This window comes from Gemmatimonadota bacterium (assembly GCA_040882465.1).
In the GTDB taxonomy this organism is placed as follows: Bacteria; Gemmatimonadota; Gemmatimonadetes; order Longimicrobiales; family Gaopeijiaceae; genus JBBEBG01.
Genome location: JBBEBG010000008.1, coordinates 48,848 through 106,518, shown reverse-complemented (window position 1 = coordinate 106,518; position 57,671 = coordinate 48,848). Strand labels below are relative to the sequence as shown.

The following is a 57,671-nucleotide window of genomic DNA, read 5'->3' as shown; positions in this document are numbered from 1 at the left end:
CGAGGCGGCCTCCAGCCTTCCGCCGGAGCTGCGGCGGAGCTCCCCCTTTCTCGAGCATCCCGTGTTCCACCGGCATCGGACGGAGACGGAGATGCTCCGTTACATCCACCGGCTCGAAAGCCGCGATTTAACGCTCCGAACGAGCATGATCCCCCTCGGCTCGTGTACGATGAAGCTGAATGCCGCGACGGCGATGCGCGCCCTGAGCTGGCCCGAGTTCTCGCGGATCCATCCGTTCGCTCCTCCGGACCAGGCGCGAGGATACCGCCGGATCGTGGACAATCTGGAGCGGTGGCTCGCCGCGATCTCCGGGCTCCCCGCGGTCTCCCTGCAGCCCAATTCCGGGGCGCAGGGGGAATACGCCGGCCTCCTTGTGATTTGCGCCTACCATGCCTCCCGGGGAGAGGCGTACCGACGGGTCTGCCTGATCCCCTCCTCCGCGCACGGGACCAATCCGGCCTCGGCCGTGATGGCGGGGATGAAAGTCGTCGTGGTCGCCTGCGACGAAAACGGGAACGTGGAGCTGGACGATCTCCGCGCGAAGTCGGAGGCGCACGCGGGCGAGCTCGGCGCGCTGATGACGACCTACCCGTCCACTCATGGCGTCTTCGAGGAGGGAATCCGCGAGGTGTGCCGGATCGTCCATGAGCGGGGGGGACAGGTCTATCTCGACGGCGCGAACATGAACGCTCAGGTCGGGATCGCGCGACCGGGGGACTACGGGGCCGACGTCTGCCACATCAACTTGCACAAGACGTTTTCGATTCCGCACGGCGGGGGCGGACCGGGGATGGGCCCCATCTGTGCCGCCGAGCACCTCCGGCCGTACCTCCCTGGGCACCCGATCGTCCCCGTGGGGGGGGAACGCGCGATTCCGCCCGTCTCCGCCGCGCCGTGGGGGAGCGCGTCCATACTTCTCATCTCGTGGGCCTACATCGCGATGCTCGGGAAGGAAGGGCTCCGGCGCGCGAGCGAGATCGCGATTCTGAATGCGAACTACATGGCCCACCGGCTCGAGGAACACTTTCCGGTCCTCTACCGGGGACGGGAGGGGCGTGTGGCGCACGAGTTCATCCTCGACCTGCGCCCCCTCCGGAAGGTGTCCGGAATCACCGAGGTGGATGTGGCGAAGCGGCTCATGGACTACGGCTACCACGCGCCGACGATGGCCTTTCCTGTGCCGGGAACGATGATGGTGGAGCCCACCGAGTCCGAGTCCAAGGATGAGCTGGACCGCTTCTGCGACGCCCTCATCTCGATCCGGGCGGAGATCCAGCAGGTCGAGCTCGGCCTCATGGATCCGACGGACAACCCGCTGAAAAACGCGCCCCACACGGCCGCCGCGATCGCGTCGGGCGCATGGGACCACCCGTACTCTCGGAATCGGGCGGTTTTTCCGGCGCCATGGACCCGGGAGTGGAAGTTTTGGCCCCCCGTTCGCCGGGTGGACAACGCATACGGCGACCGGAATCTCATTTGCTCCTGTCCACCGGTGAGCGCCTTCGCACCGGGCACAGGCGAATTGGAATCCCTTGGATCGGACTGAAGAGGGGGGGGCGCCTGCGGGAGTCACTCCCGCAGAACAGACCGGGGAGCGCGGGTTCGGAACGGGTGCAACCGGGGAGACCTGGTTGCGTGCGGCCGGGAAAGGCGTACCGCCCGAGACGCTCCGCTGGAGGATCCTCCGCGATCCTCCGGCCGACGGCGGGGCAAACATGGCGATGGACGTCGCGCTGGCGCGGACGGTGGAAACGGGCGAGGCCATTCTCCGTATCTACCGGTGGATCCGCCCCACCCTCTCGCTGGGGCGAAACCAGCCGGCCCGCGGACGCTTCGACCCCCTCGCCGCGCAGGGATTGGGCGCGGGCGTCGTCCGCCGGCCGACGGGCGGGCGGGAAGTCCTCCATGACCGGGAGCTGACCTACGCGACGGTTTTTCCGGTCGGGACCTTCGGCGGGCTCCGCGACAGTTACCGACTCGTCAATGCTGCCCTGGTCAACGCCCTCCGATCGCTGGGTGTGAACGCCGCGCTCGCCGATCCTCCGGGGCGCACGCCCGCCATCGGCTCCGGCCCCTGCTTCGAACGCCCCGCCGCCGGGGAAGTGGCGGTGGGCGGCAGAAAGATCGCGGGAAGCGCCCAACGCCGCTTCGGTGGAATCCTCCTCCAGCACGGCTCGCTCCTGCTCGCTCCTTCGACGGTCACCATCGCCGCACTTCGGGCACCACCTTCGGCCGAGGTGGGATCCGGAGAGGGTGGTCCTCGGTCGAGCCGCGGAGAGGCTGGGATGGACGGGCACGGGCCGGGAGGGGCCGGGAGGGATCCGACCACCCTCTCGGAACTCGTCGCGGGCCCTGTGGCCTTCCCTCGAGTCGCGGCTGCCGTCGAGGCGGCGATGGCGGGAACGCTCGGCGGGAAATGGAGCCGCGGGGAAACGAGCCCGGTCGCGCGGGTGGTGGCGGAGGAGCTCCTTTCCCAATATGAATCGGCTGGGTGGACCTGGCGGCGATAGCCTCCCACGTACTCCCGGCCGGAAACCTGTCGAGCACCTCCGCCGCGGAGCGCCCATGAAGCCCCGATCTCTCGCGACCTCCTGGGCCTTCCTCGTCTTCTCCCTGGCCGCCGGGTGCGGAGACCAGGCGGCGCGCTCCCTCGCCGGGCTCCCGGAGTTTTGCCGAGATGTCCTTCCCCGGGTGGCCGAGCACCTCGCCGGTTTCGAGCATCCGACGGGAGAGCGTTACGGGGGAACCGCGGTCGTCGGAACGATCGGAGAGCTCGCGGACGGAATGAACGCGCTGGTCTCCTCCGCGTACGAGTCCACGCAGCACCAGACCTTTCTCAACCTGATGACGCTGATCCGGTTCGACGGGGGCTTCGAGCCGGAGCCCTACCTGGCCCGGACCTGGGAGCTGAACGAGGAGAGCACGGAGCTCACCTTCCACCTTCGCGACGACGTCTTCTGGCACGACGGGACGCCGACCACGGCGCGCGACGTGGAGTTCACTTACCTGCGCGCCACCGATCCGGCGACCGCCTTCCCGAACCAGGCCTTCTGGACCCACTACGTTCCCGGTCCGGACGGGGTCGAAGTTCTCGACGACCACACCATCCTTTTTCGCCTTCGCCCCCATGCGGAGCTCCTCGATCCCTGGCGCGCCACGGCGATCATGCCGGAGCACCTCCTTCGCGACGTTGCCCCCGCGGAGCTCCGCCAGCATCCGTACGGAAATCGGTGCCCGGTGGGGAACGGCCCCTTCGTGTTCGAGGACCATCGGGCGGACGCGAGTTGGAGCTTCGTGCGGAATCCGGCCTTCCCGGAAGGGCTCGGCGGGCCACCATACCTCGCGCGTTACGTCCTCCGGATCATCCCGGAGCAGACGACGCTCCTGACCGAGCTGCTCACGGAGAACATCGACTTCATGATCAATCCGCCGGCGAGCCAGGAACCGCAGATCACGGGGGCTTCCCACCTCCAATTCCGCACTTTTCCCTGGCGTTCGTACGATTTCGTGGGTTGGAACACACGGCGGCCGCAGCTCGCGGACGCGCGCGTGCGCCGAGCGATCACGATGGCGACGAACCGGGCCGAGATCGTGGAGGCCCTCCTCCTTGGTTACGGGGAGGTGGCGAACGCGGGAGTTCCTCCGATCCATTGGGCCTTTCACGAGGGAAACAGGGACGCCCTCCCTTACGATCCCGCGGGTGCGCGCGCCCTCCTCGACGAGGCGGGGTGGGTGGACCGAGACGGGGACGGAATCCGAGAGAACTCGGAGGGAGTCCGTCTCGATCTCTCGATCAAATACAACGATGGGAATCAGGACCGGCAGGACATCGCCGAGATCATGCAAGCCCAGCTCCGAGAAGTCGGGATCGCGGTGCGGCCCCAGGTGGTCGAGTGGGCCACCCTGCTCAGCCAGATCAACACCCCCGAGGTGCGCGACTTCGACGGAGTCGTGATCGGATGGGTCGCGGAGTTCAGGCTCGACGATACCGACCTGCACCACTCGCGGAATTTGAATCAACCCTACGGCTGGTCGGGGACGAACGACCCGCGCCTCGACCTCCTCCTCGACACCCTCCCCCTCATCGTGGACCGGGCGGAGGCGATTCCGCTCTGGCACGACTACCAGGAGCTCCTCGTTGAGGTTCAGCCTTACACCTACCTCTATTTTCCTCTCCGGCGGGCCGGGCTGAACCGGAGGCTCCAGAACGTCGTTCTGGACGCGCGCGGGGAGTGGGCGGGAATCCAGGAGTGGTGGATTCCCGCCGACCGTCGCAGGGCGAGCGCACCCTGAGGCCGGCCGCTTCGGTGAGGCGCCGGGGCCCCCGGGCCCCCGCGAAGCTCTGAGCGGGGCTTCCCTGGCGCCGCCATGATCTCTTTCCTCCTCCGGCGCCTCCTCGGGGCGATCCCGCTCGTCCTCGGGATCGCGACGATCGTCTTTTTCGTCCTCAACCTCGCCCCGGGGGATCCGGTCTCGATTTACACCGCCCCGAACGTCTCCCCCGAGGTCCTCCAGCAGATGCGGGTGAACATGGGGCTCGACCAGCCCATTCCCGTGCGTTACGTCCGCTGGATGAAAGCCATGCTGCAGGGGGACTTCGGCGTTTCTTTCGCGCGGAACCAGCCGGTGCGGGACGTGATCGCACAGATCCTACCGAACACCCTGATCCTTTCTGCGAGCGCGATCGTCCTCGCTTTTCTCGGTGGGATCCTCATCGGGGTCATCCAGGCGATCCGCCAGAACTCGTGGGTGGACAACCTCCTGAGCCTCATCTCCCTCTTCTTTTATTCGATGCCTTCGTTCTGGCTCGCCCTGATGCTGATCCTGGTCTTCAGCCTCGGGGCGCGGAACGTCTGGGAGTGGCCCTTCTGGCTTCCCGCCTCGGGGATGACTTCGGTGGACTATCCCTTCATGACCGCCGCGGGGCAGATCCGCGATCGGATCGCGCATCTCATCCTTCCGGCGGCCTCCCTCGCACTCGTTCTTGCCGCCGGAATCGCGCGCTACACGCGGGGAAGCATGCTCGAGGTGATCCGACAGGATTACGTTCGCACCGCGCGGGCGAAGGGACTCCCGGAGGGTCGTGTCATCTTCCGGCACGCCCTTCGGAACGCGCTCATCCCGATCGTGACTCTCCTCGGCCTTTACCTCCCCGTCCTCTTCAGCGGAACCGTCTTCATCGAGACGGTTTTCGCCTGGCCCGGAATGGGAAAGCTCGTCGTGGACGCGATCGCGCAAAGGGATTACCCGGTCGTGATGGCGAGCGCCTTCATCTTCGCGCTGATGGTGGTGGTCGGGAATTTGATGGCCGACCTCCTCTACTCTCTGGTGGACCCGCGCATTCGTTATGACTGACGGCGCGCGCGGACGTCTCGCCTTCGCCCTCCCCGGGCTTCACCAGCTCCTCGCGGGGCGCGCTCTCGCGGGGCTCCCGCCCCTCCTCCTCTGGTTGGCCGTCGTCACGGTCGTCGTCACGCGTTGGAACCGGATCGCAGCGGCGCCCGGTGGGCCGTGGGACCACCGGATCGCGCTAGCGGCCCTCCTCGCGGCCGGGGCGGGGTCCTGGCTCTGGTCGGCACGGGACGCGCGGCGGAGCGAGGCAGAGCGGACAGGCGCGATGGGCGGTCCGGAAAGGGCCGCGACAACGCAGTGGACGCTGGCACTCCGCGCCTTCCGGAAGAATCGGGTCGCCGTGGCGGGGCTCCTGGCGGTCGCGGCGTTCTACCTCGTCGCTCTCCTCACTCCCTTCCTCGCCCCCTTCGATCCCGCGGCCCAGGGAAATCTCCTCACCGAGCGGTTTCTTTCCCCCTCGGCGGCGCATCCTCTCGGGACGGATCAGTTCGCCCGTGACGTCCTCTCCCGGATGCTCTATGGGGCCCGCGTCTCCCTCTCCATCGGATTCATCGCGGTGGGGATCTCGATCTCCATCGGAACGATCGTCGGCGCGGTGGCCGGATTCATCGGCGGACGGGTGGACTCCGTCATCATGCGGTGCGTGGACATGGTGATCTCCTTTCCCCGTCTCATTCTCCTCATCACGATCATTGCCGTGTTCGAGCCCTCGATCTTCTTGATCGTGGCCGTCCTGGGGCTCACGCAGTGGCCGCAGACCTCCCGGATCGTCCGGGGGGAGGTGCTGAGCCTCCGCGAGAGGGAGTTCATCCAGGCGGGGCGTGCGCTCGGATTCTCCCGACTCCGGCTGATCTTTCGGCACCTCATTCCCAACACCCTGGCGCCGGTGATCGTGGCGGCCACCCTCGGAATCGGCGACACGATCGTCCTCGAGGCGGGGCTCTCCTTCCTTGGGATGGGCGTCCAGCCACCGACCCCCTCCTGGGGAACGATGGTGGCCGACGGGCGGAACAATCTCCTGGGGGCATGGTGGATCACCACCTTCCCGGGACTCGCGATCGTCCTTACCGTCCTTTCGTTCAATCTGGCCGGGGACGGGCTGCGCGATGCCCTCGACCCACGCCTCAGGAGCTGATGTGACACTTCTCGCCGTCGACAACCTGCGGACCTACTTCACCGTGGACGGGGGCACCGCCCGCGCGGTGGACGGCGTGTCCTTCGCGGTGGAGAGGGGCGAGGCGGTGGGAATCGTCGGGGAGTCCGGGTGCGGGAAAACCGTGACCTCTCTCTCGATCATGGGGCTCGTTCCAAATCCCCCCGGAGCGATCCTGCCGGGGAGCTCGATCCGGCTCGAGGGGGAGGAGCTCGTGGGGCTCCCCGAACCCCGGCTCCGCACGATCCGGGGGAACGACATCGCGATGATCTTCCAGGAGCCCATGACCTCCCTCAATCCCGTCTTCACGGTGGGAAGCCAGATCCAGGAAGCGCTCGAGCTCCACCGCCGCCTCGGGAGGAAGGAAGCGCGCCGGGTGGGGATCGGGCTCCTGAAGGAGGTGGGAATTTCCGAGCCGGAGCGCCGCTTCGACGAATATCCGCACCAGCTCTCCGGCGGAATGCGCCAGCGCGTCATGATCGCGATGGCCCTCTCCTGCGAGCCCGAGATCCTCATCGCGGACGAGCCGACTACCGCGCTCGACGTGACCATCCAGGCCCAGATCCTCGACCTCCTCGAGCGCCTTCGAAGACAGCGGGGAATGGCGGTCCTCCTCATCACGCACGACCTGGGTGTCGTCGCGGAAGTTTGCGACCGCGTCATCGTGATGTACGCCGGGCAGATTGTGGAATCGGGCTCCGTTCACGACATCTTCCTCCGGCCGCGTCACCCCTACACTCAGGGGCTCCTCGATTCCCTTCCCAAGCTCGCGGAAGGGGAAACCCGGCTCCACCCGATTCAGGGCGTTGTCCCGAGCCCGACCGCCTGGCCCGAAGCGTGCCGCTTCCGCCCCCGCTGCCCCCACGCATGGGAGCGCTGCGCCCAGGAGATGCCGCCCCTCCTCGCGCCGCCGGGGGAGGACGGGGGCCGGGCGTCTCGATGCTGGCTCGAGGAAGAGCCGGAGCGCCGGAGGGACCCAGCGGTCCGGGGAGAGGCTCAGCGATGAGCTCCGCTTCGCACGATGACCCGCGGAGCGGGAGCTCTCCGGTGGTCTCCCGAAGTGCCTCGCCCCCGGCCGAGCCGCTCCTCTCCGTCCGGGACCTGAAGAAGTACTTCCCCATCGGAAAGGGGGTGCTCCCTCGAAGCAAGGGTTGGGTGAAGGCGGTGGACGGGATCTCCTTCGACCTCTTCCGGGGGGAGACCCTTGGGCTCGTCGGCGAATCGGGGTGTGGGAAGTCCACCGCAGGGCGCGCGATCCTCCGGCTGATCGAGCCCACCTCGGGAGAGATTCGATTCGGGGGTGAAGACGTGCTCGCCATGGAGCGCGACGCGCTCCGCCGGCTGAGGAGGCGGGCTCAGATCGTCTTCCAGGACCCTTACTCCTCCCTGAATCCCCGAATGACCGTCGGGCAGATGCTCGACGAGGTCCTACGAGTTCATCGGCTGGGCGGGGACCGGGAGGGACGGCGGCGCCGGGTCCGGCAGCTCCTCGACATCGTCGGTCTCCTCGCTGAACATGCCGACCGCTATCCGCACGAGTTCAGCGGGGGCCAGCGCCAACGGATCGGGATCGCGCGGGCCCTCTCCGTGGAGCCCGACTTCATCGTTTGCGACGAGCCCGTCTCGGCGCTGGACGTCTCGGTCCAGGCGCAGGTCGTGAACCTCCTGAAGGAGCTTCAGAAGGAGCTCGGCCTCACCTACCTCTTCATCGCGCACGACCTGGCCGTAGTGGAGCATGTGAGCGACCGGGTGGCCGTCATGTACCTCGGGAGAATCGTCGAGACGGCCCCGGTCGCTTCACTTTACCGGAATCCCCAGCACCCTTACACGCGGGCCCTCCTCTCGGCGGTGCCCCGGCCCGACCCCTCGCTCCGCGACGCCCGGAGGCGGATCGTGCTCGAGGGAGAGGTCCCTTCCCCGGTCGCGCCCCCTTCGGGCTGCGCCTTCCATCCCCGGTGCTGGTATCCCCTCAGGGATCAGGCATGCGCCCGGATCGAGCCCCCCCTGGACCCGGTCGGATTCGAGCACGCCGCCCGGTGCATCAAGCTTGAAAAGGGAGGTCTCGCGGGTGGGAGGGAAGTGACTTGACATGGTCCGCGGCCGGTTCCATTATCCCACCCTCCGAAATCATTGGCTCAACACGTTCCGGTCCCTTTGTCGGAATGTGAAGTCGTTTGCACCCACATCGCCGGGAGGTCCACTTGGTCGGGTCACTTCAGCTCTACAGCTCCCTACTCCAGCTCGCCGGGCTCGAGTCCCCAGAGATGTCGCCGATGGAGTGGCTCCAGTTTTCCTGGGACGAGATGGGGTTCATGCGCTGGCCACTGGGGCTGTGCCTCGTCTTGGGGATCCTCCTGATCATCTGGAAGTTCGCGGACCTCATGGTGAAGAGCGCACGGACCAAGAGGATTCTCTCGACGGTGAACGGGCTGCTCGCCGAGCAACGCGTCGAGGAGGCGATGGAGGTCTGCCGGGGATCGAACTCCCCGGCGGCGAACATCCTCTTCGCGGGCCTCGAGCGCCGCCAGGAAGGGCCTGAGCGGGTCATGAAGGCTGTCGAGAACCAGGGGCTCCTGGAGCTCACGAAGCTCGAAAGCGGGTTGGTCTGGTTGGCGACCCTCACGAACGTCGCTCCGCTCCTCGGCTTCCTCGGGACCGTGGTCGGGATGATCATCGCCTTCGAGGCCATCGAGCTCGCGGGCGAGGTCGATCCGACGACGGTGGCCGGAGGGATCAAGGTTGCGCTTCTCACGACGGCCGCGGGACTCGCGATCGCCATTCCGGTGAGCATCGCCCACAATTATTTCGTGTCCCGGATCGATTCGCTCGTGATCGACATGGAGGAGTCGGCCCAGAAGATGATCGACACGATCCACGCGATGGGAGGCCGGCAGGTCTGATCCCGCCTCTCGTCCCCGCGCCGGCGAACGAAGTCTCCGGGGCGGCCGGGCGGTAGCCGAAAGGGGGCCATCCCGGGTGCGGGGTGGCCCCCTTTCGCTTCCCCCTTCCACCGAGCGAGCCCCATGGTCGAGGTCCCCACCAAGAAGGCCCCGCGGCTTTTTCTGATCGACGCCTACGCGCTCATTTACCGGGCCTTCTTCGCCTTCGTCAACCGACCCCTGACCAACTCACGCGGGGAAAACACCTCCGCTCCGTGGGGCTTCATCAACTTCCTCCTGGGAATTCGGGAGAAATACGCCCCGGACTACCTCGCGGTCGTTTTCGATTCGGGGATGAGCCACCGGGAAAAAGAATACCCAGCGTACAAGGCGACGCGGGAGAAGATGCCCGACGAGCTGCGCGCCTCCCTCCCCCGGGTGCGCGCGCTAGTGGAGGCATTTCACGACGAAATCGTCGAGCTCGATGGATACGAGGCCGACGACGTGATCGGAACCCTCGCCCGGAAGGCTCAGGAGCGGGGGATCGAAGCCGTGGTCGTCTCCGGCGACAAGGATTTCCACCAGCTCGTGGGACCGGGGGTGCACCTTCTCAACCCAGGACGGGGCGGCCCGACCGGGGTCGCAGCCGAGTGGGTGGACGAATCCAACGCCTCCGAACGCCTCGGCGTTCCCCCCGACCTGGTGGTGGACTATCTGGCCCTCGTCGGCGACGCCTCGGACAACGTTCCGGGGGCGCCGGGAATCGGGGAGGGATGGGCACGGCGGCTCCTGAAGGAGATCGGCCCCCTCGAGACCCTCCTCCAAAACCCCGGCTCGATCCCCTGGAAGGGGAAGCGCGACTCGCTCATCGAAAACGTGGAGCAAATTCGCCTCTCCCGGCGCCTTGTGACCATCCAGCGCGACCTCCCCGTGGAGCTCGACCTGGAGCGGCTGAAGGTCCGGGAGCCGGACGTGGACCGCCTTCGCGAAATCTGCGTGGAGCTAGAGTTTCGCACGCTCATTGAGAAGTTTTCCGCGGGGGGAACGCCGGCTCGGTCGTCGCCGGAGAACGCTCCGTCTTACAGGGCAGTCACCGAGGCGAACGAGATCGCGGCGATCGCGCGCGTGGCGAAGCGGGCGGGACGCCTCGCCGTGGATACGGAGACGACATCCACCGAACCGATGCGGGCGAAGCTCGTGGGGATCTCCCTCTCATGGAAGGAAGGGGAGGGCGTCTACTTCCCCCTCGCGCACGAGCTCCCTCCGGGAGACCTTCTCGACGATCCCTCGGCCGCGGAGCCTCCGCCCAATCTTCCCCCGCTCTCCGATCCGCGCATGGAGCCTCTCCGGGCGCTCCTCGAGGACGCGGAGCTCCCGAAGGTAGGGCAGAACCTCAAGTACGACCTCCTCGTCTTGCGCCGCGCCGGCCTCGAGCTGGCGGGGCTCGACGCGGACACGATGATCGCCTCGTACGTCCTCGATCCGGGACGCCGACAGCACTCCCTCGACGTCCTCGCGACCGACTTCCTCGGGCACAGCATGATCTCGTACCAGGACGTGACCGGGAAGGGGAAGAGCCAGGTCCCTTTCTCGCAGGTTCCCCTGGACCGTGCCGTGGAGTACGCCTGCGAGGATGCCGATATCACCCTTCGCCTCTGGACCCGCTTCGGTCCCGAGCTCCAGGAGCAGAAGCTGGACCGGCTGTTCCGGGAGCTGGAGATGCCGCTCATCCCCGTCCTCGCGGCCATGGAAGAGGCCGGCATCCGGATCCATCCTCCCCTCTTCGAGGGGATGAGCCTGAAGCTCGAGTCCGAGCTCGAAGCGATCCGTAGCGAGATCTTCAAGGAAGCGGGCGGCGAGTTCAACGTGAACTCGACGCCACAGCTCCGTGAGATCCTCTTCGAGAAGCTCCAGCTTCCTGTGATCCGCAAGACGAAGACCGGCCCTTCGACCGACGCGAGTGTCCTCGAAGAGCTGGCGGCAAGGGGTCACACCCTTCCCATCCACCTCCTCGAATACCGGCAACTCGAAAAGCTTCGCTCGACTTACGTGGATGCTCTCCCTCGGATGGTAAATCCGGAGACGGGGCGGATCCACGCATCTTTCAACCAGACGGTCGCTGCGACCGGCCGGATCTCCTCCTCGGATCCCAACCTTCAGAACATCCCGATCCGCTCCGAGGTCGGACGCCAGATCCGGAAGGGCTTCATCCCCGACCCGGGCAATCTCTTCCTCGCGGCGGACTACTCCCAGATCGAACTTCGTATCCTGGCACATTTCTCCGGCGACGAAGCCTTCGTCACGGCATTCGAGGAGGACATCGACGTCCACCGCCAGACGGCGTCCGTGATCTTCGACGTCCCGATCGAAGAGGTCTCCGACGAACAGCGAGCGCGCGCCAAGACGATCAACTTCGCCACGCTTTACGGGCAGGGGGAGTTCTCTCTGGGGAACCAGCTAGGAATCACGAGGGAGGAAGCGGGGACCTTCATCCGACAGTACTTCGAACGCTTTTCGGGGGTGCGCGCCTTTCTCGACGCGCAGGTTCAAATGGCCCGGGAGAAGGGATATGTGGAGACGCTGAGCGGGCGGCGGCGTTACATCCCCGAGCTCAAGTCGGACAATTGGAACGTCCGCCAGTTCGGGGAGCGGATCGCGCAGAACACCCCGATCCAGGGAACGGCGGCCGACCTCATCAAGGAGGCCATGATCCGGATCCACCGGAGACTCGCGGAGGGGGAGGCCCGCGGCCGCCTCCTCCTGCAGGTCCACGACGAGCTCGTCTTCGAGACTCCGGAAAAGGAGATCCCGGCCCTCCAGGAAATGGTGGTTCGGGAAATGGAGGGGGCGATGCCTCTCAGGGTCCCCCTTCGGGTACATGTGGGGACCGGAGCTTCGTGGTTGGATTGCGAGGGGTGAGGCGTGGGGGGAGGCCGAACGAGGCTCGACCCGGGAGGAGCGGGACCGCGCCCCCCGCTTCCCTAAGCCATTTCTCCCTCTCTCTCCGGCTCTTCCCCTCTCCGGTGTCTCGCGATGAACTCCTCCACGCCGGATGGGAGGAGGAGGTTATCGGCGATCGCCGCGATTTCTTCCGCCTCCTTCCACGCCTCTTCCAGGAGCCAGAGCTCCCCGGCGAGGGCACGGCGCTCCTGCTCTTCGTGGAGCGCCATCTCGAGGGCGAGCTTCGTCGGCGCGGGCATCTTGTTCAGGTAGCCGGGGACACCTTTTCTGTCCCTGTAACCATTTCCGCTTCCGGTCACGACGTCGGCGAGGAAGGCGTCGGGGTGCCCCGCCTCCTCGATCTGCGCGACGGCCGCCTGGACCGCCTCCTTCTTCCCGCCCATGTGGTTGATCTTGGGGACGATCCGGGACAGGTGACGCTCCGCCTCCTCGCCCTCGAAGGGAAACCTCTTCCTTCCCTTCCGCACTTCGAGTGAGTAGCCGGCCCCATCCGCCCCCGGTAGAATGCGAGCCCCTTTCAGATCCTGCCGGTTCAGCTTGATGAGCCGTCCGTCGTCGGTGCGTAGCTTGACCGCAGTTCGCCCCGTGGCCCACGCGTTCCATACAAACCAGGTGTTGGCGCCGATCCCACCCACGAACGTCAGGCTGATCTGGAGGCCCCCGATGAGCGCGGCCCCACCCACGCCATAGAGGATCGCGCGCTTTCGGCGCCGACCGAACTGATCGCCATAGCGCCAGGCCGCGAACTCGGGGCGGAGTGGCCGCCCGATCCGGACCAGCTCGAGCCCCTCTCGGTGCCTCGCCAGCCCCACGTTGTCCGTGGAGACTCGAACCCGTGTGTCCCGGAAGATGCGCTCACAGCTTTCGACAGCCTCCCACCGCTCTTCCATGGGGGTGAGGTTCCAACGCTCGCACTTCCGGCAGACGACCCAGAGGCGCCCCCGCTCGGCGTCGAAGGCCAGGCGGCGTCCGATGGGAAAGTGCTCGATGACTTCGTTGTTTCCGAGCGGGCGGCTGCAGAACATGCAGTTCGTGTACATCGCGTTCCCTCAGGATCGTTGGGCGACCCGACCGAGCGCACTGGGGCCTTCGAGCTCAATACGAGTCGGGTGGTGCAGATGTTCTAACGGCCGGCCACGGTGTGGGGCGACCGGCCCTGGCGCCGCACCCCGCTCCAACGCGTTCGCGGACCCGTGACTACGGCCCGCCGGGCCATGGAGACGCCCCCTTCCTCTCTTCAACTTGGGGCTTCCTTGGTCCGTCCCGACACCCCCGAGACCGGACCCGAGACCCACGAAGAAGACGCGAGGAGGCGAGATGAGCCGGTCGATCAACAAAATCACCCTCATTGGACATGTCGGGAGGGACCCGGAGGTGCGCGAGACCCAGAGCGGCACGAAGGTGGCTCACTTTTCTCTCGCGACGAACCACCGGATCGTCGCCGGCGGGGAGGAGGAGCGCGAGCGTACGGATTGGCACCGGGTTACCCTCTGGAACCGACTGGCGGCGTTCGCGGAGGAGTACGTGAAGAAAGGGGACCGCGTCTACGTCGAGGGGCGGCTCGAGTACGACTCGTACGAGAGGGATGGAGTGACGATTCCGACCGCGGAGGTGAATGTCCGCGAGCTGGTCCTTCTCACGCCGCCGAACAACGGGTCGGGCGAGGGGGAGGAAGAGGACTGAGAAGAAGGTCCCGTGGGGACCCGGAGATCAGTTGGCGGTCCAGAATCCGGAGAGCGACTCACCGTGGGGGCTTTCGCGGAGCTTCTCGAACGCCCGGTTGCGAATCTGGCGGATCCGTTCGCGCGTGACGCCGAGGAGTGAGCCGATCTCCTCGAGGGTGCGCTCCTCGCCGTCGTCGAGGCCGTAGTACAGATAGAGGATCTTTCGTTCCCGCTCGGTCAGATAACTCTCGAACATGGACTCGAGGAAGTCGCGCCGGGCGATCGCTTCGACGTCCTGCTCGATGTCGCTCGAGTCCACTCCGGCGAAGCGCTCCCCGAAGGAGGCGCTGTCGCGGTCGCTTCGGTCGATCGGGGCGTCGAGGGAGAGCTCGCTTGCCGCCACCCGGCGCAGCGCCCGGACCGTGTCAACCGGCTCGACCATGTCGTCGGCGATCTCCTGGTCCGTCGGGGGACGGCCGAGCGCTTGGGTCAGGGCGGTGTTGGTACGGGCGAGGCGGGCGAGGTTCGAATTCTGGTTGAGGGGGATCCGGACGGAACGCGTCTGTTCGGCGAGGGCCTGGAGGACGGTCTGGCGAATCCACCAGACCGCGTAGGAGATGAATTTGACCCCCTTATCGGGATCGAACTTCTTTACCGCCTTCAGGAGCCCCTCATTCCCGATACAGACGAGTTCGGCGAGGCCGAGCCCACGTCCCTGGTACTTCTTCACATAGGAGATGACGAACCGGAGGTTCGCGGTCACCAGGCGCTCGGCCGCTTCCTTGTCCCCGGCCCGGGCGCGGCGGGCCAGGGCGCGCTCCTCCTCGGGATCCTGGATGAGCGGGTACTTCTCCACGTCCTGCAGGTACTGGTCGAAGGAATCCAGACCACGAGACGAGGAAAACATCCGTTCCACGCTACCTCTCTCAAAGGGGTTCGGCAGGAAACCCGACTAGGGATGAGACGTAAAAGATTATGGGGCCCTACGCCTTGCGCGGTATGGCGATGGCCAGGGGCCTCAGGGAGTGCGGTCTCTATCCGGTGGCCAAAAGCTATAAACAGGCGATTCCGGAGTCAAAGGTTTTCGAATCGCTCGAAGACTCCCGCAAGTTCCTCCGGCCCGGGGCCGCCGACCGGAACCATCAAAATCATATCTCCTCCCGGGTCGCGGAGTTCCACTTCTGTGAGAAGGGGACTTCGGATTGGGACTCCAATCACGCGGTGCGCGAGCGGGAAACCCTCGCGCACGCGACCGGACCTCGGTAGGAACCATGGTCCCTCGGCGCTGGCGACGAGCCACCCGTCCTGGAAGGAGCGGCCCCCGTCCCTGCGAAGGAGCGCCGCAGGCGCCGCCCGGATCCCGGCCTTGCCATCCAGGTGCCCGGAACGAACGCGGCGCGCGACCCGGCTCGGAAGTGCGCGGCGATGGCGCCATCCCGACCGTCCCGCGGCAACCCGGAAGAGTCCGACCAGCGCCACGAGGGAAAGCCTTCCAGCGCGGTACGCAGGGCCCCCTCCCGCCGCGAGCGCCACGAGCACGACGCCGGCAAGGAGCGCGGCCGGCCCGGGCGAGAGAAGGGTGAGCCAGAGGAGCCCGAGCGCGCCCGTGTCCGCGCCGAGCTTCTGGATCCACCTCCGCGCGGGGACAATCCCGCCCTGATGGTCGAGTGTGATCCAACCCAGGCGAAGGAGCTGAAGCAATCCGGCCGCAACTCCGGTGCCGAGGGCCGCCGCGGCTTTCCCGGCCACTCCCCCCTCAGGAATCACGAGAAGGGCCAGAAGCCCGGCGGCGATCGCGCGCACCCCGACGTTTCCGCCCTCCCAGACGAGCTCGGGGATCCGCCGCCGCCGGACCATCCATCCCAGCAGGTAGAGAAGGGCGGCGGGGACCATGACGGAGGGCGTCGCGAGGAACTCGAGGTCGCCGGGGAGGGGGGGCGCCGCCGGGACATGCGGGACGACCGCCAGTCCGAGGAGGGTGAGATACATGACGACCCCGAGAGCCAGAGCCAGCGGCACGAGGGCCGCCCACTCCGGAACCGGGAGCTCCTGAAGGAATGTCATCAGGGAGGGGACGCAGCCTCCGGAGCCGAGAGAACGAGGCTCGCGTTGATGCCTCCAAACCCGAAGGAGTTGCTGATCACGTGACGAAGGGGCTGCGAGCGCCCTTCCCCGGAGACATAGTCGAGATCGCAGTCCTCTCCGGCCTGCTCGAGGTTCAGCGTCCCCGGGATCCAGCCGTCACGGATCGCGAGCGCGCAGACCGCGGCCTCGATCGCGCCGGAAGCTCCGAGCGCATGCCCGTAGTAGGCTTTCGTACCGCTCACCGGGATCCGCCCCGCGCGTTCGCCGAGCGCGATCCGGATCGCCCGAGATTCAGTGGAGTCGTTCAGGGGGGTCGAGGACCCATGTGCGTTCACGTAGTCCACTTCGTCCGGTCCGACTCCGGCGCTCGCGAGGGCGTCGGTGATGGCGCGTGCGGCCTGTAGTCCGTCGGGGCGCGGCGCCGTCATGTGGTGGGCGTCGTTTGTCGTCCCATACCCGGAGATCCGAGCGTACAGGGGCGCCCCTCGGGCGCGGGCCCGCTCCTCCTCCTCCAGGACGAGCACCGCTCCACCCTCTCCCATCACAAAGCCGTCACGGTCCCGGTCGAACGGGCGGCAAGCGTGCGCCGGATCGTCGTTTCGCGTGCTCATCGCCCGAATCAGCGCGAATGCGCCAAACGTGAGGGGGGCGAGGGGGGCTTCGATCCCGCCCGCAAGCGCAACGTCAGCGCTTCCATCGCGAATCAGGCGAAACGCGTCCCCGACTGCGATGGTGCCGGACGCGCAACTCATCGCGTTGGTCGAATTGGGCCCATGGAAGCCGAACTCGATGGCCACGTTGCAGCTCGATGCTCCGCAATAGACGGTGAGGGCGAGGCGGGGGTCCACCCCCCGCACGCCGGCGCTGATGAAGCCATGCATCTGCGCTTCCGCGTGGGCGATTCCGCCGAGGGCCGAGCCCATCTGGACCGCGACGCGGTCCCCAGGGAGCGTGGAGGTGTCCAGCCCCGCGTCGTCCAGCGCCTGGTGGGCAGTCGCGAGAGAGAGCTGACCAAAACGATCGAGCCGCCGAACCTGGTTTCTCTCGAGGAAGTCCTCGGGGTTGAACTCATTCGCCTCGGCCGCGATCTGCGTCCGAAAGAGTGAGGCATCGAAGCGGGTGATCTTGGCGACGGGGGATCGGAGGACGCGCAGATTCTCCCAAAAGGACTTCACGCCGACTCCCGCCGCAGTCACGATACCGATCCCGGTCACGACTACGCGGCGCGGGAGTGGCGCCCCATTCGCTCTCCAACTCGCAGCCGCGCCGGCTTGATCCTTCTCGGTTCCGTTCGTCGCACCCTCGTCCCCCGTCCGGCCGGTCACGTCCCGTCCCCGTGTGCGGCTTCGGCGGCCCGTACGATTCCGGCGAGTGTGCGTCCGGCGATGTGCGAGATGAAGTGGGGTCCAATCACCAGGCTGGCCGCTAGATTGCCGATCAGGGGCCAACGAGGCCCCGACCACTCGTGGACGATTTTCATGCGCGTCTTCTCCTCGCTCTCACCGCGCACCTCCCAGAGGACCTCCATTCCACGGGTGATCCCCCCGATATGACGGTAGCGCACGCGACCCGCGTCCAGATCCGGCTCCATCTCCGAAACCCACCAAATCGGCCAACGAAATCCCGGAAAGTGGCGCCAGGCGGCCATCTCCACGACCCCGTCCGCGAAGCCCCGCCTGTCGCGAAAGGTGACCCAACGGTAGTGCGGGAGGTGGTCCGGCCACCGCTCCACGTCGGCGGCGAGACGCAGGCATATCTCCCGAGGTGCCCGTGCGACCGCCTCATCCACCGTCCGCATCGAGCCTCCGCGTGTCTTCGTTCATCCCGACCCCGGCTCCCGCCGCCGGCACGTCTCCCGTGACTCCGGCGAGAAGCCGCCCCCCCGCCGGCCAGCGGCCCAGAATCGCCAGAGCCGGTTCTCGGAGCGCGGGGCGCGAAACCACCCCCTCCACTGCCCTTTGGACCCGGCGCCCGGGCGAGAAGGCCCGGGCCAACGATCGTGCGTACCCGTCGAGGGGCGTGCGGTCGACGAGCCGCGTCACCCGCCGTGGCTCCGAAGGGGACGACTCCCGCGGCCGCTTCAACGCGCGATCGATCGCCTCCGCTGCGAGCTCCGCTCCACGGAGGGCGCGAAAGATTCCCTGACCGGTGAGTGGATCGTAATACCCGGCGGCGTCTCCCACGAGGAGGGTCCTCCCAACCACCACCGCGCTCGTGGGGCAATCGAAGGGTCCGCTCCCCCAGGGCCCCGCCTCCGGTCGGGGTTCATCCACCCAGTCATGGGTAAGGCGCCCCAGTCGGTCCCGGAGGAGGGCCCACCCGCGTCCACGCAGCCCCTCGCTTCCCTTCCCCTCGACCACGAGGGTCGCGTTCCACCGGTCGTCCTGGCCGGGGCCGCCAGGCACCGGAGCGAGTCCCACGGTGATTCCGCTCGCCAACAAGAGGCGGCCCCGGTCGCGGGTCGGACCGAACCCGCGAATGCGCCAGGTCAGAGAGCTCTTTCGGAGACGAGGCCTCCGACGGAGCGCTCCCACCTCCCGCGCCACGACGGAACGCAGGCCGTCCGCGCCCACGAGTATATCGCCCTCGAGAACATACTTTTCTCCCGAGTGCCTGTCGCCCGAAGCGCGGGCCGCGGCATCGGAGCTGCCCGCTACGACGTGGCGGACCCTGACCCCCTCGATGACCCGAACACCACGCCTCCTCGCTTCCGCGAGGAGGGCCGCGTCGAAGGTGCGCCGGTCGACACCAAGCGCCCGCGCTCCTCCGGGAAACGCCGCCCAGGCCGACCGCCCACCCGGCGTCACCAACTCCCACCCGCGGAGAGTGACCGGACTCGTGGCGTAGACACCCGAAAGGAGCCCGAGCCTCCCGAGCGCGGCCACCGCTCCGGGATTCACGCACTCGCCACACGCCTTGGGACGCGGAAAGGTGGCGCGGTCCGCGAGGAGCACGGACCGCCCGCGGCCGGCGAGCTCGGCCGACAGGGCAGCGCCGGCCGGCCCGCCTCCCACGACGATCACCTCGGCCGAAAGGGTGGTCATGGATGCCCTTCCAGCACGAGTCGGAAGGGAAAGTGCCTCCGGACCCGCGGGGAGCCGAGCGGAACTCTTCGGGCCAATGCCCCGAGTTCCGATGGGGTGAACGACCGGAGCACCGACACGGGCGCGTCGTGACGCGTCACAGGGTCGCCCCGCCACCAGGTCTCCGCAAGGAATCGAGCGCCGAGGTAGTGAAGGGGATGGCGTTCCAGATCGCTCACGATCACTCCAGACCGGCTCACTCGGGCCATCTCGGAGAGGACGGTCACGCAGTCCGCATCGTCGAAGTGGTGGAGCGTGAGGGTGGCGGTGCTCACATCGAAGCTCCCGTTCGCGAAGGGGAGCGCCCGTGCGTCCGCCTGCACCAGTCCGAAGGTGCTGTCTTCGGCGAGGGCCTCGAGGCGGGCTACTTGGAGGGCGCGAGGATGGAGGTCCACCCCCACCCATCGGAGCCTGGTCCCTGTCGAAGCGAGCCAGGGTGCGATACGCCGGGGCACGGCACCGTTCCCCACCCCGACGTCGAGGAGGGAGAGGGTCCCACGCCCCACGGTGAAGGGCGCGATGTGCCTCTTGAGGGATCGAATTCCTCCGATGTACCGATTTGCGCGCTCCACATTCCCGAGGGCGAGGCGAAGGGCCGTCGTCGAGATTTCCGGCTCGTCTAGGAGCTCGTGCCCACGAATCCTCGGACCGGAACCGGGGAAGGCGCCGAACCTGCTCACTCCCATGCCCTGGCAGCGCCGATTCGCCGTGGAATCGCGGTCACCGCGCGCCCTCGTCTCGCGCGGCGCCCACGTAGTCGCTCTGGATTCCGCTTCGCCGGCTTCGAGCGAGCTGGGGGTTGCGTGTGTCCCCGATCACCCCAATCCACTCCTTCGCAGAGATTCTGAGGATCGGCGATCCCGTCTCGGCACCCCGTCCGACCGGATATGCGAGATCGAATCGTATGACCGACGAGCTCCCGGCCGGAAACCCGACGCGGAGCCCCGCGCCGAGAGTCCCCTTCCACGCGGAGTCGGCGCCGAAAGGGGCATCCCCGCCCCAAACCGTTCCGGCATCGCCGAAGACCGTCAAGCCCAGGTCGAGGAATTCGGGGAAAGGATTGGGGCTCCCCAGCCGCGCTTCAATGGAGATCACGACCCGCCTCCCTCCAGGAAACTCCGCATCGCCGAATCCGCGAACCCCCTCGGGCCCTCCGAGGGTGATCTGAAAGGGAGAGGTCGCTCTCCAACCGCCATGGAAGGCGCCTCGGAACACGAACGATTGCACACCGGTCCATTCCGGTGTCAGAAAAAGAGTGCCCTGGGTCTCCACGAGGACGTCCCGCCAACCCGCGGGGCCCGCTTCGGTCGCGTCCAGACGCCTCCCTTCCACACCGACCCGGAGCTGTCCCACGCTGTGCGGTCTTGCCCATCCCGCGAGGAGCGAGCCACCCGTGAAGAGGTCGGAAGGGCGGTCGCCTCCCCCCGCACCGCCGACGCTCCGCCCCGCAGTAATTGTGGCCTCCCACCCGCTCGGCACATCCCGCTCCCCGTACACGGCGTCCAAGCCGCGGAGCGTCTGAAACTCCAGCCGGCGTGCGCCAAAGAGCAGATTCATGCGAACCGCACGGCGGCTCGTCATCTGCGGGAAGATGGCATCCGTGAGCTCCGAGCCGGCCTGAATCCGATTGGAAAAGTCTCCGTCGCGAATGGCTTCGATTTCCCCATCCCCCACGTCCACACGCTCCACCGAGACGCCGCCGCCGAGAAGATAGAGACGGCCGGGAGCACCGAAGCGGCGCGCGAGGGAAAGCTCGATTTGCTGCGCCCGATCGGGCACGGTCACATGAGAGATCTCGTTTCCAGCGGGAAGGACGTACGCGAACAATTCCTGACGACGGAAGACTCGCTGTCGATGAGCGGTACCAATCAGCTCACCCACGAAAGGGCGAATCAAAGTCACCGAACCGCTGGACCCGCCCCGGTTGTGGCTGACGCCGACGAGGGCGTCGAGATCGCTGCCACGGACTCCCGGGACCTCGAGCGTTCCTCCCAGTTCGTGGAGCCCGCCCCGGTCCGCCCAGGAGAGGCCGAGGGTGATCCCCCTCCCGAGGAGGTTCTCCTCGGTGATCGCCGCACTGCTAAACTGGATCCCGCCGCCCAGGGCGACTCCGAGCCGAACCTTCGTCGTCCACTCGTCCCGCGTGCTCACGACGACGCGGCGGTTTCCCTCTTCCGCCGGAAAGCTGGCCACTTCCGCGCTGGCGATGAATCGGAACTCCCGAAGAATTCGCGCGCTCTCCACGACCTGGCGCGCGTCGTAGCAGCCGCCCGTGCTGAAAAGGATCTCGCTGGCGATGAAGTCTTCGCGCGTACGGATGTGGACCCGGTTGGCGAGCTCGTACGCCCACACCAGCCGCCCTTCGTCCGGCAGGTCTTCCGGATCGAAGATCGAGTGGTTCTCGATCAGCACCTCGGTCACCCTTCCCTCCGGACAGGCCTCCTGAGCCTCGATGCGGAAAGCCGGCACGAGGAGGAGCACGAAGGCGAATAGGGCGAGTGAGGTATTATGCATGGCTGGATTCATGGAACTGGGAAGGCGCATTCATCCTACACCGCTGCGAGCGATCCCGGTCCTAACGGCACGCCCTTCCCGTGTCCCGGGTAGGGGAAAACGAGCGACCTGCCACGAATGCGCCGAGTGGAGTCCCAACAATGATCGAGTCGAAGGAGCCAACGTCCCGCGAGACTCGGGGTCCGAAGAGTCGGCACGGTCTCGACTCACACGGGCTCACCCCCTCCGCACAGGTCCACTGGAACCTCTCTCCGCCCGAGCTCTACGAACGGACACTGTCCCGCGGCGAGGGGCGGCTCGCGCACATGGGTGGACTCGCCGTCGAGACGGCCCCGCACACCGGCCGCTCGCCGCTGGATAAGTTTCTGGTGCGGGATAGAGCGACCGAGGCCAGCGTGGACTGGGGAAGCGTCAACGTCCCGATCTCGTCGGAGAGTTACGAGGAGCTCCGAAAGGAGGTCGTGGCCCACCTGAACGGCCGGGAACTATTCGTCCGAGACGCCCGAGCGGGCCAGGATCCCGCCGCAGGGATCAACGTGCGAGTGGTTACGACTTCGGCATGGCACGCACTCTTCGCCTGGAACATGTTCCTCCGCCCGGGAACTGCCGAGCTGGAGGAGATCCGCCCCGACTTCGTCGTCCTGCACGCGCCCGAGCTCGAGGCGGACCCCGCTCTCCACGGAACCCGGACGGGGACCTTCATCGTGGTGAGCTTCTCAGATCGAACCGTCCTGATCGGGGGGACCCATTACGGAGGCGAGATCAAGAAGTCGGTCTTCTCGGTCCTGAATCACCTCCTCCCGGAGGAGGGCATTCTCCCGATGCACTGTTCCGCGAACGTCGGAAAGGGCGGGGACGTGGCGCTCTTCTTCGGCCTGTCCGGGACGGGAAAGACGACTCTTTCCGCAGACCCCGAGCGGGGCCTCATCGGGGACGACGAACACGGATGGGGAGCCCGTGGCGTCTTCAACTTCGAGGGCGGGTGTTACGCGAAGGTCATCCGCCTCGCCCCCGGAAGCGAGCCGGAGATTTACGGTGCCACGAGGATGTTCGGAACCGTCCTCGAAAACGTAGTGCTCGACCCGATCTCCCGAGAAGTCATGTACGACGACGAAACGATCACGGAAAATACGCGGGCCTCTTACCCGATCGAATACATTCCGAACGCGGTCCCGTCCGGACGGGGCGGGCACCCGCAAAACGTCGTCTTCCTCACATGCGATGCCTTTGGCGTGCTCCCTCCGATCTCACGGCTGACCCCCGACGAGGCGATGTACCACTTCCTCTCGGGATACACGGCGAAGGTTGCGGGGACGGAGCGGGGCGTGACCGAGCCGAAGGCCGTTTTTTCCGCCTGTTTCGGGGCTCCTTTCCTCTCCCGGCATCCGGCGGTCTACGCCCGATTGCTGGGCGAAAAGCTCGAGCGCCATGGGAGCCGAGCCTGGCTCGTGAACACGGGGTGGACCGGGGGTGGAACCGGCGTCGGAAGCCGTATCCGCCTCGCACACACCCGCGCGATGGTCCGCGCCGGGCTCGAAGGAGAGCTCGACGACCTGGAAACGGAACGCGACCCCGTCTTCGGACTTCACGTCCCAGCGCGGGTCCCGGATGTTCCCACCGAACTACTCATGCCTCGGACGGTGTGGAAGGATCCGGACGCATACGACGTAGCGGCGCGACGCCTCGCCGCGATGTTCGAGGAGAACTTCGATCAGTACCGGAAAGGTGTGGACCGCACGGTGGCGGAAGCCGGGCCGGGATGACGGCGAGCGGAAACTCCTGGCTCCTGAAAAGCGAGGCGGCGGACTATTCGATCGACGACCTCGCTCGCGACGGCACTACGCTCTGGACTGGAATTCGAAACTACCAGGCTCGCAATTTCATCCGGGATGGAATGGAGAAAGGCGACCTGGCCCTCTATTATCACACGGGCGGCACGGCGCCCAGCATCGTGGGAGTTGCTCGCGTTGCGGGCGTGCCGGTGCCGGATCCGACGCAGTTCGATCGCAAGAACCCCTATTACGACCCAAAGTCGCCGCCTGACGCGCCGCGCTGGTGGTCCGCGCCCCTCGAATTCGTGGAGAAGCTACCGCGCGCCGTGACGCTTCAAGAGTTGAAATCCGATCCACGGTTGGCGGACATGTCGCTCCTGACGAGGCCACGTCTATCCGTGCATCCCGTGACGGGGAAGGAGCTCGCAACCGTGCTCTCGCTCGGAGGGGCCCGGTAGAGAAACGCGGGCGCTCCTACGTGTAGTGGAGCGGAAGTCCTGTGGCATGCGAGCGCCACTACACTAGCGCGCGCGGGTCGGGACCTCGTCTTCCGCTCGCTCCGCCGCCGCCCGCGCCCTCCGAGTGGCCGGTTCCATCGCGATCTGGATCACTTCGTCCAGGTCGTGAACGAGGTGAACGGTGAGCGTCTCCCGCACCGGATCGGGAATGTCCTCCAGGTCGGCCTCGTTCTCGGCGGGGACGATGATCTCGTTGATCCCCGCGCGCACGGCGCCGAGGACTTTTTCCTTCACTCCGCCGATCGGAAGAACGCGCCCGGTCAGGGTCAGCTCGCCCGTCATCGCCACATCTCTGCGCACCTTCCGCTCGGAAAGCGCCGAAACGAGCGCGGTGGCCATCGTGATCCCCGCGGAAGGGCCATCCTTTGGGATCGCCCCCGCCGGCACGTGGATGTGAACCTCTGTCCCCTTCAGATGGCGCCCCGCGATCCCGAACTCGCGGTGGTGCGCCTTCGCATAACTCCACGCCGCGCGCCCCGATTCCTTCATGACGTCGCCGAGCTGCCCGGTCAGCACGAGCCCGCCTTCCCCGGGCATCACGCTCGCCTCAACGAACATGATGTCGCCGCCCATGGGAGTGTAGAACATGCCGGTCGCCACCCCCGCCTGGTCTTCGAGGCGCATCTTCTCGGGGTGGACCCGTGGCCGTCCGAGAAGCTCGCGGACCTTTTCGGGGGTCACGGCCACCTTGTCCACCTGAGCCGCCGCGATCAGGCGCGCGACCTTGCGGGCGATCTTGCCCAGGGTGAGCTCTAGCTGGCGGACTCCGGCCTCCCGCGTGTAGCTGGAGGTCATCCGCCGGATCGCCTCGTCGGTGATCTCGAGCTCGCCTTCCTTGAGCCCCGCTTCGGCCTGCTGGCGGGGGAGGAGGTATCGTTTCGCGATCTCCAGCTTCTCCTGCTCCGTGTAGCCGGAGAAATCCACACGCTCCATCCGGTCGAGGAGCGGAGCCGGGATACGATCCGCGTAGTTCGCGGTGGCAATAAAAAGCACCTCCGAAAGGTCGAAGGGAATACCGAGGTAGTGGTCCGTGAAGGCGTAGTTCTGCGCCGGATCCAGGACCTCGAGGAGTGCCGCCGAGGGATCCCCTTGAAAAGAAATCCCGAGCTTGTCCACCTCGTCGAGGAGGAAGACGGGATTCTTCGACTTCACCTGGCGCATCCCCTGGATGATCCGGCCGGGCATCGCTCCCACGTACGTGCGCCGGTGGCCGCGGATGTCGGCCTCGTCGCGCGCCCCGCCGAGAGAGATCCGCACGTACTTCCGGCCGAGGGCGCGCGCGATGGACTGCGCGATCGAGGTTTTCCCGACGCCGGGAGGACCGGTGAAGAGGAGAATCGGACCCTTCCCCACACCCGCACCCCTCTTGCGGGGCGTCCCGGCCGTGGAGTCGCCGGTCTCCGGCGTCTCCTGGGTCTCCCCATCGGCACCCCCGTCCTCCTCCACCTCCCCGATCCCATCATCTTCTTCGCCGCCGGCGACCGGGAGCGCGCCACCCAGGACGGACGTGGTCGCGCCCCCGTTCCGACCTCCCGCTCCCACGTCGCCGTCATGAGCCGGCCCGTCTTCGGACGAAGACTCCTCCTCGACCGCGATTCGCTCCAGCTGGAGCTTCCTCACGGCGAGGAACTCGACGATGCGGTCCTTCACATCCTCCAAGCCGTAGTGGTCTTCCTGGAGGATCTGTTGCGCCACGGCGAGATCGATCTTGTCCTCGGTCCGGAGGCTCCAGGGGAGCTCGGTGATCCACTCCAGGAACGTGCGGATCACCTGGTATTCCGCCGATTGCGGAGAAGTGCGCTCGAGCCGCTTGAGCTCCCGCTCCACCTCGACCCGGGCGTCCTCCTCCAGATCGAGTGCCTCGATCCGCTTCCTGAGCTCCTCGATCTCCTGCTTTTCGTCCTCGTCGCCGAGCTCGCGCTGGATCTGGCGCATCTGCTCGCGGAGGAGCATCTCCCGCTGACGCTCGCCGAGCTCTTCCTGGACGCGCGCCTGAATGTCCTCCTGGGCCTCGATGCGCGCGAGCTCGCGTTCGACCGCCACGAGTGCGCGTCGCATCCGCTCCTCGTCGTCGAGCACCGCGAGTAGCTTCTGTTTTTCGGGCGTAGGAAGGTCCAGATAAAAGGCGACGAGGTCCGCGAAGGAGCCGGGGTCGTCCACCCCCTGGATGAGCTGATTCAGAGCTTCGGCGGGGACGCCCCGGCGGGTGCCGAGCTCGGCCGCGCGATCGCGGAGCTCCTTGTCGAGCGCCTGGAAGGCGGGGTCTTCGAGGTTTCGTGGGGGGAACCGGTTCAGGCGAACCAGGTTCGCCCGGAGCATGTTTCCTTCCCCCGTTTCGTAGTGAACGGCCTCGGCCCTCGTATCTCCCTGGACGAGAAGCTGAAGCCCGCCACGAACGCGATGCGCCTGGATGACGCGTACGATCGTCCCCACCGAATAGAGGATCTCCGGCGAAGCGTCCTCGGCGTTTTCCTTTTGAGCGACCGCGAAGAGTTGGCGATCGCCGTCGAGTGCGGCCTGGACGGCTTCGACGGTGCCCGGGCGTCCTGCGGAAATGGGAACCGCCACCCCCGGATAAACGACGGTGTCTCTAAGCGGAAGGACCGGAAGGGTGAAACGATCTCCCATGTTCGCTGGCCTTTCTTACGGGTCACGGCGGCGGACGATCGAACGCCCCTGAATTGCCATGTAGTACGGGTAACCCATGCCCGTCTTGCACGAATCCTGCCACCCAAAATCCCCCTGGAACGTGCTGGAACGTGCCGGTTCGGCGGGGGTTCTGTCAAAATGGCCCGCTTGCGCCTCCTTTTCGGCGGTCGGGGTGAGCGCATCTTCGCCGACCCACGCTACGACCCTCCAGAGTTGAATTCGCGAGATGCCCGAAAAGGTCACTTCCTCCGGGTCCGGGTCCCCGATCCGGCGCAAGCCACGGGGCCGCCATTCGGGCATTCGCCTCGGCTCGATCGGGGGATTCGAAATCTCCCTCGATTATTCGTGGTTCATCATCCTCGTCCTGATCGTGGCCTCCTTCACCACGGCGGTGTTCCCGCCCGCGGCACCGGGGCTCGGGCAGGGCGTCTACATCTTCATGGGACTCGTCGGCGCCCTCCTGTTTTTCGCCTCCCTCCTACTGCACGAGCTGGCGCACTCCTTCGTCGCGCGCGCGAAGGGAATCGAAGTCCAGGGGATCACCCTCTTCATCTTCGGTGGGATGGCCCGTACGGCGCGGGAGGCCTCGACCCCGGGGGATGAGTTCCTCATCGCCGCCGTGGGGCCCCTGGCGTCCTTCGCCCTCGCAGTCCTGTTCTACGCCGCCGCGTCCACCGCCCCGACGATCGGGCTCGGTCTCGAGTTCGTCGTCGTGGCGGAATATCTCGGCATCCTCAACCTCATCCTCGCCGTCTTCAATTTGCTGCCAGGATTTCCTCTCGACGGCGGACGCCTCTTCCGCGCGACGCTCTGGCGGTTCACCGGTTCCTTCCGGAAGGCGACGCGGATCGCCTCGGGGGTCGGCCGTGCCCTCGGATGGGGGCTGATCGCGCTCGGAGTTTATTCCTTCTTCTTCGCCGGCGGCGGCTTCATCGGCGGTCTCTGGCTCGTCTTTATCGGTTGGTTCCTCGGGAATGCCGCCCGGATGAGCTACGAGCAGGTCCTTCTCCAGGAGATGCTGAGCCCACTCACCGCCGGGGAAGCGATGTCTCCCAATCCCGAAACGGTGGCCCCGGATCTCCCGATCGACACCCTGGTCCACGACCACTTCCTCCGCATGCCTTACAGCGCCTTTCCCGTGACCGACGACGGCGTCGTGATCGGAATCGTGACGCTGGGGCAGGTGCGGGCTCTTTCGCGCGACGATTGGAAGGAGAAACGGGTCAGCGATATCATGGTACCGTTGGAGGAGACCGTGCTCCTTCCCCCCGAGACGCCGATGACCGTCGTCCTCGAGCGAATGCGGGACGCGGGGACACGGCGGATTCTCGTGGCTCGTGAATGGGAGCTCGTGGGTATCATCTCTTCGACCGATATCGCCCGCTGGCTCGACCGGGCGGCCCTGATGGATTAATAGGTCGCCCCCGATCCGGCATTCTCGAGGGAGCCTCTTGTTGACGTCACCCGATCCGACCCCAAAAAGGGCGATCTTCTCCCGGCTCCGCGCGGGGTTCATTCGCGCTCCCTACCTGCGTGTCCCCGCCCAGGGGCTCGCCGTGGTCTCGCTGGCGCTCATGCCAACCTTCGAGGGGCGCCCGGGAGGGGAATCGGTGGGCGGAGGGTTGATCGCCGCGGAAACGGTGCCGACGGCGGAACCCCTCGCCTTTTATCTGACTCTCGACGCGCCCAACGCGGAGGTCGAGCGCACGGCCTTCGTGCGCCTCGAGGAGGCCATCACCGAGTGGGTGGAGGGCGATAAGCTCCGAGGCGCACTCCAGGTGGACTCGATCCTCGCGCTCTTCCCGACCCTTCGCGATTGGCGCCCCTTGGTCCGCGCCGAGTTGCTCGCGCCGACGGGCGACACGGCGGCGGTGCGCCGATCTCTGGAGGGGCTGGACCCCGATACGGATTACGCCTCCCGCTGGGGATGGCGGGTCCGGGCGGAGTCTCTGATCGAGGCCGGGGATACGGCCGCCGCCCGCGAGGTGGCGCGCGCGCAGGCCGGGATGGAAACGGACGCCTCGAGAGTCGCGGAGCTCTGGCTCTTCGCGGGACGGCTGGGTCTCGAGACCGGAGACTCCGCCGCGGCGCGCGAAGACCTCTGGCGCGTCCTCTCCCTGGGAGAGCGCGGCGCCGCCGCCCAGAGCGCGGCGCGAATTCTGGACCGGAATCGTGCTCCACTCCCCCCGGCGGACGAGCTCCTTCTCGGGCGGTCCCTTCTCGCCGGTGGGACCTGGGAGGGAGCGCATCGCCGGCTCGCTTCCTTCCTGGAGCGGAATTCCCTCTCGCCGGAGGAGGACACCGAGATCAGGCTCGGGGTGGCCCGCGCCCTCTTCGAGGAGCGCCGCTACAGCGAGGCGGAGGATCTGCTCGCGCCCCTCGTGGCGACCGACAGCACTTCCGAAGCCGCCCTGGAAGCCATGTACTGGCGGGGACGGTCGGCCCTCGAGCGGGGCTCGCTCGCGGCAGCGGACGCCTCCTTCCGGAGAGTGGTCGAGCTCGCCCCGGGGTCCGCGCGGGGGAGCGAGGGTTTCACCCTTCTCCTTCAGCACGAGCTCGAATCCGGATTTGGTCCGCGCGCGCGGACTCTTCTCGGTGACCTCTTGGAAGAGGGCGTTCGAGGGTCCACGGCGGAAACGCTTGTGGTCGAACTCGGGACGACCCTCTACCTGGAAGGCGATCTCGAAGGCGCGGCGCGCGTTTTCGAGGCTTACCTCTCCGGCGGCGGGCGCCCGGCCGCGCAACAACAGGCCTCCTATTGGGCCGCCCTGACTCACGAACGGGCCGGATCGAACGAGCTGGCCCGAGCGCGCTTCGCCGAGGCGCGTCTCGAGGACCCCCTCTCCGCATACGGCGTCTTCGCGGGGGAGCGGATCGGCGCCCCCGTTCTCCCGGAGGGGCTCGGACCCGGCCCCCTCCCGGTTCCCGGGCTCGAGCTGGAACTTCGGAACGCGATCATCCGGCTGCGGGTGCATCGCCTCGTCCCCACGAGCGGCTCCTTTTCCTACGAGCTCGCACGACTGACGGAGCACTTCCTTCGGCGGGGGGACGGCGCATACGACTTTGGAGAAGCGCTCGTGGAGGGGGGCTTCCCGCTCGAGGCGATCGTGCTGGGACGGGATCTTCGCCGCATGGAGGAGGAATGGAATCTCCGGCTCCTCCGGATCGTCCACCCTCTCCCCCACCGCGAATTCCTCTTGCGCGAGGCGTCGAATCGCGGACTCGATCCCTTTTTCGTGGCAGGCGTCATCCGCCAGGAATCCGCCTGGGACGCGAAGATCGTGAGCGCGTCCGGCGCGGTGGGGCTCATGCAGCTCATGCCCACGACGGGGCGGGAGGTGGCGGGCTCGCTCGGCATCCGCTTCACGGAGGAGTCGCTCACCGACCCCGAGACGAATCTCCGGCTCGGCACGACCTATCTACGCACGATGCTGGACCGCTTCGACGGTCGCGCCGAAGACGCGCTCGCGGCCTACAATGCGGGTCCGAACCGGATCCGGCAGTGGCGGGACGATCCGGCCTACCGGGACCGCGACGTCTTCATGGAGCATATCCCCTTCGCCGAGACGCGGAATTACGTGAAGGTCGTGCAGCAATACGCCCGCATCTACACGGCGTTGTATGGATGCGGAGAGATGGAGCCCTGCCACGGTCTCTCCTATCCGGACGCCCTCGCCCGGAGCCCCTACGAGGGTCGCGTCCCTGGGATCTCGCGGGCACGCTGACTTTGCCGGGCGCGCCCTCGTCCCGAGGAGCCCGGATCCTCACATGGCCCGGTACGCGGGACCACTCCCTCCTTCCCTGACGGTCCAACGGGGGCCGAGCACGTCGGTCGCCTTGCAGTCCACGCAGTTGGGGGCGTTTACGACGAGCCGGTCGCCCTCCCGCTCGTAAACTCCGGCGGGACAGAGGTGCGCATAAAAGTCCGCCAGCCCCGGCGAGATATGCTCTCCGACGACGAGATGGGAAGGCAGGTCGTCGCGGGTCCGGTTCCCTGAGCGGAAGACTGCGTCGAGCTTGGAGAAGATGAGCTTTCCGTCCGGACGCGGAGGCGTCATCGAGGGCTCCACGACACGCGGGCGCTCGGCATCCTCCTCCATCCGGATCACTCCCCCGGGAAACCGACCCCCCGTCAACGTCATCGCGCCCGCACTGAGGGCGCCCCCCCAGAGGCCGGAACGGAAGGCGCCCCGCATGTTGCGCGTGCGGTAAAGGTCCTCGGCAATGAAGGAGCGGTCCACCGAAGCGGTGTAACTCCGCAACCCAGCCTCGGAGGTGTCTCCCACCTCGAGGGCGCGAAAGATCGCGCGGGCCGCCAGGATTCCCGACTGGACGGCGTAGTGGATTCCCTTCAGCGAAGGGACGTCCACGTACCCGGCGGCGTCTCCGATCACGAGCACCCCGTCTCCGTGGCGCCTCCGGGGAAGAGCGTGATATCCACCCTCCGGAATCGTCTTCGCACCCCACTCGAGAAGCTCGCCCCCCTCGAGAAGGCTACGAACCCTCGGATGCGTCTTGAAGCGCTGGAGAAGGACGTGCGGATCGAGCCGGGCATCGGGCGAGTCGAGGCCCACTACGAGCCCGAGCGAAACGACGTCTTCTCCCATCGGGTAGATCCAGCTCCCTCCGAAGGTGTCCTCGCGGAGCGGCCATCCGAGCGTGTGGATCACGCGGTCGAAGGGACGTGGGACCCGCCAGAGCTCCTTGACCCCGAGAGCGTAAATCTGCGGATTGGTGGAGCCGATCCCCTCGCGTTCCATCCACGCCTGTGTGAGGGAACCCCGCGTCCCCTCCGCGAGCACCGTGACGCTCGCCGCCACTTCCATCGGGGGCGTGAATGCCGCACCGGGATTCCCCTCCCGATCGAGGCCCGCCGGAGCGGTCCGGACCCCGCGCACGCCTCCCTCCGCAACGAGGAGGGAGTCCACCGGGAATCCGGGGAAGACGTTCACCCCGACCGCCTCCGCTTTTTCCCCCATCCACCGCACGACTTCGCAGATCGAGGCGATCCGGTTGCCATGGTTCCGCATAGTGGGGGGAACCGGCACCCTGACCGACGAGGATTCGCGGAGGAGGTAGACCGCCTCCCCCTCGACTTCGCCGCGGAAGGGAAAGGCCGCGTCGGCGACATCCGGAAAAAGCTCGCGGAAGGGGCGCGGGTTCAGAATGGCCCCGGAGAGCGAATGCCCCCCGAGCTCGGCTGCCTTCTCGAGAACCGCGATCTCTACGTTGCCGAGCCCCCCGCCCTCGTCGCGATTTCGCCGCACGAGCTTCGCCAGCTCGATCGCACCCGCGAGACCCGCCGGTCCGCCGCCGACAAAAACGACGTCCATCGGGACCGCCTCGCTCCCGGGCGCCTCTTCCACGATGAGGCGTTCCCGGGGGAGGCGGGGTCTCGCCTTCGCGGGGTGGATGACACTCCCCGCGCCGTTCGCACTGCTCATCTCCCTCCCGGCCTTCCTTGCGGAACCCTCGGGGTATCCGGGTGGTACCCGGAGCCGCGAAGCCGGAAGACTAGCGTCTCCCCTCCTCTCCGTCACGTCGGACCGGCGCCGACCGCCTCGCCCGACCGGGGAAGGCTTTCTCAGGCCACCGGTCCTCCAGGAGCTGCCCGATGCCCGTATCCCTCCCCAAGACGCTTGGAGCGCTAAAGGCATCGGGATACCGATCCCGCTCCGTGCGCGACGAGGTCCGGGCGAACCTCGTCACCAAGCTCAGGTCCGGAGTCGAGCTCTTCCCTGGCATCCGTGGTTACGGCGACACGGTGATCCCGCAGATCGTGAACGCGATCCTCGCGCGCCACGATTTCATCCTCCTGGGCCTCCGAGGGCAGGCGAAGAGTCGAATCCTCCGCCAGCTCGTGGATCTCCTCGACCCCGAGCTCCCGGTTCTCGACGGGACGGAGGTGAACGACGATCCGTACCGTCCCATTTCGAAAGAGGGGCGGCTTCTCGTCGAGGCCGCGGGCGACGACGCTCCGATCGCCTGGGTCCCCAGCTCCTCGCGCTACGTCGAGAAGCTCGCGACACCGGATGTGACGGTGGCGGACCTCATCGGAGACCTCGATCCGATCAAGGCGGCAAAGGGAGGGCACCTCCTCTCCGACGAGCTCACCATTCACTACGGGCTTCTCCCCCGGGCGAACCGGGGGATCTTCGCCCTGAACGAGCTGCCGGACCTGGCGGGAAAGATCCAGGTCGCCCTCTTCAACATCCTGGAAGAGGGGGACATCCAGATCAAAGGCTTCCCGATCCGAGTGGCCCTCGACGTCTTCCTTGTTTTCACCGCCAACCCGGAGGACTACACGGCGAGGGGCAAGATCATCACCCCGCTCAAAGACCGGATCGGAGCGGAGATTCGGACTCATTACCCCGAGGCGGTGGAGACCGGGGTCGAGATCACGGAGCAGGAGGCCTGGACGGATCGCGGAGGATTGCCCATCGAGATCCCCGACTTCATCTCGGAGGTCGTGGAGCGGATCGCCTTCCTCGCCCGGGCCGACAAGCGCATAGATCAGCGCTCCGGGGTGAGCCAGCGCATGCCGATCACCGTCGTCGAAGGGGCCGTCTCGAATGCCGAGCGCCGGGCGCTACGCCTCGAGGAGGAGATAGCGATTCCCCGGATCGGGGATATCTACGCCTCCCTCCCGATGATCACGGGGAAGCTCGAGCTGGAATACGACGGGGAGCTCCAGGGAGCCTCGCGCATCGCGCGCGAGCTCATCTCCGCCGCGGCCAAGGAGACCTTCGACGCGAGGGCTGGTGGCGCAGACGTGGAGGAGATCGTGGAATACTTCGAATCGGGAGGGGCGCTCCAGGTTTCCGACGACGCGGCCGCGGAAGCCTGCGTTCGAGGCTTCGGGCACGTGCCCGGGCTCCTATCCCTGATCGGGGCGGTCGGCCTCGCCGGTGAAAAGAGCCAGCCCGGCGTTCGCGCCGGCGCGTGCGAGCTCGTGTTGGAGGCCCTCGTCGCCGAGCATCGCATTTCGCGCTCCGACGGCGGGTATACGCGCGCCCGCCACGGCAGCTCGTTCGGGAAGGGACACGGCGGAGAGGGGCTGCACGGCTTTCCCCCGATGGGAATGTGATCGGGGGCCACGCCCCTTTTCTCGCGGTTTCTCCCCCTTACGCCTCCGGGGCGTAACGGTAAAGAAGGACGGGCACCGCCGAACCCCGGATCACCTTGTCGGCCACGCTCCCCAGGAGCATTCGGGAGACTCCCCCGCGCCCGGCGGTGGACATCGCGATGAGATCGGCGCCCTCTTCTTCGGCGACATCGAGGATCGCGAGGGCCGGTTGTCCGATCGTGGTCACGCGAGTCACCACCCTTCCCACCGGCACCCTCGTCGCAAGGGCATCGAGGTATTCCTGCGCGGCGGCGGTCACCATCGTTTCCTCCTCTGCGCCCCGCACGACATGGGGAACGTAGGGTGAACCGCACGGAATGAACGGGGGAACGGCCCGGAGGAGGAGGACTTCCGTGTCGCTTCCGGAGGCGAGAGGCGCCGCGATCTCGAGGAGCCGCTCCGCTTCGGGGGAGCCGTCCAGGGGAAGGAGGACGCGTTTGAAGGGCGGCGGGAGATGGGAGAGATCGGTCCGGGAGGGCTCGTCCCCGGGGACGGCATCCTCCCCGGTTGCAGCATCCTCCCCAGTGGGACGGATCAACAGGACGGGAACGGGAGTGCATCGCAGGAAGCCGTCCGCTCTGCTCCCCAGCCAGGCACGGCGAACGGGTCCTCTCCCGTGGGTCGTCATCACCACGAAGTCGGCGGCGGAGTTGCGGAGCCGCTCGACGAGACGGGGGACCACCTCGCCGCCCGTGACCAGGGCGGATTCGAATTTTCCCCGATAGCCCGAGGTGCGGATCCTCTCGAGCACGGAGGCCAGATACTCCGCGCCCATCTGGCGCTCCGCCGACCCTTCGGCCATCGAACGGCCTCCCCCGCCACTCTCGGCATCATTTACAGTCACCAGCTCCACCGCCGCACGCCACCTCCCGGCGAGCGCCAGAGCATAGGGAAGGGCGGCCTCCGCGAAGGCCGACCCATCGAGCGGCACCATGATCCGGGAATACATCGCAGGAATTTTCCTCGGCTGCCCCGAGACTCAGACCTCCTCGGAGACGTGCACGACCAGGACGGGACGCGTCGTGCCCCGGATCACCTTGTCGGCCACGCTCCCGATCACGACGCGCGTCATCCCCCCCCGTCCCCGGCTCGAGAGCACGACGAGATCGGCCTCGAGAGCTCGCGCGCTGTTCACGACCCCGTCGGCCGCTCCCGAGCTTTCGACGACATGGACTTCGACCGGGACCCCGGAGTGGCGATCCGCCAGCGCGGCGAGATACGCGGTGGCATCCTGGACTCGCTCTTGGTGGCCTCGACCACGGATCTCCACGCCCGGCATCCCGTAGATGGAGGTCAACTCGAGCGGCTTCGGCACCACGCGCAGCGCGATCAGAGACGCGCCAAACCGCTCGGCGAGCTCCACCGCGGGACGGAGGGCGCCTTCCGCCAGGTCGGACCCGTCGAGCGGAACGAGAATTCGGTGGAAAAGAGCTTCGCGGCCGCTTCGTTCTTCCGTTTCGTCCCAGGGGCGAACCAAGAGGAGATCCGCCTTCCTGGACTGAAGGAGCCCGTCGGCCACACTTCCCAGCCACCACCTCTGGATCCCGCCCGAACCGTGGCTGGTGAGGGCGATGAGATCCACCTCCTGTTCTTCCGCGTAATCGAGGAGGGCGGAGGTGACTTGGCCTTCGAGCACCGCCGTGAGCGTCGAGATCCCCTCCCCCTCGGCGGTCTTCGCATGGTCCGCGAGATAGCGCTCCGCACCCTCCCTCACGCGCCCGCGCCAATCCAGGTCCTCCTGCGGCGTCTTGAAGTCCATGTCGGGCTCCGGAACGACGACATGGGCCAGGTGCAGTTCCGCTCCAATTTTTGCGGCGAGCGCCTTCGCGAGGGGCAACGCTTCCTCGGCGAAGTCGGAGCCGTCCAACGGAACGAGAATCGTCTTGTACATGGGCCTACTCCGCCTCACAAGTTGAGATTGTCCGGACCCCGAGCGCCTCCTCGACGCGGGTCAGGAGGGTTCGCTGCGCCGCCGGGAGTGCAAGCTCCCGCGCACATGCCGGCTCCACCCATCGCAAGGAACGCGACGCCCCGCGCGGGATTTGTTTCACCGCGACGTGAAAGAGGTAAGGAAGGTAACAAAGGCGCCGGTGCGTGAAGACATGCTCGAGCGGCTCGAGCCGCGTTCCCGCGCCAACCGAGTCCCGGCGCCCCGTTCCCTCGAACGACCGGACCATTCCGCCGGCGAGGCGCTTCGCCGAGTCGTGCGGCCCCTCTTTCTCCCCGACCTCCACTCCCGGGAGCTCCCAGAGTCCTCCCAGGAGCCCCTTTTCCGGTCGCTTCCGAAAGAGGAGGAAAAAACGGCCGTGTGACTCCCCGACGACTGCGGCGACCGCCTCGCGCGACCGCGGTACGACGCGCGGTGAGCGCCGTGCGGGACGCTCCCCCTGGGTTCCGGCGGCACGCGCACGGCAGTAAGTCGCCACGGGGCACCCCCCGCAGCCGGGAGCGCGCGGCGTACATACGAGCGCTCCGAGCTCCATCATCGCCTGATTGAAGGCGCCGGGGTCTTCGGGGTCAAGGAGCTGGTACGCCCAATGCCTCAAGTTCGCGGGAGAAGGATCCGCCTCGTCGGCCAATCGTGCGAGAACGCGCCGGACGTTTCCGTCCACCGTCGCCGCACGGGCTCCGAAGGCGATGGAGGCGACCGCCGCCGCGGTGTATTCTCCGACGCCCGGAAGCGCCCTGAGTTCTTCGACCTGGTCGGGGATCTCGCCTCCGCGCTGGGCCACGACCTCGCGCACCGCGCGGTGCAGATTCCGGGCGCGCGCGTAATACCCGAGCCCCGCCCAGACCCGGAGAACCTCTTCCGAGTCCGCGCCTGCGAGCGCCGAAAGGTCCGGAAATCGTCGCATCCAAGCTTCGAAGTATGGGATCGCCGCCTCCACACGGGTCTGTTGGAGCATGAACTCGGAGACGAGGACATCATACGGGCGCGGAGATCCCCTCCACGGAAGGTCACGCGCCGACGCACGATAGAAGTCGAGCAGGGCCCTCCGGAAGGCGGCGGCCCGCTCCCCATCCCAACCGGGCATCCCGGCAGCGTCGCGCGCGAACGGAGCGGCGGATCGGGGAGCCGTACCCATCGGAGTGGAGTTGGAGCGGCTCATCGGACCGGAAGGTAGCCAAGTCGTTCCCCGGGGACACCCGGGAATCGGGGAACCGGCCGGATCCCCCCCGGTACTGTCTGTGCGGAGCCCCCCGGTGCCGCTTCTTGCAACTTCGCCCGCGGACCTCGATGAGATTCACGACCTACACGAAGTATCGAGGAAGCATTCTCGACGCGCTGAATCTCGAGGCGCTACTCGAGAAGCTCTCGGACTTTCTCCTCGACGGCGGATTCGCCGGCGGCCCGCACTTCCATCCCTATTGGGGGTGGTCGGGCGCGGACGACCGCGCATCCACGGACGCCCTGAAGGAAGTGCTCCTCCGCGCGCTCCTCGAGAGCGGGCAGCTCACCCCGGAGATGCTCGAGGAGCTGGGGCGTGAAGGAGGTGGCGACGCGGATCTCCGCGCGCAGATTGCGAAACTCCTCAACGACCTCGTGCAAAAGATGGTGGATGAGGGATACATCTCCCTCGACCAGCAGGGCCCGCCCGGTCCCGGGGATGAGCCGCCGAATCGGGAGGGGAAGGTGGATGAGGCCCGCGAAGCATCCCTCCGCGTGGACTTCACGCTGACTCAGAAGGGGATGGACTTCCTCGGATATCGCGCCCTGCGGGATCTCCTCGGCGCGATGGGCAAGTCGTCGGTCGGGTCTCACGACACGCCGCACCTCTCGACCGGGGTGGAGGCGGGAAGTACGAGTCGTCCTTACGAGTTCGGTGATACGATGAACCTCGACCTCCCGGCCACCCTTTCGAATGCGATCCAGCGGAGCGGACTCGGGACTCCGCTCGACCTCGACTACGGCGACCTCATGGTCCACCAGGCCGAGTATCGCTCCTCGTGCGCGACCGTCCTCATGCTCGACGTTTCGCACTCGATGATCCTGTATGGAGAGGACCGCTTCTCTCCTGCGAAGCGTGTGGCGCTCGCGCTCTCTCACCTCATCCGCACCCAGTTCCCGGGCGACTCGCTACGGGTCGTCACCTTCGGAGACCGGGCGCAGGAGATCCCCCTCGCGCAGCTGGCCCAGGCGCAGGTAGGCCCCTTCCACACGAACACCGCGGAGGGGCTCGAAGTCGCTCGCCGCATTCTCCTCTCGCAGAAGAAGGAGATGCGTCAGATCATCATGGTGACCGACGGGAAACCATCGGCGATGACTCTTCCTGACGGCCGCATATACGCGAACTCGGGCGGACTTGACCCTCGCATACTGGAGCGGAGTTACCGCGAAGTGATGGCCTGCCGCAAGGCGGGGATCCTCATCAACACCTTCATGCTCGCGCGGGACCCCTATCTCGTTCGTTTCGTCGAAAAAGTTTCGGAGATTGCGCGTGGAAAGGCCTACTTCACCTCGACGCTAACCCTCGGGGAATACGTGATGATGGATTTCCTTCGCGGGAAGCGCCGGCGCGTCGGGTAGACCGGCACTTCCCGGACCTCCTGGCGCCGACCTTCAGAACCGCGCAACGACGGAAATCTGCAACTCGCCGTCGTGGTTCGTGCCGGCCCCACGGTCCTTCGCCCCGGAGTCGTAGTTGCTCTGGTGCGAGAAGCGGAGGCCGAAGACCTCTGTGAGCTCCAAGGTGAGCGCGTTTCTCGACGTGACGACGAAGTTACCCAGGGCATCGAAGACCGGGCGGTAGGCGTTTTGCAGGTCGATCCCGATCCGGTTGGAGATGAGAGTGCGCCGGATTCGAAGCTCGGAGGAGAGCCTTCCGACATCTCCCCGGTCGTCGGAGGAAGGAGTCGAGGTTGAAATTCGATAAGTGCGTTCGGCAAGGACGCCGAGCGAAAACTCCGTCCGGTTGTCGCGGTCTATCCGATTGTCGTACTTGACTCCCACGCCTCCCTGGTAACGGCGGTCGATCCGGCGCTCCAACGCCGACTCCGCCCTCCCGGTCACGAAAGGGCGCCAGAGCCCCCCCGGTCGAAAGTCCAGAGCGCTGTCCACCAGCCAGGAACGCCGGTTCACTTCGGTCACCCCTTCGCCGTCCGTGGACTCGCCATAAGTGAAGCGGAGACCGACCGTGGACTCCACCTTCGCATCCGCCCAGGAGATTTCGGTGCGGGTCGCGACGATGCTCTGGTCCCGGTTGCCGAAGAAGAGAGTCCCCCCCACCTCCACCTCGATCTCCCAGGAACGATCGCCGGCCTCACCTGTCGCGGCCTCCTGCGCTGCGGCCGCCCCGGCGGAGGCCAGGAGGAGGATAGAACCCAGGAGGGGAAGGCCACGGAAAAAGTGGTCGGGCATCGTGCGGTCTGTGTGAGAACGGGTGCGGCTCGGATCGCGCCTTCGCCCCCTGGGGATTCGAGGGCCAATGCGAGTCCATCGAAGGGAAGGTATCTCCACGGCCGAACCCCGTGAACCCTCGGCGGCATCGCCAGGTCGCCGGCTGTTACCGCCGCCCCCGAGGCCGCGTGCCCCTTGCCGCACGACCGTCACCCGAGGAACCTTCACCGCTCGCGCAGGTCCGTCGGGAGGGATGCCCGCGGCCGGTGGTTCGACTCAGGAGCCGGGGGGAGCGGGTTGGCGGACGTCGAGGAGCGAAAGGCCGGCGAGCTGACCGTCCGGATCGACCGGCTGATCTGCGTGGGCTTCGGCGACTGCATCGAGGCGAGCCCGGCCTCCTTTGAGCTGGACGACGAGGGGATCGCGATCTTTCGCGACGGGATCGAAGCCCTTTCCGAGAGCGAGGTCGTGACGGCCTGCCGGACATGTCCCGTGGACGCGCTGACCGTCCTCGGGCCCGACGGCACGCAGCTCGCCCCCTGAGAAACGCACGGGAGAACGCTTCGCCGATGAGAAAGTTCAGGACATACGGAGAAGTCGAACACGCGACCGGCTCGCAGCTCCTTGAACAGGTGCTCGACCAGCGGGCGCGCCTCGCCGCGCGCCTCTCGGGAATCGGAACGATCATCGCGATCGCGAGCGGCAAGGGAGGCGTGGGAAAAAGCGCCGTCACCGCAAATCTGGCAGTGGCGCTCGCGAGCCGCGGCCACCGGGTCGGCGTCCTCGACGCCGACCTGAACGGCCCGTCCCTCGCCCGGATGCTCGGGGTCCGGGGAGGCCGGCTGGAGGACCGCGAGACCGGTGTCATTCCTCCCACGGGCGTCGGAGGCGTGCGCGTCATTTCGATGGAGCTCCTCCAGGAGGGCGAAGACGCCCCGCTCCGGTGGAGAGACCCGGCATCCGACACCTTTCTCTGGCAGAGCAGCATGGAGACGACGGCGCTCCGCGAGTTTCTGGGCGACGTGGATTGGGGCGAGCCGGATTTTCTCCTGATCGACGTGCCCCCCGGAACCGACAAGATCCGCCGCCTGCTCGAGCTCGTCCCGGGGATTCCCCTCGTCCTCCTCGTCAGCACCCCTTCGGAGATCTCTCGCGCTGTCGTCGCCCGGTCGGTGCGGCTGGTGCGCGAGGCGTCGGCCGCGGAGATCGCGCTCGTCGAGAACATGAGCGGGTACGTGTGCCCTGAATGCGGGCACGAGCACGACGTCTTTCCCGGAGATGGGGTCCGTCAACTCTCCGGCGTCGCCGACGTTCCGGTCTGGGCGCGGATCCCCTTCGATCCGGTCCTTGGCCGCGAGACGGACCGCGGACACCCACCGGCGGGAGGCGAGGGGGAACGTCCGGCCTCCCGCGCCTTGCGCGAGCTCGCGGGACGCGTGGCCGGAGTCGTGCGCGCCCCGTTTGGAGGCGCGCCGTGAAGTTCCTGTGCATCGAGTGCGACGAAGTGATGGCATTCGCGGAACGCCAGCTTCCCGGCGACGGAACGCTGGCCGCGGTCTTCACCTGCGGGAACTGCCACAGGGAAATGGCCATGCTTACGAACCCGATGGAGACGCGCTTCGTGAGCTCGATGGGAATTCAGATCGGGGGGAGAGAAGTCCCCGTGCAGCCCATGGAGGCGACCCGGGGGTCCCTCGACGGCGGGAGCGAGCTGGCCTTCGTGGAACCCGAGCTCCGGCCACGCGCCGGGCCCGCGCCGGTGGAGTGGAGCCCCGAGGCGGTGGAGCGCCTCCAACGCGTACCGAGCTTCGTGCGCGGGATGGTGAAGCGCATCTACACCGACTACGCGCGCGAGCGAGAGATCCGCACCCTTACGCCCGAGATCATGGACACCGCGCGGTCCGAGCTCGGACTGGAAGGGATGTAGATGGTGGCTCCGGGCCCTCGGCCCGCGGCGGTCCTGGCGCGAGGGTTGGAGTACCGCTACCGCTCGGGACGGATTGGAGTGAGCCAGGCCGACCTCGAAGTGCGGCCGGGCGAGATCGTCACCCTGTTGGGACCAAACGGGTCGGGGAAAAGCACCCTCCTCCGCCTTCTCGCTACCGACCTCCGTCCCACCGCAGGGTCCCTCGCCCTTTTCGGGGAAGCCACGGCGTCCTCGCCGCGCGGCCTCCGGCGCCGGATCGGATACGCTCCGGACACCCCTGTCCACGTTTCGCCCCTCACCGGAGAGGAAAACGCCGCGCTTTTCGTCGAGCTCGGCGCCCGGGGCGCGGCCACTCCCGAGCGCATCTCCGGACTTTTCGAAGCCTTCGCCCTATCCGACGTCCGCCGCACGCCGGTCTCCGAGTACTCCTTCGGCATGCGGCGGAAGCTCCTCCTCGTCGAGGCGATCGCTCCCGCCCCCGAGCTTCTCCTCCTGGACGAGCCCGCCCTCGGTCTCGACCCGGCTGGGACGGGAGCCCTGAGGGATGCGATCCGGGAGAGCGCCTCAGCCGGAGCCGCCGTCGTCCTCGCTTCGAACGAGACGCGGGACCTTCCCCTTTGGGGAAGCCGAATCGCCTTTCTCCATCAGGGTGCTATCGTCGAGGACGCCGAAGTCGCGACACTCCTCGCTCGGCTCGGAACCGGAACCCGCATCGAGGTCGGGTTGGAGGAAGAGGACGCGGGCGCGCGGTCAGATCGGGGGGCCGGAGAAACGCTCGCCCGGCGACTCCTCGAGGTGGAGGGGATCGAAGAGGCACGATTCACGGGGCGCCGCCTCGAGGTCCGCAGCTCCGCCGGAGGGCGCGTCCTCCCTCCCCTCATCTCCACACTGCTCGCGGAGGGACTCGCGATCCTGGACGTGAGGGTCAGGGAGCCGAAGCTCGCGGACCTCTTTTTCACCCTGACCGGCGAGCGGCTCACCGGAGAGTCGGCCCCCCTCCCGTCAGGGAACGGGGAGGGCCAAGGGTGAGCCTCCCAATCTGGAAGCTCGAGTGGCGCCTCGCTTTCCGGAGGCGGCGTCTCCTTTACTTCAACGTGGCGATTCCGCTCCTCCTGATCCTCCCCATCAAGCTCGCCGGTGCCCCCTCCTTCCACGCCTCGGCCGCGTACGCGGTCCTCTTCGTCCTCTTCGGCACGTTCGGCTCCGCGATCCCGCTCCTCCGCGAGGGAGACGGAGGACCGCTCCGGAGGATGGTCCTCTCCGGCTTTCCCGAATGGGCATTCCTCGCCCAGCGGGTCGTCGCCGGGTCCCTGCTCGACCTGCTTCAGCTCCTCCCCGCGCTCCTTTTCATCCTCTTCCCCTCGAACCTTAACCCGGGCGCCCTCCTGGTCGCGGCGGCCTCGCTCGCCCTCGCGCTTCTGGCCGCGAATCTCATCGGCGTCTGGGTCGCCGCGGCGGCCGGATCCATCGCAGAGGGCGCCCTCTTCGCGGCAGTGATCGCCCTCTTTCTCCTCCATGGATCGGGCGTCTTTCGCACACCGGCGCCGGGGACGGTGGGCGCCACGTTCGATGCGATTCTACCCGCGAGCCCGATGCATGAAACCCTTCTCGGCGCGGCGGGGAGCGGGATCCCAACGGGGCTGATCGGGACCCTTCCGATTCCGTCCGCGCTCACCCTTTTGCTCTTCGTCGTGACACTTCTGATCGCACCCTTCATCCTGGCGAGAATCAGCGCTCCTCCCCGTTAGCCCGACGCCCCGAACCGCAAGTTGACAGCCCTGAGGGGGCCGGATATACTGGCCACGCGGCGGGATCGGAAGGGTTGGGATTTCGCCGCATTTCGGGCGGATCGTTGGGCGTCCTTGGACGCCTGCAGGTGATACGCTGGCTCCTGCCTCGTACTTGGAGCGCACGGGTCCGCAAGGTTCTCGCGGTTCTTGAGCACGCGCCGGCTACGGTCGGTCGTGGCTTGGCGGTTGGTCTCCGGGAGGAGACCGGTCGGTGACAATGCGAGATGGCGAGAAAGACTCGCCACCTTCGCCCCGGATCGACACCAGGTCCCCCGAGCCACGCTCGGGGGACTTACCGGTGAAGTGTTGCCGGTTAGAGCATTGTGCGATCCCCTGAACGGGGTTGTGGGCAGTGTGTGCCCGCAAGGGACGAAGGGAACTGCGGCCCCGAGACCGAGGCGCGTTATGTACCGCGAGGTCTTCGTTCCCGTTGATAACTCCCCTCACTCGAATTGGGCGGTCGAGCGAGCAGTCGAGGTCTGTAACCGCTCCGAAGGGCGCATTACGGGCAATCACGTTTATGCCGCCCGCCTACACGACGTCCGCTTCCGGCAGCTCGAGACCGGCCTTCCCGCGCAGTTTCAGACCGACGAAGAGATCAAGCGCCAGCGCAAGATCCACGACAAGCTGATCGAGAAGGGGCTCCAGCTCATTTCGGATTCCTTCCTCGACGAGACGGACAAGCGCTGCCAGGCCGCGAAGATCCCTCTCACTCGCCAGCTCCTCGAGGGAATCAACTTCGAAGAGATCATCCGCGAGGCGAATCGTGGAGCGGGGCGGCTTCCCAGCCTGATCGGCTTCGATCCCAACATCGCCGGCAAATACGACGGTGGAGATAAGGTCCGGGGGGACGTGCGCCTCGGGGAAAACGGCCGGATCGTCGCCGAGGACGAAGATTTGGACGAGAAGCTGGCCGGCGAGAGCGGGCGCGACTACGACCTCGTCGTCATGGGCGCACACGGAATCGGGCGTCAGCCATACTCCCAACTCGGCGGCGTCACCTCTCGCGTAATCCGTGAAATCGAGAAGGACACCCTGATCGTGAGGGACGACCGACCTCTCTCCGGAGGGAATTGGATCGTCTGCGTGGATGGCTCTTCTTACTCGTACAAGGCGATGCGGGTGGCGCTGGAGCTGGCGCGCGAGTTCGGCGCGAAACTCCACGTCTGTTCGGCCTTCGACGTCGAATACCACCACGTCGTTTTCGGCAACATCAAGGATGTCCTCTCGGCCCAGGCGGCGAAGGTCTTCAAGTTCGAGGAGCAGGAAGAGCTCCACAACAACATCATAGACAAGGGGCTCCTGAAGCTCTGCCAGGCGAACCTGAAGCGGGCCGAGATCATGGCCCGCGAGTTCCCCGACGTGGAGATGGAGACCCAGATCCTCATCGGGAAGCCCTTCCAGTGCATTCTCCAGTGGGTAGAGGAGCTGAACCCCACCCTCCTGGTGATCGCGCGACACGGTGGACACCGCGTGGACGGGACGGACATGGGGTCGCAGGCGGAGAACCTTTGCCGCCTCTCCCCGACGAACATCCTCCTCGTGGGGACGACGGACGTTCGCCCGGACGACATCCCCTGGATCGAGGAAGACGGCGAAAAGGGGCTCGAGTGGGCGCCCGACGCGGAGGTCCGGATTCTCCGTGTGCCCCCGTTCGCGCTGGGAATCGCACGGAAGGCGGTCGAGGAGTTCGTCCTCGAGCACTACGGGCCCGCGGTCGCCTCCGCGCGTGGAGGCGCGGAGTCGAATGGAGCCGCGGCCCAGGCGAACGGAAACGGCGTTTCAGCGAATGGCGCGTCCGTCAACGGAGACGGTGCCGCCACCAACGGGAGCGTGAAGGGCACGGCGACCGTCCTCCCGACCGTGACCGGGGAACGCCTCGACGAGGCGATCAAGAAACTCCTCCCGACCCACATGCAGCTCATCATGGGGATCGGTACGGCGGAGGAGCTCGCCCTGGCCGAGGTGAAGGCCGAAGAGGCGATGAAGCGGACCGTCGTCCAGGGGAACGACGCGGACCCGGTCGCGACAGTGCCCACCATCGAAACCAAGTGCCCCTACACCGGGCACGTGCAGACGCGCGAGCGGACCGCGCACGACCCCGTCGTCTGGAGCAGTGAGGCCTTCGACCGGCTCCGCGCCGTTCCCCTCGTCGCCCGCCCTCTCGCCCGCAACACCGTCGAGCGTTTCGCCAAGGAGCACGGGCTCTGGCGGGTCACGACCCGCGTCATGGACGAAAACAAACAGGCCATGGTCGAAGCGGACGAGTTCGACATGGACACGATGCTCGTCATGTTCCGCGAGCTTCAGACGAAGCAGATCCAGGCGGCCGCCGAAGGGGTGGACGGCCTCACCCCCGAGATGCGGAAGTTCATCGAGGAGGCGAAGGCCCAGGGGATTACCCGGTGCCCGATCAGAGACATCGAAGAGAAGGCCGGGAAGTGCCCCGTGGACCTCAAGATGGCCTCCCCCGAGGAGGCACGTTCCGCGATGGAACGCTTCATGGCGACGGAACGGGACGGCGCCAATTGATGGAGCCGTTCGCACGACGCGCGCTACCATTGGCTGCGGTGGATTCCTCCCGCGACGGAGCTTGCGCTCCAGGGTGGACACGGGGCCCGGCCACCGCCGCGTTCCTCGATTCGGCACCCCATTTCGGCGAGGGGGTGCCTTTCCTCCCCCATGTCGTGGCCTGGAATCTCACGAAGCGGTGCAATCTCGCATGCTCGCACTGCTACATCTCCGCGGGATCGTGGCATGCCGCCGAGGGCGAGCTTTCGACGGCGGAGTGCCACCGGATTCTGGACGAAATCCTTGAAGTGAACCCGAATCCCGTGATGATCCTCTCCGGCGGGGAGCCCCTCCTCCGGGAGGACCTCGAGGAGATCGCCCGCCACGCCTCGACGGCGGGGGCGACGGTGGTCGTCGGAACGAACGGGACCCGCCTGACCGGACCTCGCATCGCCTCCTTGCAAGGAGCCGGCGTCACCGGGGTCGCGATCAGCGTGGACTCGCTTCGCAATGAGTATCACGACCGATTCCGGCATGGGCAGGGCGCCCTCACGGAGACGTTGGGCGCGGTCCGACGCCTCCGCGAAGCCGGTCTCGATTTCATCGTCCAGACGAGCCTGACCCGAGGAAACCGGAGCGAGCTCCGCGACCTCGTTGCCTGGTCCGCCGATGAGGGCGCAGTCTCCTTCAATCTCTATTTCCTCGTCCCCACGGGACGAGGCGAGGCGATGAAGGGGCTCTCCCCTGAAGAAAACGAAGGTGTCCTGGAGGAGCTCGTCTCGCTCGAATGCGAGTATCGCGGTCGGATGATGATTCGCTCCAAGTGCCAGCCCCAGCTGATGCGCCACGTCCTCCAGGGTGACCCGGAGTCGCCCCTCCTGAACTACCGGACGCGCTGCCCCTGCGGGGTCCAATACTGCCGCATCACGCCCGAGGGAAAGCTCACCCCCTGCCCGTACACACCGGTCGTCGCGGGAGATCTGCGCGAGACCGGATTCCGCGAGGTCTGGGAGCGGTCCTCCGTCTTCCACGCGCTTCGCCACGGCGAGCTCGGGGGACGCTGCGGAGCCTGCGAGTTCCGCTCCGTCTGCGGAGGATGCCGCGCGCGGGCGTACGCGATGACGGGGGATCTCCTCGGGCCGGACGACTCTTGCGCCTACGATCCCCCGGGGAACAGGCCGGTCTTCGAGCCGGCACGGGCCGTCACTTACGGCGCGGCGAGCGAACCAACACTCCCCTGGAGCGCTGAAGCGGAGGAGCGGATGCGCCGGATTCCGAGCTTCGTTCGTGGCGTCGTGACTTCCCGCGTGGAAAGTTTCGCGCGGGAGCGCGGATACGAGCGCGTGGACCTCGAGGTGATGGCCGAGGTGCGGAGAAACATGCCGGTGGATTTTTCGAAGCGTCTCCCATTTTTCCTCCGACGCGGGGGGGAAGCTTAGTGATGAAGGAATCGTCGAGATTCGACGCCGGGTTGGCGCCCGGAAGGGTCCTGGCCGCCGTCCTCCTTTCGGGAATCGTGTTGCTCGCGGGCATGGCCGGCCCCCTCCTCGCCCAGGGTTACACCCCTCCGACCTACGGCGCGGACGCTCCGTTCGTGGGAAGCCGCGCGGCGGTCTGGATCGTCGCTCAGGTGCATCTCATGTTCGCCGCTTTCGTTCTTGGCGTCCCCATGTTCGCGGTGATCGCCGAGGCGATCGGGATCTGGGGGAAGGATGCCCGCTACGACAAGCTCGCGAAGGAGTTCACCCGCCTCCTCCTCGTCGCCTACAGCGCGACGGCGCTCCTCGGCGGGCTCTTCGTCTTCCTCCTGACGACGCTCTACCCGGCGCTCTGGAGCTACATGAGCGAGGTCTTCCGGATCTCGATGTGGATTTACGCCGGACTATTTTTTGCCGAGTCGGCGACGCTGTACATCTACTACTATGGATGGGATCACTGGAAGGCGGGACGCGCGAAGCTCGGGCACTGGGGGATGGGGATTCTCCTGAATGTCTGGGGCACGGTCGTGATGTTCATCGCGAACTCCTGGCTCACCTTTATGATGAGCCCTCCCGGCGACCTCACCCCCGATACGGCCCCTGCCACCGTCCAGTTCTGGAGCGCATTCGCAAACGCAACCTGGATGCCGATCAACATCCACCGCCTGATCGCGAACGCGGTTTTTGGGGGCGCGGTCGTCGCGGCCTACGCGGGTTACCGCTTCCTCAAGGCAACGTCGGACGAGGAGCGGGCGCACTACGACTGGATGGGATACGTCGGAAACTTCATCGCCATCGGCGTATTCCTCGTCCTCCCCTTCGCCGGATACTATCTGGGGCGGGAGATTTACGAGTACAACCAACAGATGGGCGTCACGATGATGGGGGGCTTCATGAGCTGGCTCTGGATCGTCCAGGCCTTCCTCATTGGCATCCTCTTCCTCGCCGGAAATTACTACCTCTGGCTGGGACTTGGCCGGATTCCCGGGGGTGAGCGCTTCGCCCCTTATACGAAGTGGATGCTCCTCATCCTCGTCCTCGGCGTGATCGTATGGGCGACTCCCCACTCGATGATCGCCGACCGTGAGGAGCTGGCAGCGATGGGGGGGACGCACCACCCCTTCCTCGGAGTCCTCGGGGTCATGAGCGCGAAGAATACTGCGGTGAACCTCATGATCCTCACGACCTTCCTCTCCTTCCTCCTCTACCGGCGCGCCAACAAGAATCCGACGGTGAGCTGGGCGGGGACGGGGACGATGACGCAGGGGATCCTCCTCGCGGTGTGCGCGGGAATCGTCCTCTTTTATGGCGTCTACGGCTACTTCGTCCCCGCGATCGTGCGAATCGGCTTTTCAGTCTACCAGGTACTTGCGGTCCTCTTCACGATCATCGCGGTCCTGACGCTCGATGTCCTCATTGCGCGCGGGGCCCAGTCGCGCGGCGCGATCCAATGGGGGAAAATGCCGCCGCGCTCCCAATACGCGCTTTTTGTGCTGCTCGTGACCTTCACCTGGCTGATGGGGCTCATGGGCTTCGCGCGGAGCGGGATCCGCCAGCATTGGCATGTCTACGAAGTCATCCGAGACACGAGTGAATATGCGGCGACACCGGCGCTCGGGTACGCGGCGCAGATCATCAGCGCCTGCGTCCTCGTCTTCCTCGCGATGATCTCTTTCGTCTTCTGGATCGGGGGGATGATCGCGAAGCCGGAGCTGACGACGGCGAAGGCCCCGCCCGGAGCGGCACCGCTGGCGAGCACGACGGGAAACAACCCCGATGCCGAGCCCGGACTCGGCTCAGGCCTCCACCCGGCCCCTGGCCACTGAGCGAGGGAGACACACGCATGGGTTCGGTGGATTTGAAGATCATCGCCCTCGTTCTCGGGACGATCGGGTTCTATACTCTGGTCGCGAACGCGATCCCGCAGGTCCAGTCGGAGGTGCCGGCGGAAGCGGACTTCGGGGCGGACGTGACCGCGGAGGAGCTCGTGGATGTGGGGCTCTCGTTATACGAGGGAGCGGGCGGGTGCACCGCCTGCCACGCGGAGTCTCCCGGGGCGCGCGCTCCGAACCTCCTCACCGACTACCGGGGCCAGGGAACTATCGGCGCGCGATGCGGAAATCGAGTTCCCGGCCTGGCCTGCAAGGACTATCTGCATCAGGCGCTCTCCGATCCCACGACCCACCTCGTGGACGAATATCCCCCGATCATGCCGTCCGTCGCACGGACCATGGACTCTCAACAGGTCTGGGCGATCGTCGCGTACCTCGAATCGAACGGGGGAGAGGTGACGGTCACCGCGGCCGACATCCAGGCGGACGCGGTGGGGGCCACGGGGTCCGTGGCCGGTGGTGCCCCGGCAGGGGGTGGGGCCGCGGCCGGACCCGCGGTCGCCGGCGAGGATCCCGTCCAAATCACGCAGACGCTTTGCGTCATGTGCCACCAGATCGGCGGACAGGGGGTGGCCCTGGGTCCCCCCCTCGACGGCATCGGCAGCCGACTCAGCGCGGAACAGCTCCGCACCGCGATTCTCGACCCGGCCGCTTCGATGGCCGTGGGTTTCGAACAGATGTCCGGAATCATGCCCGCGACCTTTGGAAGCCAGCTCACGGCCGGTCAGCTCGAGGCCGTGGTTCGACACCTGAGTGGGCTCCAGTGAGGAGACGATGAGCTTCATCCGACACCCGTTCTGGCAGGCCGCCTTCGTCCTGGCCATCGCCTACGCACTCGTCAAGGTCGGGATTCCGTATCTCCCGCCCTTCGTCGGCGTGGCGAGCGCCCCCGTCCCGAGCACGGTGATCCTCCAGTACATGCTCACCGTGACGGTCGGACTCCTCGTCTGGGTCAGCAGCAACGAGGAACGGTGGAAAGAGTTCAAGGAGCCGATCCAGGCGGTGATGGTCCAGCCGGAAAAGAAGGGGCTCCGATCCGTTTTCCTGCTCGCGATTCCGGCCCTCGTGGCCTTCGGCGCTTACGACACGGTTCGACCGAAGATCGCCGCGCCCGCCTCCCTCCGCTCGGTCCACCCGGCACCCCCGCCCCAGATCACCTTCCGGGGTGAGACGATGGTCCTCAACGGGCTCGAGAATCCGCTCCACGAGGAGATGGCGCCCGAGGCGGCGTACGAGCTCGGAAAGGAGATCTACTACCAGAACTGCATGCCCTGCCACGGAGATTACCTCGACGGAGCCGGGCACTACGCCGCCGGATTCAACCCGACTCCCCTTCCCTTGCGCGGCGGCGGCACGATCGCACAGCTCACCGAGAGCTTCGTCTTCTGGCGGATCGCGAAGGGTGGACCGGGGCTTCCTCGCGAAGGCGCTCCCTGGAATTCCGCGATGCCCGCCTGGGAGGAGTTCCTCACCGCCGAAGAGATCTGGGCCGTGACGCTTTTCCTCTATGAGCAGGCCGGGGTGGCCCCCAGGACCTGGGAAGAAGAGGAGGAAGGGTGATGCGCACCTCCCCGCTCAGGGCTCTTGCGACCATCGCCGCCCTGCTCGCCGTTGCTCCGTTCACCGCCGCGCCGGTTGCGGCGCAGGACCTGGCGCACGGCCAGGAAGTCTACGAGCGCTGGTGCGCCTCCTGCCACGGAATCGAAGGGACCGGGGATGGTTCCGCGGCGGCTCGAATGCTGCCGCGCCCCCGCGACTTCACGCGCGGCATCTACCAGGTCCGCACGACGGCCACCGGTGACATCCCCTCGGACGCAGACATCCTGCACGTCATCAATGTCGGGATGCCGGGAACCACGATGCCCGGATGGGAGGGACAACTTCCAGCTTCGGACCGGGAGGCACTCGTCGCGCATGTAAAGTCCTTTTATCCACCGTTCGAGACCCTGCCCGTGCCGACTCCGCTCGAGTTCGGGGGGGCGTCGGGCTCGTCCGCGGACCGAATCGCCGAAGGGCGCATCTTCTACGATTCGATCGAATGTTTCCAGTGTCATGGGCAGGCGGGACGGGGCGACGGCTCCTCCGCCCCACCTCTCGAAGACGATTGGGGAAGTCCGATCCGCGCGGCCGACCTCACTCAGAACTGGCGATTTAATGGGGGCGGTACGGTCGAGAACATCTACCGACGTCTCCGCACCGGCCTCGACGGGACCCCGATGGCGCAGTTTTCAGACCTCATTGATGCCGGATTCATGACGGAGGAACAGCTCTGGAGCCTGGCGCACTACGTGCGGAGCCTCTCTCCGGAACGGACTCCGGCTCCGCGCGAGGTCATTCGCATCCAGCGCGTGGACCCCGGCCTCATCCCCAACGACCTCGCAGATCCGCGGTGGGACGAGTTGGAGCCCGCATACGTCCCCCTCGTCGGCCAGATCGTCGCGCGCCCCCGATGGTTCGACCCTTCGGTGAACACCGTCTGGGTTCAGGGAATGCATGACGGATACGAGCTCGTCCTCAAGCTGACCTGGAACGACCGGTCACTGAGCCCTGATCCGGTCTGGACGACGGACTGGCAAGCCCGAGTCCTCGCGGCGATGGAACCGCGGGAGGACGGAGATCTGGCTCCAGGTCCCCGGCCGGACCGACTCACCGTGCAGTGGGGGAACGAGATCCCGGAGGGGATGGACCTCCCCTACTTCCTCATGGGGGACGCGCGTACGCCCGTCTTCCTCTGGCAGTGGCGGAGCGACGAAGCCCGGGTGGAACGCGGAGTTGCCAACGGGATCAACGCGATCCGATCCAGCGGCCCGGGCGGTGTGACCGCCGAGGCGCAGTGGGCGGACGGCCAGTGGCAGCTCCTCCTTCGTCGGAGCTTCGAGCCCACCGACGTCGAAAACGAGCTGCGATTCGAGGTGGGCCGGGCGATTCCCTTCGCCCTTTTCGCCTGGGACGGCGACAACGGCGAGGCAGGAGCCCGGGGCGCCATCAGCTCCTGGTACTATATCTATCCGGAGGAAGAAGTACCGGCGTCCACGTACGTGACCCCTCTCCTCGCATTCCTCGTGACGGGCGGGCTGGGGTTATTCGTCGTGGGCCGCGCCCAACGCCGGGAGCGCGAGGGCCTGAAGCGCATGGGCTCCTGAGAAACCTCGGATTCCGAGGCCAGATTCGACCACTCAACTCACCCTGGAGGGGATGAGCCATGAAGATCCATGAGAAGGTGTTACACACGTTGACCCCGCTCGTCGTGGTCGGGGCGCTCGCTGGATGTGGCGGAGGTGACGGAGGTGACGCCGCGGGCGGCGCTGCCGGTGGTGGCGCTACGGAGGCGCCCTTCGACATGGCGACCGCGGGACACGTTACCGGGATGGTGATGTTCGAAGGCACGGCTCCGGCGGATACACCGATCGACATGACCTCGGAGCCGACCTGCGCGGCGAAACATGCGACGCCCGCGATGACCGAAAGCTTCAAGGTGAGCGCCGGCCATCTGGGCGATGTCTTCGTCTACGTGAAAGAGGGGCTCGAGGGGATGAGCTTCCCCGTCCCGGCCGAGGCGACGCTGATCAACCAAGACGGCTGTCAGTACCTCCCTCACGTCTCGGGGGTGATGGTGAACCAGACCCTCACCTTCCAGAACTCGGACGGGCTCCTCCATAACATCTCGGCGAGCCCGACGGTGAACCGGGGCTTCAACATCACTCAGCCGGTCAACATGACGACGGACCGGACCCTCGCCCAGCCCGAGGTCATGGTCCCCATCCAATGCGACGTGCATGGGTGGATGAACTCGTACGTGGGAGTCGTGGCCCATCCTTACCACGCCGTCTCGAACGCGGGGGGCACCTTCGACCTCCGAAATCTCCCTCCGGGCGAATACGTCCTCGAGGCGTGGCACTCCCGGCTCGGCACGCAGGAGGCGACGGTGACGGTGGCGACCGGCCAGACCGCCACGGTCTCCTTTTCCTTCACAGAGGCGATGCTCGCAAACGCGGTCGTGCCTCTGGGTGAACCGATCGACCCGCACTTCCATACTCCGGAAGAGCTCGCGGCGGCCGGGTACGCTCCCGCGGTGACGGGAGCGGATCAGTAAGGGTTCGGCGGGAAGCGCGTTCACACTCGGTGACGGGGAGATCAAGCGAATGGATTGGCTGCTAGACCCAAGCGTGTCCACCTTCGGGCCGGACATAGACCGGATTTATTACATCATCCTGGTCATCACCGGCGCCGTGTTCTTCGGCACGGAACTGCTCCTCGTGTACTTCCTCTTCAGGTACCGGCATCGCGAGGGACAACGCGCCGAATACATTCACGGAAGCACGAAGGCCGAGGTCATTTGGACCGCGGTTCCCTTCGTCATCGTTGTGGTGCTGGCCTTCATGAGCGCGCCGGTTTGGAACCGGATCAAAAATCCGGAGGTGTTCCCGGCGGACAGTTACGAAGTCATGCTGACGGCACGACAGTTCGAGTGGGAGACCCGCTACGCGGGGGCGGACGGCCAGTTCGAGACCGCCGACGACTTCACTCTCCTGAATCGCATGAACGTCCCCGTGGACCGGCCGATCCTCATCCACCTCGCCTCCGAGGACGTAATCCACTCTTTCTTCGTTTACGACTTCAGGCTGAAGCAGGACGCCGTCCCGGGGATGGTCATCCCCATCTGGTTCGAGGCCATACAGACGGGCGAATACACGCTCGGCTGCGCGGAGCTGTGCGGCACCGGGCACTCCACGATGGACGGCATCGTGGCGGTCCAACCCCAGGCCGAGTTCGAAGCATGGGAGGCGACCCAGGTCGCGGCGCGCCAGGCGGTGCTCGGCGGCGTACTGGCGTCGTTGGATATCGGTGCGGAGGCGGGGAACGGCGCGGTGACATCCGGCCTCGCGGAAGGCGCCGCAACTCCCATGCACGAGCACGGAGATTTCTGAAGGGGAACTGGGAACCAACGATGAACACGCGCCAAGGGAGCCGGAAACAAACATGAGTCACGTGGCCACAAAAACGGACTACGACCTCCTTCCCTTCGCGGGAGAGCACCATGAGGAGCTCTCCTTCGTCCGGAAGTATATCTTCTCGACCGACCACAAGACGATCGGGAAGCAATTCCTCTTCATGAGCCTCCTCTTCCTCCTCCTGGGGGGGACGCTCGCCACCGTGATGCGGTGGCAGCTCGGCTTTCCGGGAACGCCCCTCCCGGTGGACATCCTTCCCGAGACGATGGCTCCCGGCGGGATCATTCTCCCGGAGTTTTACAACTCGCTCGTGACGATGCATGGGACCTTCATGATCTTCTTCGCGATCATGCCGCTGCTCGTCGGAGTGTTCGGGAACCTGCTGATCCCCCTTCAGATCGGCGCGGCCGACATGGCCTTCCCGAAGCTGAACATGTTCTCGTTCTGGCTCGCGGTGCCGGCCGGCTTCATCATGCTCGCGAGCTTTTTTGTGGAAGGAGGAGCGGCGGGCGCGGGGTGGACCTCGTACGCACCACTCTCGACGTCGGGCGAATTCACCGGCGTCTACCTCGGCCAACAACTTTGGCTGATCTCTCTTTTCCTCCTCGGCTTCTCGTCCATCACGGGAGCCGTAAACTACATCACGACCATCATCAACCTGCGGGCCCCGGGGCTCACCTGGTTCCGCCTCCCGCTCACCGTCTGGGCGCTTTTCATCACGGCGATTCTCGTCCTCCTCGCGATGCCGATCCTCGCGGGAGGGCTGATCATGCTCCTCACGGATCAGACGCTCGGGACGACCTTTTTCAAGCCGGAACTCGGCGGTGAGCCTCTCCTCTGGCAGCACCTCTTCTGGTACTTCGGCCACCCCGAGGTTTACATCCTCATCCTCCCCGCGATGGGGATTGTCTCCGAGGTGATCGCAAACGGGGCAAGGAAGCCCGTATTCGGATACCACTCGATGGTCTTCGCCATCGCGGCGATCGCGCTCCTGAGCTGGATCGTGTGGGGACACCACATGTTCATGAGCGGGATGAACCCGAGGCTCGGGATGACGTTCATGTTCACCACGATCGTCATCGCGGTCCCCTCCGCCATCAAAGTGTTCAACTGGCTCGGCACACTCTGGAAGGGGAACATCCATTTCACGACTCCCTTCCTGCACAGCGTGGCCTTCGTCGCCCTTTTCATCATCGGAGGACTCTCGGGAGTGTTCATGGCGTCCACGCCGGTGGATATCCCGATCCACGACACCTACTTCATCGTGGCGCACATCCACTACGTCCTCTTCGGAGGAAGCCTCTTCGCGATCTTCTCGGGGATCACCTATTGGTATCCGAAGTTGTTCGGGACGTTGATGAACGAGACCTGGGGAAAGATCCACTTCATTGGGACCTTCATCGCTTACAACCTGGCATTCTTCCCGATGCACGGAATCGGGCTCCAGGGGATGATGCGGCGTCTCTACGACCCGACGCTATACGCGTACCTGCAGCCGCTCCAACCCTGGAACGTCTTCATCTCTTATTCGGTATTCGTGCTCTTCGCTTTCCAGTTCATCTTCGCGGCGAACTTCCTCCTCTCGATCTGGAAGGGGAAGAAGGCCGGCCCGAATCCATGGCGAGCGAATTCCATCGAGTGGAGCGCACCTTCACCTCCGCCTCACGGCAACTTCGAGCGGATGCCGGTCGTTTACCGGGGTCCGTATGAATACAGCGTTCCCGGCGCCCGCGAGGACTTCATTCTCCAGACGGATCCGCCGGATTCGTCCGTGGCGCCGCACCACACCTCCGCCTCCACTTCGCACTGAGAGAGACGCCGATGACGAGTCACGCAGCCGCGATCCCGATGGACCAGCGGCGTCCCGAGCCCGGGGTCGAGTTTTATACCATGAAGCTCGGGATGTGGATCTTCCTCCTTTCGGAGATCATGTTCTTCACCTCGCTCATCGGAGCCTACGTCATTCTCCGGTTCGCCCATCCGGAGCAGTGGGCCTATCCGGGCGAGGTGCTCAACGTCCCCCTGACGGCGATCAACACCTTCGTCCTGATCTGTTCATCCGTCACGATGGTGAAGGCCTTCGCCGCGCTGGAACATGACGACCAGAAGGGGCTCCAGCTCTGGTTGGTCGCCACGATCCTCCTCGGAAGCACGTTCGTCGGGGTCCAGGTGTATGAATACATTCACCTGGCGGCCGACGGATTCATCCCGGTCGCCGCCAATTACAGCGCCGAGGGAGGACCGCTTTACGGCTCGACCTTTTACCTGATGACCGGATTTCACGGGCTCCACGTCACGATCGGGGTCTTCGCCCTGATCGGCGTGCTGATCCGCTCCATGGGAGGGCATTTCAACTCGAAGAAGGTGGGCGGTGTCGAGATCATGGGGCTTTATTGGCACTTCGTGGACCTGGTCTGGATCGTCCTCTTCACCATCGTCTACCTCGTCTGAGGGAGGCCGTTTAATGGCATCCGCCGAAAAAGTTCACCCGCCGTACATGCTGATCTGGTTCGTTCTGGCCGTTCTCATGTTCGGCAAGGTGGGAATCATGATGCTGGGGCTTCCGACGGCCGTATCGGTGACCCTCCTCGTCATCGTGTCCCTGACCAGCGCTTTATTGGTCGCGATGTACTACATGCACCTGCGGTTCGAGCCGAAGAAGCTCTGGATCATCGCCGCGGTGCCGATCCCGTTGATCTTCATCCTGATCCTCACGGTGATCCAGGAGTTTTGAGAGAGCCATCCGGCCGCCCCCGATCCATGCCGGCCGGGGAGGGCGCCGGCGAACCGGAAGAGCGAGGAGTATAGATCATGCACAGCGACCATCCGCTGATGGTGGGAATGTTCTGGGGAGGGCTGATCGTCTCCGCGGTCCCTCTCCTCCTGTCCCTCGGGATCGGGATCTTCATTCTGCGCCGCCACGTGAACGCCGGGCGCCTCAGGAGGCGTCTCGACGACTGACTCCGCGCCCACCACATCCCCTCGAACTCTGACCGAAGGAGGTCCCGAGATGCCGATCGCAAATCAAGGTTTCTGGGCACGAGGAGTCATCGCGGGGGTGCTCGGCGCGACGGTGCTGGCTCTCTGGTTCCTCATCATTGACGCGTCCCTGGGACAGCCCTTCCACACCCCCTCCCTCCTTGCCCACTCCCTCTTCGGTGTCGAGGGGCTGGAATCGAGCCCCGGAAGTATCGCGCTCTACACGGTCATTCACTACCTGGCCTTCGTGGCGATCGGTCTTCTCGTGACCCGCCTCTTCATGGCGGTGGCGTGGGGCCCGAACACACTTCTTGGCGTCGTTCTCGGCTTCGTACTCTTCGACCTCGCTTTTTACGCGAGCATCTACATTACGGGCGTGGACGTCGTGGAAGAGCTGGGTTGGGTGGAGGTGCTGGCGGGGAATCTGCTGGCGGGGCTCACCATCATGGGTTACCTGCGCCTTACAGGGACGGTAAGATCGCTCACCTGGTGGGAGGCGCTCGCGGAGCACGACATCGTTCGGGAAGGGCTCCTAGCGGGGCTCGTGGGCGCCGTGACGGTCGCGGCCTGGTTCTTTTTCTTCGACCTCACCCAGGGACGCCTCCTCTTCACTCCGGCCGCGCTCGGCTCCGCGCTTCTCCTCGGCGCCTCCAACACGGAGATGATCGAGGTGACCTTTTTCACAGTCGGAGGCTACTCCATCCTCCACTTCGTGACCTTCGGCGTGATCGGGCTCATTGCTTCCGCGATCGCGTGGGAAGCCGAATCGAGGCCACCGATCATCCTCGGCGCGATTCTCCTCTTCGTCGCTTTCGAGTCCTTCCTCCTGGGACTGCTCGCGATCGTGGCGGAATTTCTCCTGGGTCCGATCGCCTGGTGGTCCATCGCGATGGGAAATGTTCTGGCGGTGGCGGCGATCGGGATCTACCTCTGGCAACGGCACCCGAAGCTCAGGGAAGCGCTCGCGTCTGATCCTTTCGACCGGACCTCCTGACCCGATCGGATCTCGCGACGAAGGGTGGGGGGGGGGGGGGGGGGGGGGGGGGGG

At 66.4% G+C, this 57,671-nt stretch carries 48 protein-coding genes (1 of these 48 cut by a window edge); 34 read left to right on the top strand and 14 right to left on the bottom strand.

Features of this window, described 5'->3' with window-relative positions:
* From gcvP to polA, 9 genes are all read left to right on the top strand, one after another.
* Positions 1 to 1,546: the 3' portion of an aminomethyl-transferring glycine dehydrogenase gene (gcvP, locus tag WEG36_02750; protein ID MEX1256516.1), read on the top strand. The gene continues 1,379 nt to the left of window position 1, outside the view; the window shows 1,546 of its 2,925 coding nt (coding positions 1,380-2,925); the start codon falls outside the window, past its left edge; it ends in the stop codon at positions 1,544 to 1,546.
* A complete protein-coding gene (locus tag WEG36_02745) occupies positions 1,533 to 2,510 on the top strand; it encodes a lipoate--protein ligase family protein (protein MEX1256515.1) in 978 nt (325 codons plus the stop codon). Before gcvP ends, WEG36_02745 begins: the two co-directional genes overlap by 14 nt.
* Positions 2,511 to 2,565: 55 nt before the next feature.
* A complete protein-coding gene (locus WEG36_02740) occupies positions 2,566 to 4,293 on the top strand; it encodes an ABC transporter substrate-binding protein (protein ID MEX1256514.1) in 1,728 nt (575 codons plus the stop codon).
* 75 nt (positions 4,294 to 4,368) lie between these two features.
* Positions 4,369 to 5,355, top strand: coding sequence for an ABC transporter permease (locus WEG36_02735; protein MEX1256513.1), 987 nt, complete (start codon positions 4,369 to 4,371; stop codon positions 5,353 to 5,355).
* Positions 5,348 to 6,487, top strand: coding sequence for an ABC transporter permease (locus tag WEG36_02730; GenBank protein MEX1256512.1), 1,140 nt, complete (start codon positions 5,348 to 5,350; stop codon positions 6,485 to 6,487). Before WEG36_02735 ends, WEG36_02730 begins: the two co-directional genes overlap by 8 nt.
* A 1-nt stretch (position 6,488) precedes the next feature.
* Positions 6,489 to 7,511, top strand: a complete 1,023-nt coding sequence (locus WEG36_02725) for an ABC transporter ATP-binding protein (GenBank protein MEX1256511.1) — start codon at positions 6,489 to 6,491, stop codon at positions 7,509 to 7,511.
* Positions 7,508 to 8,593 carry an ABC transporter ATP-binding protein gene (locus WEG36_02720; protein MEX1256510.1) on the top strand — a complete coding sequence of 362 codons (1,086 nt, stop codon included), beginning with the start codon at positions 7,508 to 7,510 and terminating at the stop codon, positions 8,591 to 8,593. The genes WEG36_02725 and WEG36_02720 overlap by 4 nt, the downstream gene beginning before the upstream one ends.
* Before the next feature lie 113 nt (positions 8,594 to 8,706).
* The gene (locus WEG36_02715) at positions 8,707 to 9,405 is read left to right on the top strand and encodes a MotA/TolQ/ExbB proton channel family protein (protein MEX1256509.1); all 699 of its coding nucleotides are present in this window, start codon (positions 8,707 to 8,709) and stop codon (positions 9,403 to 9,405) included.
* A 123-nt stretch (positions 9,406 to 9,528) separates the two neighbouring features.
* Positions 9,529 to 12,303, top strand: a complete 2,775-nt coding sequence (gene polA / locus WEG36_02710) for a DNA polymerase I (protein MEX1256508.1) — start codon at positions 9,529 to 9,531, stop codon at positions 12,301 to 12,303.
* Positions 12,304 to 12,365: 62 nt separating this feature from the next.
* Here polA and WEG36_02705 read toward each other — a convergent pair whose 3' ends face one another.
* Complete coding sequence (locus tag WEG36_02705) at positions 12,366 to 13,385, bottom strand: hypothetical protein (GenBank protein MEX1256507.1); 1,020 nt, start codon at positions 13,383 to 13,385, stop codon at positions 12,366 to 12,368.
* Positions 13,386 to 13,662: 277 nt separating this feature from the next.
* Here WEG36_02705 and ssb point away from each other — a divergent pair, with 277 nt between their 5' ends.
* Positions 13,663 to 14,028, top strand: coding sequence for a single-stranded DNA-binding protein (gene ssb, locus WEG36_02700; GenBank protein ID MEX1256506.1), 366 nt, complete (start codon positions 13,663 to 13,665; stop codon positions 14,026 to 14,028).
* A gap of 27 nt (positions 14,029 to 14,055) precedes the next feature.
* Here ssb and WEG36_02695 read toward each other — a convergent pair whose 3' ends face one another.
* The 7 genes from WEG36_02695 to WEG36_02665 form a co-directional block, all read right to left on the bottom strand.
* Positions 14,056 to 14,916: an RNA polymerase sigma factor RpoD/SigA gene (locus tag WEG36_02695; GenBank protein ID MEX1256505.1), complete on the bottom strand. Its 861-nt coding sequence runs from the start codon at positions 14,914 to 14,916 to the stop codon at positions 14,056 to 14,058.
* Positions 14,917 to 15,083: 167 nt separating this feature from the next.
* Entirely contained in the window at positions 15,084 to 16,073 is a 990-nt protein-coding gene (locus tag WEG36_02690; GenBank protein ID MEX1256504.1) for a hypothetical protein, read from the bottom strand.
* Entirely contained in the window at positions 16,073 to 17,419 is a 1,347-nt protein-coding gene (gene fabF / locus WEG36_02685) for a beta-ketoacyl-ACP synthase II (GenBank protein MEX1256503.1), read from the bottom strand. Before fabF ends, WEG36_02690 begins: the two co-directional genes overlap by 1 nt.
* The gene (locus WEG36_02680) at positions 17,416 to 17,892 is read right to left on the bottom strand and encodes an SRPBCC family protein (GenBank protein ID MEX1256502.1); all 477 of its coding nucleotides are present in this window, start codon (positions 17,890 to 17,892) and stop codon (positions 17,416 to 17,418) included. Before WEG36_02680 ends, fabF begins: the two co-directional genes overlap by 4 nt.
* Positions 17,876 to 19,138, bottom strand: coding sequence for an FAD-dependent monooxygenase (locus WEG36_02675; protein ID MEX1256501.1), 1,263 nt, complete (start codon positions 19,136 to 19,138; stop codon positions 17,876 to 17,878). The genes WEG36_02680 and WEG36_02675 overlap by 17 nt, the downstream gene beginning before the upstream one ends.
* Complete coding sequence (locus tag WEG36_02670; GenBank protein ID MEX1256500.1) at positions 19,135 to 19,857, bottom strand: methyltransferase domain-containing protein; 723 nt, start codon at positions 19,855 to 19,857, stop codon at positions 19,135 to 19,137. Before WEG36_02670 ends, WEG36_02675 begins: the two co-directional genes overlap by 4 nt.
* Positions 19,858 to 19,897: 40 nt before the next feature.
* On the bottom strand, positions 19,898 to 21,691 hold the full coding sequence (locus WEG36_02665) for a BamA/TamA family outer membrane protein (protein ID MEX1256499.1): 1,794 nt from the start codon (positions 21,689 to 21,691) through the stop codon (positions 19,898 to 19,900).
* Between the two features lie 140 nt (positions 21,692 to 21,831).
* Between WEG36_02665 and pckA the strand changes: the two genes are divergently transcribed.
* Both pckA and WEG36_02655 read left to right on the top strand, forming a co-directional pair.
* Complete coding sequence (pckA, locus tag WEG36_02660) at positions 21,832 to 23,454, top strand: phosphoenolpyruvate carboxykinase (ATP) (GenBank protein MEX1256498.1); 1,623 nt, start codon at positions 21,832 to 21,834, stop codon at positions 23,452 to 23,454.
* Complete coding sequence (locus tag WEG36_02655; protein MEX1256497.1) at positions 23,451 to 23,921, top strand: EVE domain-containing protein; 471 nt, start codon at positions 23,451 to 23,453, stop codon at positions 23,919 to 23,921. Before pckA ends, WEG36_02655 begins: the two co-directional genes overlap by 4 nt.
* Positions 23,922 to 23,984: 63 nt before the next feature.
* Here WEG36_02655 and lon read toward each other — a convergent pair whose 3' ends face one another.
* Positions 23,985 to 26,609: an endopeptidase La gene (lon, locus tag WEG36_02650; protein ID MEX1256496.1), complete on the bottom strand. Its 2,625-nt coding sequence runs from the start codon at positions 26,607 to 26,609 to the stop codon at positions 23,985 to 23,987.
* A 247-nt stretch (positions 26,610 to 26,856) separates the two neighbouring features.
* On the opposite strand from lon, the gene WEG36_02645 reads away from it, so the two are divergent.
* Positions 26,857 to 28,044 carry a site-2 protease family protein gene (locus WEG36_02645; GenBank protein ID MEX1256495.1) on the top strand — a complete coding sequence of 396 codons (1,188 nt, stop codon included), beginning with the start codon at positions 26,857 to 26,859 and terminating at the stop codon, positions 28,042 to 28,044.
* A gap of 40 nt (positions 28,045 to 28,084) precedes the next feature.
* Positions 28,085 to 30,355: a transglycosylase SLT domain-containing protein gene (locus tag WEG36_02640; protein ID MEX1256494.1), complete on the top strand. Its 2,271-nt coding sequence runs from the start codon at positions 28,085 to 28,087 to the stop codon at positions 30,353 to 30,355.
* A 39-nt stretch (positions 30,356 to 30,394) separates the two neighbouring features.
* Here WEG36_02640 and WEG36_02635 read toward each other — a convergent pair whose 3' ends face one another.
* Complete coding sequence (locus WEG36_02635) at positions 30,395 to 32,074, bottom strand: electron-transfer flavoprotein:ubiquinone oxidoreductase (GenBank protein MEX1256493.1); 1,680 nt, start codon at positions 32,072 to 32,074, stop codon at positions 30,395 to 30,397.
* A 170-nt stretch (positions 32,075 to 32,244) separates the two neighbouring features.
* Here WEG36_02635 and WEG36_02630 point away from each other — a divergent pair, with 170 nt between their 5' ends.
* Positions 32,245 to 33,717: a magnesium chelatase gene (locus tag WEG36_02630; protein ID MEX1256492.1), complete on the top strand. Its 1,473-nt coding sequence runs from the start codon at positions 32,245 to 32,247 to the stop codon at positions 33,715 to 33,717.
* A gap of 37 nt (positions 33,718 to 33,754) precedes the next feature.
* On the opposite strand, the gene WEG36_02625 is transcribed toward WEG36_02630, so the two are convergent.
* From WEG36_02625 to mutY, 3 genes are read right to left on the bottom strand one after another with little or no spacing between them, the layout of a single operon-like run.
* Positions 33,755 to 34,705 (bottom strand): universal stress protein, encoded by a 951-nt coding sequence (locus WEG36_02625; protein MEX1256491.1) that lies wholly within the window; start codon positions 34,703 to 34,705, stop codon positions 33,755 to 33,757.
* Between the two features lie 30 nt (positions 34,706 to 34,735).
* The gene (locus WEG36_02620; protein MEX1256490.1) at positions 34,736 to 35,647 is read right to left on the bottom strand and encodes a universal stress protein; all 912 of its coding nucleotides are present in this window, start codon (positions 35,645 to 35,647) and stop codon (positions 34,736 to 34,738) included.
* Between the two features lie 4 nt (positions 35,648 to 35,651).
* Positions 35,652 to 36,791, bottom strand: a complete 1,140-nt coding sequence (mutY, locus tag WEG36_02615; GenBank protein ID MEX1256489.1) for an A/G-specific adenine glycosylase — start codon at positions 36,789 to 36,791, stop codon at positions 35,652 to 35,654.
* A gap of 203 nt (positions 36,792 to 36,994) precedes the next feature.
* Between mutY and WEG36_02610 the strand changes: the two genes are divergently transcribed.
* The gene (locus WEG36_02610) at positions 36,995 to 38,284 is read left to right on the top strand and encodes a VWA domain-containing protein (protein ID MEX1256488.1); all 1,290 of its coding nucleotides are present in this window, start codon (positions 36,995 to 36,997) and stop codon (positions 38,282 to 38,284) included.
* Between the two features lie 33 nt (positions 38,285 to 38,317).
* On the opposite strand, the gene WEG36_02605 is transcribed toward WEG36_02610, so the two are convergent.
* Positions 38,318 to 39,115: a DUF481 domain-containing protein gene (locus tag WEG36_02605; protein ID MEX1256487.1), complete on the bottom strand. Its 798-nt coding sequence runs from the start codon at positions 39,113 to 39,115 to the stop codon at positions 38,318 to 38,320.
* A gap of 276 nt (positions 39,116 to 39,391) precedes the next feature.
* On the opposite strand from WEG36_02605, the gene WEG36_02600 reads away from it, so the two are divergent.
* From WEG36_02600 to WEG36_02515, 18 genes are all read left to right on the top strand, one after another.
* Positions 39,392 to 39,637, top strand: a complete 246-nt coding sequence (locus WEG36_02600) for a ferredoxin (GenBank protein ID MEX1256486.1) — start codon at positions 39,392 to 39,394, stop codon at positions 39,635 to 39,637.
* A gap of 26 nt (positions 39,638 to 39,663) precedes the next feature.
* Positions 39,664 to 40,572 carry a P-loop NTPase gene (locus WEG36_02595; protein ID MEX1256485.1) on the top strand — a complete coding sequence of 303 codons (909 nt, stop codon included), beginning with the start codon at positions 39,664 to 39,666 and terminating at the stop codon, positions 40,570 to 40,572.
* Complete coding sequence (locus WEG36_02590; protein ID MEX1256484.1) at positions 40,569 to 41,021, top strand: PCP reductase family protein; 453 nt, start codon at positions 40,569 to 40,571, stop codon at positions 41,019 to 41,021. The genes WEG36_02595 and WEG36_02590 overlap by 4 nt, the downstream gene beginning before the upstream one ends.
* Positions 41,022 to 42,050: an ABC transporter ATP-binding protein gene (locus WEG36_02585; GenBank protein ID MEX1256483.1), complete on the top strand. Its 1,029-nt coding sequence runs from the start codon at positions 41,022 to 41,024 to the stop codon at positions 42,048 to 42,050.
* Entirely contained in the window at positions 42,047 to 42,769 is a 723-nt protein-coding gene (locus WEG36_02580; protein MEX1256482.1) for an ABC transporter permease, read from the top strand. Before WEG36_02585 ends, WEG36_02580 begins: the two co-directional genes overlap by 4 nt.
* A 447-nt stretch (positions 42,770 to 43,216) precedes the next feature.
* On the top strand, positions 43,217 to 45,343 hold the full coding sequence (locus WEG36_02575) for a universal stress protein (protein MEX1256481.1): 2,127 nt from the start codon (positions 43,217 to 43,219) through the stop codon (positions 45,341 to 45,343).
* Positions 45,344 to 45,477: 134 nt separating this feature from the next.
* Positions 45,478 to 46,761, top strand: a complete 1,284-nt coding sequence (locus WEG36_02570) for a radical SAM protein (GenBank protein ID MEX1256480.1) — start codon at positions 45,478 to 45,480, stop codon at positions 46,759 to 46,761.
* Positions 46,762 to 46,763: 2 nt separating this feature from the next.
* Positions 46,764 to 48,626, top strand: coding sequence for a cytochrome ubiquinol oxidase subunit I (locus WEG36_02565; protein MEX1256479.1), 1,863 nt, complete (start codon positions 46,764 to 46,766; stop codon positions 48,624 to 48,626).
* A 17-nt stretch (positions 48,627 to 48,643) separates the two neighbouring features.
* The gene (locus tag WEG36_02560) at positions 48,644 to 49,459 is read left to right on the top strand and encodes a c-type cytochrome (GenBank protein MEX1256478.1); all 816 of its coding nucleotides are present in this window, start codon (positions 48,644 to 48,646) and stop codon (positions 49,457 to 49,459) included.
* 7 nt (positions 49,460 to 49,466) lie between these two features.
* Positions 49,467 to 50,252 (top strand): cytochrome c, encoded by a 786-nt coding sequence (locus tag WEG36_02555; GenBank protein ID MEX1256477.1) that lies wholly within the window; start codon positions 49,467 to 49,469, stop codon positions 50,250 to 50,252.
* Positions 50,252 to 51,835 carry a c-type cytochrome gene (locus tag WEG36_02550; protein MEX1256476.1) on the top strand — a complete coding sequence of 528 codons (1,584 nt, stop codon included), beginning with the start codon at positions 50,252 to 50,254 and terminating at the stop codon, positions 51,833 to 51,835. The genes WEG36_02555 and WEG36_02550 overlap by 1 nt, the downstream gene beginning before the upstream one ends.
* Before the next feature lie 59 nt (positions 51,836 to 51,894).
* Entirely contained in the window at positions 51,895 to 52,785 is an 891-nt protein-coding gene (locus WEG36_02545) for a carboxypeptidase regulatory-like domain-containing protein (protein ID MEX1256475.1), read from the top strand.
* 49 nt (positions 52,786 to 52,834) lie between these two features.
* Positions 52,835 to 53,620 carry a cytochrome c oxidase subunit II gene (gene coxB, locus WEG36_02540; GenBank protein ID MEX1256474.1) on the top strand — a complete coding sequence of 262 codons (786 nt, stop codon included), beginning with the start codon at positions 52,835 to 52,837 and terminating at the stop codon, positions 53,618 to 53,620.
* Positions 53,621 to 53,672: 52 nt separating this feature from the next.
* Positions 53,673 to 55,454 (top strand): cbb3-type cytochrome c oxidase subunit I, encoded by a 1,782-nt coding sequence (locus WEG36_02535; protein MEX1256473.1) that lies wholly within the window; start codon positions 53,673 to 53,675, stop codon positions 55,452 to 55,454.
* An 11-nt stretch (positions 55,455 to 55,465) separates the two neighbouring features.
* Positions 55,466 to 56,095 carry a cytochrome c oxidase subunit 3 gene (locus WEG36_02530; protein MEX1256472.1) on the top strand — a complete coding sequence of 210 codons (630 nt, stop codon included), beginning with the start codon at positions 55,466 to 55,468 and terminating at the stop codon, positions 56,093 to 56,095.
* Between the two features lie 13 nt (positions 56,096 to 56,108).
* Entirely contained in the window at positions 56,109 to 56,378 is a 270-nt protein-coding gene (locus WEG36_02525) for a cytochrome C oxidase subunit IV family protein (protein MEX1256471.1), read from the top strand.
* A 77-nt stretch (positions 56,379 to 56,455) separates the two neighbouring features.
* Complete coding sequence (locus WEG36_02520) at positions 56,456 to 56,605, top strand: hypothetical protein (GenBank protein MEX1256470.1); 150 nt, start codon at positions 56,456 to 56,458, stop codon at positions 56,603 to 56,605.
* A gap of 49 nt (positions 56,606 to 56,654) precedes the next feature.
* Positions 56,655 to 57,617 carry a hypothetical protein gene (locus WEG36_02515; GenBank protein MEX1256469.1) on the top strand — a complete coding sequence of 321 codons (963 nt, stop codon included), beginning with the start codon at positions 56,655 to 56,657 and terminating at the stop codon, positions 57,615 to 57,617.
* The last annotated feature ends 54 nt before the right edge of the window (positions 57,618 to 57,671 follow it).

Bases quoted from the DNA above. Each gene is read 5' to 3' on its own strand.
- WEG36_02740 (MEX1256514.1), top strand. From the start codon at position 2,566: ATGAAGCCCCGATCTCTCGCGACCTCCTGGGCCTTCCTCGTCTTCTCC.
- WEG36_02735 (MEX1256513.1), top strand. From the start codon at position 4,369: ATGATCTCTTTCCTCCTCCGGCGCCTCCTCGGGGCGATCCCGCTCGTC.
- WEG36_02730 (MEX1256512.1), top strand. From the start codon at position 5,348: ATGACTGACGGCGCGCGCGGACGTCTCGCCTTCGCCCTCCCCGGGCTT.
- WEG36_02720 (MEX1256510.1), top strand. From the start codon at position 7,508: ATGAGCTCCGCTTCGCACGATGACCCGCGGAGCGGGAGCTCTCCGGTG.
- polA (MEX1256508.1), top strand. From the start codon at position 9,529: ATGGTCGAGGTCCCCACCAAGAAGGCCCCGCGGCTTTTTCTGATCGAC.
- WEG36_02705 (MEX1256507.1), bottom strand. From the start codon at position 13,385: ATGTACACGAACTGCATGTTCTGCAGCCGCCCGCTCGGAAACAACGAA.
- ssb (MEX1256506.1), top strand. From the start codon at position 13,663: ATGAGCCGGTCGATCAACAAAATCACCCTCATTGGACATGTCGGGAGG.
- WEG36_02695 (MEX1256505.1), bottom strand. From the start codon at position 14,916: ATGTTTTCCTCGTCTCGTGGTCTGGATTCCTTCGACCAGTACCTGCAG.
- WEG36_02690 (MEX1256504.1), bottom strand. From the start codon at position 16,073: ATGACATTCCTTCAGGAGCTCCCGGTTCCGGAGTGGGCGGCCCTCGTG.
- WEG36_02680 (MEX1256502.1), bottom strand. From the start codon at position 17,892: ATGCGGACGGTGGATGAGGCGGTCGCACGGGCACCTCGGGAGATATGC.
- WEG36_02675 (MEX1256501.1), bottom strand. From the start codon at position 19,138: ATGACCACCCTTTCGGCCGAGGTGATCGTCGTGGGAGGCGGGCCGGCC.
- WEG36_02665 (MEX1256499.1), bottom strand. From the start codon at position 21,691: ATGCATAATACCTCACTCGCCCTATTCGCCTTCGTGCTCCTCCTCGTG.
- pckA (MEX1256498.1), top strand. From the start codon at position 21,832: ATGATCGAGTCGAAGGAGCCAACGTCCCGCGAGACTCGGGGTCCGAAG.
- WEG36_02655 (MEX1256497.1), top strand. From the start codon at position 23,451: ATGACGGCGAGCGGAAACTCCTGGCTCCTGAAAAGCGAGGCGGCGGAC.
- lon (MEX1256496.1), bottom strand. From the start codon at position 26,609: ATGGGAGATCGTTTCACCCTTCCGGTCCTTCCGCTTAGAGACACCGTC.
- WEG36_02645 (MEX1256495.1), top strand. From the start codon at position 26,857: ATGCCCGAAAAGGTCACTTCCTCCGGGTCCGGGTCCCCGATCCGGCGC.
- WEG36_02635 (MEX1256493.1), bottom strand. From the start codon at position 32,074: ATGAGCAGTGCGAACGGCGCGGGGAGTGTCATCCACCCCGCGAAGGCG.
- WEG36_02630 (MEX1256492.1), top strand. From the start codon at position 32,245: ATGCCCGTATCCCTCCCCAAGACGCTTGGAGCGCTAAAGGCATCGGGA.
- WEG36_02625 (MEX1256491.1), bottom strand. From the start codon at position 34,705: ATGTATTCCCGGATCATGGTGCCGCTCGATGGGTCGGCCTTCGCGGAG.
- WEG36_02620 (MEX1256490.1), bottom strand. From the start codon at position 35,647: ATGTACAAGACGATTCTCGTTCCGTTGGACGGCTCCGACTTCGCCGAG.
- mutY (MEX1256489.1), bottom strand. From the start codon at position 36,791: ATGCCCGGTTGGGATGGGGAGCGGGCCGCCGCCTTCCGGAGGGCCCTG.
- WEG36_02610 (MEX1256488.1), top strand. From the start codon at position 36,995: ATGAGATTCACGACCTACACGAAGTATCGAGGAAGCATTCTCGACGCG.
- WEG36_02605 (MEX1256487.1), bottom strand. From the start codon at position 39,115: ATGCCCGACCACTTTTTCCGTGGCCTTCCCCTCCTGGGTTCTATCCTC.
- WEG36_02595 (MEX1256485.1), top strand. From the start codon at position 39,664: ATGAGAAAGTTCAGGACATACGGAGAAGTCGAACACGCGACCGGCTCG.
- WEG36_02585 (MEX1256483.1), top strand. From the start codon at position 41,022: ATGGTGGCTCCGGGCCCTCGGCCCGCGGCGGTCCTGGCGCGAGGGTTG.
- WEG36_02575 (MEX1256481.1), top strand. From the start codon at position 43,217: ATGTACCGCGAGGTCTTCGTTCCCGTTGATAACTCCCCTCACTCGAAT.
- WEG36_02565 (MEX1256479.1), top strand. From the start codon at position 46,764: ATGAAGGAATCGTCGAGATTCGACGCCGGGTTGGCGCCCGGAAGGGTC.
- WEG36_02560 (MEX1256478.1), top strand. From the start codon at position 48,644: ATGGGTTCGGTGGATTTGAAGATCATCGCCCTCGTTCTCGGGACGATC.
- WEG36_02555 (MEX1256477.1), top strand. From the start codon at position 49,467: ATGAGCTTCATCCGACACCCGTTCTGGCAGGCCGCCTTCGTCCTGGCC.
- WEG36_02550 (MEX1256476.1), top strand. From the start codon at position 50,252: ATGCGCACCTCCCCGCTCAGGGCTCTTGCGACCATCGCCGCCCTGCTC.
- WEG36_02545 (MEX1256475.1), top strand. From the start codon at position 51,895: ATGAAGATCCATGAGAAGGTGTTACACACGTTGACCCCGCTCGTCGTG.
- coxB (MEX1256474.1), top strand. From the start codon at position 52,835: ATGGATTGGCTGCTAGACCCAAGCGTGTCCACCTTCGGGCCGGACATA.
- WEG36_02535 (MEX1256473.1), top strand. From the start codon at position 53,673: ATGAGTCACGTGGCCACAAAAACGGACTACGACCTCCTTCCCTTCGCG.
- WEG36_02530 (MEX1256472.1), top strand. From the start codon at position 55,466: ATGACGAGTCACGCAGCCGCGATCCCGATGGACCAGCGGCGTCCCGAG.
- WEG36_02525 (MEX1256471.1), top strand. From the start codon at position 56,109: ATGGCATCCGCCGAAAAAGTTCACCCGCCGTACATGCTGATCTGGTTC.
- WEG36_02520 (MEX1256470.1), top strand. From the start codon at position 56,456: ATGCACAGCGACCATCCGCTGATGGTGGGAATGTTCTGGGGAGGGCTG.
- WEG36_02515 (MEX1256469.1), top strand. From the start codon at position 56,655: ATGCCGATCGCAAATCAAGGTTTCTGGGCACGAGGAGTCATCGCGGGG.